Origin of the sequence: Paraburkholderia sp. BL10I2N1 (assembly GCF_004361815.1) — a bacterium.
Lineage (GTDB): Bacteria > Pseudomonadota > Gammaproteobacteria > Burkholderiales > Burkholderiaceae > Paraburkholderia.
In genome coordinates, this window is sequence record NZ_SNWA01000001.1 from 343911 (window position 1) to 399837 (window position 55927).

The 55927-nt window shown below is 61.7% G+C and carries 54 protein-coding genes and 8 pseudogenes (2 of these 62 only partly in view); 41 read left to right on the forward strand and 21 right to left on the reverse strand.

Annotation, left to right across the window (positions count from 1 at the left end; genetic code table 11):
- A protein-coding gene (locus B0G77_RS01590) for a hypothetical protein (RefSeq protein ID WP_133660553.1) crosses the window boundary here: on the reverse strand, positions 1-128 show its 5' portion. Its footprint begins 58 nt before the window's first position; only the first 128 of its 186 coding nucleotides appear in the window; the start codon lies at positions 126-128; its stop codon lies beyond the left edge, outside the window.
- A gap of 1527 nt (positions 129-1655) precedes the next feature.
- Between B0G77_RS01590 and B0G77_RS01595 the strand changes: the two genes are divergently transcribed.
- The 6 genes from B0G77_RS01595 to B0G77_RS01620 all read left to right on the forward strand — a co-directional run bounded on the left by B0G77_RS01595 (position 1656) and on the right by B0G77_RS01620 (position 6737).
- Positions 1656-2537 (forward strand): NmrA family NAD(P)-binding protein, encoded by an 882-nt coding sequence (locus tag B0G77_RS01595; RefSeq protein WP_133660554.1) that lies wholly within the window; start codon positions 1656-1658, stop codon positions 2535-2537.
- 31 nt (positions 2538-2568) lie between these two features.
- Positions 2569-2943 carry a hypothetical protein gene (locus tag B0G77_RS01600; protein ID WP_133660555.1) on the forward strand — a complete coding sequence of 125 codons (375 nt, stop codon included), beginning with the start codon at positions 2569-2571 and terminating at the stop codon, positions 2941-2943.
- A gap of 69 nt (positions 2944-3012) precedes the next feature.
- Positions 3013-3726, forward strand: a complete 714-nt coding sequence (locus B0G77_RS01605; RefSeq protein WP_133663997.1) for an SDR family oxidoreductase — start codon at positions 3013-3015, stop codon at positions 3724-3726.
- A gap of 167 nt (positions 3727-3893) precedes the next feature.
- Complete coding sequence (locus tag B0G77_RS01610; RefSeq protein ID WP_133660556.1) at positions 3894-4355, forward strand: MarR family transcriptional regulator; 462 nt, start codon at positions 3894-3896, stop codon at positions 4353-4355.
- A gap of 275 nt (positions 4356-4630) precedes the next feature.
- Entirely contained in the window at positions 4631-6067 is a 1437-nt protein-coding gene (locus tag B0G77_RS01615; protein ID WP_133660557.1) for an IS1182 family transposase, read from the forward strand.
- A gap of 277 nt (positions 6068-6344) precedes the next feature.
- Complete coding sequence (locus tag B0G77_RS01620; protein WP_166656099.1) at positions 6345-6737, forward strand: DUF4304 domain-containing protein; 393 nt, start codon at positions 6345-6347, stop codon at positions 6735-6737.
- A gap of 161 nt (positions 6738-6898) precedes the next feature.
- Here the strand turns inward: B0G77_RS01620 and B0G77_RS01625 are convergent, their stop codons facing one another.
- On the reverse strand, positions 6899-7270 hold the full coding sequence (locus B0G77_RS01625) for a YciI family protein (RefSeq protein ID WP_133660558.1): 372 nt from the start codon (positions 7268-7270) through the stop codon (positions 6899-6901).
- Positions 7271-7641: 371 nt separating this feature from the next.
- Here B0G77_RS01625 and B0G77_RS01630 point away from each other — a divergent pair, with 371 nt between their 5' ends.
- From B0G77_RS01630 to B0G77_RS01670, 8 genes are all read left to right on the forward strand, one after another.
- Positions 7642-7845: a hypothetical protein gene (locus B0G77_RS01630; protein WP_133660559.1), complete on the forward strand. Its 204-nt coding sequence runs from the start codon at positions 7642-7644 to the stop codon at positions 7843-7845.
- 252 nt (positions 7846-8097) lie between these two features.
- Positions 8098-8376: a DUF2946 family protein gene (locus B0G77_RS01635; RefSeq protein ID WP_243751091.1), complete on the forward strand. Its 279-nt coding sequence runs from the start codon at positions 8098-8100 to the stop codon at positions 8374-8376.
- A gap of 137 nt (positions 8377-8513) precedes the next feature.
- Complete coding sequence (locus B0G77_RS01640) at positions 8514-9569, forward strand: transporter (protein WP_133660561.1); 1056 nt, start codon at positions 8514-8516, stop codon at positions 9567-9569.
- A 118-nt stretch (positions 9570-9687) separates the two neighbouring features.
- The gene (locus tag B0G77_RS01645; protein WP_243750892.1) at positions 9688-10143 is read left to right on the forward strand and encodes a TlpA disulfide reductase family protein; all 456 of its coding nucleotides are present in this window, start codon (positions 9688-9690) and stop codon (positions 10141-10143) included.
- A 60-nt stretch (positions 10144-10203) separates the two neighbouring features.
- Complete coding sequence (locus B0G77_RS01650; protein WP_133660563.1) at positions 10204-10980, forward strand: winged helix-turn-helix domain-containing protein; 777 nt, start codon at positions 10204-10206, stop codon at positions 10978-10980.
- A gap of 147 nt (positions 10981-11127) precedes the next feature.
- Positions 11128-11403, forward strand: coding sequence for a hypothetical protein (locus B0G77_RS01655; protein WP_133660564.1), 276 nt, complete (start codon positions 11128-11130; stop codon positions 11401-11403).
- Positions 11310-11993: a transposase gene (locus B0G77_RS01660; RefSeq protein ID WP_243750893.1), complete on the forward strand. Its 684-nt coding sequence runs from the start codon at positions 11310-11312 to the stop codon at positions 11991-11993. Before B0G77_RS01655 ends, B0G77_RS01660 begins: the two co-directional genes overlap by 94 nt.
- A gap of 851 nt (positions 11994-12844) precedes the next feature.
- Positions 12845-13240, forward strand: coding sequence for a transposase (locus B0G77_RS01670; RefSeq protein ID WP_279571338.1), 396 nt, complete (start codon positions 12845-12847; stop codon positions 13238-13240).
- 346 nt (positions 13241-13586) lie between these two features.
- Here B0G77_RS01670 and B0G77_RS01675 read toward each other — a convergent pair whose 3' ends face one another.
- On the reverse strand, positions 13587-14516 hold the full coding sequence (locus B0G77_RS01675; RefSeq protein ID WP_133660568.1) for an H-NS family nucleoid-associated regulatory protein: 930 nt from the start codon (positions 14514-14516) through the stop codon (positions 13587-13589).
- Positions 14517-14824: 308 nt separating this feature from the next.
- Here B0G77_RS01675 and B0G77_RS01680 point away from each other — a divergent pair, with 308 nt between their 5' ends.
- The 3 genes from B0G77_RS01680 (at position 14825) to B0G77_RS01690 (ending at position 16877) form a co-directional block, all read left to right on the forward strand.
- Positions 14825-15154 (forward strand): H-NS histone family protein, encoded by a 330-nt coding sequence (locus tag B0G77_RS01680; protein WP_133660569.1) that lies wholly within the window; start codon positions 14825-14827, stop codon positions 15152-15154.
- A gap of 460 nt (positions 15155-15614) precedes the next feature.
- Positions 15615-16253, forward strand: a complete 639-nt coding sequence (locus B0G77_RS01685; protein WP_133660570.1) for a sel1 repeat family protein — start codon at positions 15615-15617, stop codon at positions 16251-16253.
- 489 nt (positions 16254-16742) lie between these two features.
- A complete protein-coding gene (locus tag B0G77_RS01690) occupies positions 16743-16877 on the forward strand; it encodes a tyrosine-type recombinase/integrase (protein ID WP_133660571.1) in 135 nt (44 codons plus the stop codon).
- Positions 16878-17368: 491 nt separating this feature from the next.
- On the opposite strand, the gene B0G77_RS01695 is transcribed toward B0G77_RS01690, so the two are convergent.
- Both B0G77_RS01695 and B0G77_RS01700 read right to left on the reverse strand, forming a co-directional pair.
- Positions 17369-17830, reverse strand: coding sequence for a hypothetical protein (locus B0G77_RS01695; protein WP_133660572.1), 462 nt, complete (start codon positions 17828-17830; stop codon positions 17369-17371).
- A gap of 11 nt (positions 17831-17841) precedes the next feature.
- Positions 17842-18612 (reverse strand): DUF2092 domain-containing protein, encoded by a 771-nt coding sequence (locus B0G77_RS01700; RefSeq protein ID WP_133660573.1) that lies wholly within the window; start codon positions 18610-18612, stop codon positions 17842-17844.
- 415 nt (positions 18613-19027) lie between these two features.
- Here B0G77_RS01700 and B0G77_RS01705 point away from each other — a divergent pair, with 415 nt between their 5' ends.
- The 4 genes and pseudogenes from B0G77_RS01705 to B0G77_RS01725 all read left to right on the forward strand — a co-directional run bounded on the left by B0G77_RS01705 (position 19028) and on the right by B0G77_RS01725 (position 23154).
- Positions 19028-19615 carry a recombinase family protein gene (locus B0G77_RS01705; protein WP_166656100.1) on the forward strand — a complete coding sequence of 196 codons (588 nt, stop codon included), beginning with the start codon at positions 19028-19030 and terminating at the stop codon, positions 19613-19615.
- Between the two features lie 390 nt (positions 19616-20005).
- A complete protein-coding gene (locus B0G77_RS01710) occupies positions 20006-20221 on the forward strand; it encodes a hypothetical protein (protein WP_133660575.1) in 216 nt (71 codons plus the stop codon).
- A 241-nt stretch (positions 20222-20462) separates the two neighbouring features.
- A pseudogene (locus tag B0G77_RS43770) lies at positions 20463-20576 on the forward strand (ATP-binding protein); the annotation flags it as partial.
- 1174 nt (positions 20577-21750) lie between these two features.
- Positions 21751-23154, forward strand: coding sequence for a PQQ-binding-like beta-propeller repeat protein (locus B0G77_RS01725; protein ID WP_279571340.1), 1404 nt, complete (start codon positions 21751-21753; stop codon positions 23152-23154).
- Here the strand turns inward: B0G77_RS01725 and B0G77_RS44035 are convergent.
- Together B0G77_RS44035 and B0G77_RS01735 are read right to left on the reverse strand one after the other, a co-directional pair.
- Positions 23114-23339 (reverse strand): annotated as a pseudogene (locus tag B0G77_RS44035) (hypothetical protein). The gene B0G77_RS01725 and the pseudogene B0G77_RS44035 sit on opposite strands and share 41 nt — an antisense overlap.
- A gap of 1112 nt (positions 23340-24451) precedes the next feature.
- Entirely contained in the window at positions 24452-24616 is a 165-nt protein-coding gene (locus tag B0G77_RS01735; protein ID WP_133660578.1) for a zinc ribbon domain-containing protein, read from the reverse strand.
- On the opposite strand from B0G77_RS01735, the gene B0G77_RS43030 reads away from it, so the two are divergent.
- From B0G77_RS43030 to B0G77_RS01755, 5 genes are all read left to right on the forward strand, one after another.
- On the forward strand, positions 24545-24715 hold the full coding sequence (locus tag B0G77_RS43030; protein WP_166656084.1) for a hypothetical protein: 171 nt from the start codon (positions 24545-24547) through the stop codon (positions 24713-24715). The genes B0G77_RS01735 and B0G77_RS43030 overlap by 72 nt on opposite strands.
- A 336-nt stretch (positions 24716-25051) precedes the next feature.
- On the forward strand, positions 25052-25426 hold the full coding sequence (locus tag B0G77_RS01740; protein ID WP_133663999.1) for a DUF2784 domain-containing protein: 375 nt from the start codon (positions 25052-25054) through the stop codon (positions 25424-25426).
- A gap of 165 nt (positions 25427-25591) precedes the next feature.
- The gene (locus B0G77_RS01745) at positions 25592-26077 is read left to right on the forward strand and encodes an adenosine-specific kinase (RefSeq protein ID WP_133660579.1); all 486 of its coding nucleotides are present in this window, start codon (positions 25592-25594) and stop codon (positions 26075-26077) included.
- A 226-nt stretch (positions 26078-26303) separates the two neighbouring features.
- A complete protein-coding gene (locus B0G77_RS01750) occupies positions 26304-27680 on the forward strand; it encodes an IS4 family transposase (protein ID WP_133660580.1) in 1377 nt (458 codons plus the stop codon).
- 95 nt (positions 27681-27775) lie between these two features.
- Positions 27776-28972: a transposase gene (locus B0G77_RS01755; RefSeq protein ID WP_243750896.1), complete on the forward strand. Its 1197-nt coding sequence runs from the start codon at positions 27776-27778 to the stop codon at positions 28970-28972.
- Between the two features lie 80 nt (positions 28973-29052).
- Here the strand turns inward: B0G77_RS01755 and B0G77_RS01760 are convergent, their stop codons facing one another.
- Positions 29053-30447, reverse strand: a complete 1395-nt coding sequence (locus B0G77_RS01760; protein ID WP_133660581.1) for a Do family serine endopeptidase — start codon at positions 30445-30447, stop codon at positions 29053-29055.
- Between the two features lie 253 nt (positions 30448-30700).
- On the opposite strand from B0G77_RS01760, the gene B0G77_RS01765 reads away from it, so the two are divergent.
- From B0G77_RS01765 to B0G77_RS01790, 7 genes are all read left to right on the forward strand, one after another.
- A complete protein-coding gene (locus tag B0G77_RS01765; RefSeq protein ID WP_133660582.1) occupies positions 30701-31165 on the forward strand; it encodes a ferritin-like domain-containing protein in 465 nt (154 codons plus the stop codon).
- Positions 31166-31235: 70 nt separating this feature from the next.
- The gene (locus tag B0G77_RS43035; protein ID WP_166656102.1) at positions 31236-31376 is read left to right on the forward strand and encodes a hypothetical protein; all 141 of its coding nucleotides are present in this window, start codon (positions 31236-31238) and stop codon (positions 31374-31376) included.
- Positions 31376-32371 (forward strand): lyase, encoded by a 996-nt coding sequence (locus B0G77_RS01770; protein ID WP_243750897.1) that lies wholly within the window; start codon positions 31376-31378, stop codon positions 32369-32371. Before B0G77_RS43035 ends, B0G77_RS01770 begins: the two co-directional genes overlap by 1 nt.
- A gap of 266 nt (positions 32372-32637) precedes the next feature.
- Positions 32638-33339 carry an ABC transporter ATP-binding protein gene (locus B0G77_RS01775; RefSeq protein WP_133660584.1) on the forward strand — a complete coding sequence of 234 codons (702 nt, stop codon included), beginning with the start codon at positions 32638-32640 and terminating at the stop codon, positions 33337-33339.
- A 3-nt stretch (positions 33340-33342) separates the two neighbouring features.
- Positions 33343-35922 (forward strand): FtsX-like permease family protein, encoded by a 2580-nt coding sequence (locus B0G77_RS01780; protein WP_133660585.1) that lies wholly within the window; start codon positions 33343-33345, stop codon positions 35920-35922.
- A 4-nt stretch (positions 35923-35926) separates the two neighbouring features.
- Complete coding sequence (locus B0G77_RS01785; protein WP_133660586.1) at positions 35927-37060, forward strand: lipocalin-like domain-containing protein; 1134 nt, start codon at positions 35927-35929, stop codon at positions 37058-37060.
- A 77-nt stretch (positions 37061-37137) separates the two neighbouring features.
- The gene (locus B0G77_RS01790) at positions 37138-37740 is read left to right on the forward strand and encodes a hypothetical protein (protein WP_133660587.1); all 603 of its coding nucleotides are present in this window, start codon (positions 37138-37140) and stop codon (positions 37738-37740) included.
- Here B0G77_RS01790 and B0G77_RS01795 read toward each other — a convergent pair.
- From B0G77_RS01795 to B0G77_RS01805, 3 genes are all read right to left on the reverse strand, one after another.
- A complete protein-coding gene (locus tag B0G77_RS01795) occupies positions 37722-38099 on the reverse strand; it encodes an HTH domain-containing protein (protein WP_243750898.1) in 378 nt (125 codons plus the stop codon). The genes B0G77_RS01790 and B0G77_RS01795 overlap by 19 nt on opposite strands.
- The gene (locus tag B0G77_RS01800) at positions 38096-38389 is read right to left on the reverse strand and encodes a DUF6516 family protein (RefSeq protein WP_133660588.1); all 294 of its coding nucleotides are present in this window, start codon (positions 38387-38389) and stop codon (positions 38096-38098) included. Before B0G77_RS01800 ends, B0G77_RS01795 begins: the two co-directional genes overlap by 4 nt.
- Before the next feature lie 558 nt (positions 38390-38947).
- Entirely contained in the window at positions 38948-40081 is a 1134-nt protein-coding gene (locus B0G77_RS01805) for an RNA-guided endonuclease TnpB family protein (protein ID WP_133660589.1), read from the reverse strand.
- 142 nt (positions 40082-40223) lie between these two features.
- On the opposite strand from B0G77_RS01805, the gene B0G77_RS01810 reads away from it, so the two are divergent.
- The 3 genes from B0G77_RS01810 to B0G77_RS01820 all read left to right on the forward strand — a co-directional run bounded on the left by B0G77_RS01810 (position 40224) and on the right by B0G77_RS01820 (position 46043).
- A complete protein-coding gene (locus B0G77_RS01810) occupies positions 40224-41705 on the forward strand; it encodes an efflux transporter outer membrane subunit (RefSeq protein WP_279571341.1) in 1482 nt (493 codons plus the stop codon).
- A 111-nt stretch (positions 41706-41816) separates the two neighbouring features.
- A complete protein-coding gene (locus B0G77_RS01815) occupies positions 41817-42968 on the forward strand; it encodes an efflux RND transporter periplasmic adaptor subunit (RefSeq protein WP_133660591.1) in 1152 nt (383 codons plus the stop codon).
- Between the two features lie 12 nt (positions 42969-42980).
- Positions 42981-46043 carry an efflux RND transporter permease subunit gene (locus tag B0G77_RS01820; RefSeq protein WP_133660592.1) on the forward strand — a complete coding sequence of 1021 codons (3063 nt, stop codon included), beginning with the start codon at positions 42981-42983 and terminating at the stop codon, positions 46041-46043.
- On the opposite strand, the pseudogene B0G77_RS01825 reads toward B0G77_RS01820, so the two are convergent.
- From B0G77_RS01825 to B0G77_RS01835, 3 genes and pseudogenes are all read right to left on the reverse strand, one after another.
- Positions 46040-46270: pseudogene (locus tag B0G77_RS01825) on the reverse strand (DUF3579 domain-containing protein); the annotation flags it as partial. The gene B0G77_RS01820 and the pseudogene B0G77_RS01825 sit on opposite strands and share 4 nt — an antisense overlap.
- A gap of 205 nt (positions 46271-46475) precedes the next feature.
- Positions 46476-47132, reverse strand: coding sequence for an adenylyl-sulfate kinase (cysC, locus tag B0G77_RS01830; protein ID WP_347814148.1), 657 nt, complete (start codon positions 47130-47132; stop codon positions 46476-46478).
- Positions 47018-47588, reverse strand: a pseudogene (locus tag B0G77_RS01835) (alpha/beta hydrolase); the annotation flags it as partial. The pseudogene B0G77_RS01835 and the gene cysC, both read right to left, overlap by 115 nt.
- Positions 47589-47712: 124 nt before the next feature.
- On the opposite strand from B0G77_RS01835, the gene B0G77_RS01840 reads away from it, so the two are divergent.
- The 3 genes and pseudogenes from B0G77_RS01840 to B0G77_RS45480 all read left to right on the forward strand — a co-directional run.
- The gene (locus B0G77_RS01840) at positions 47713-48015 is read left to right on the forward strand and encodes a type II toxin-antitoxin system HigB family toxin (RefSeq protein ID WP_133660593.1); all 303 of its coding nucleotides are present in this window, start codon (positions 47713-47715) and stop codon (positions 48013-48015) included.
- A gap of 5 nt (positions 48016-48020) precedes the next feature.
- Positions 48021-48388: pseudogene (locus tag B0G77_RS01845) on the forward strand (transcriptional regulator).
- Positions 48389-48423: 35 nt separating this feature from the next.
- Positions 48424-48543: pseudogene (locus B0G77_RS45480) on the forward strand (cyclic-phosphate processing receiver domain-containing protein); the annotation flags it as partial.
- Between the two features lie 140 nt (positions 48544-48683).
- Here the strand turns inward: B0G77_RS45480 and B0G77_RS01855 are convergent.
- The 3 genes and pseudogenes from B0G77_RS01855 to B0G77_RS01865 form a co-directional block, all read right to left on the reverse strand.
- A pseudogene (locus B0G77_RS01855) lies at positions 48684-48936 on the reverse strand (integrase); the annotation flags it as partial.
- A 97-nt stretch (positions 48937-49033) separates the two neighbouring features.
- Entirely contained in the window at positions 49034-49405 is a 372-nt protein-coding gene (locus tag B0G77_RS01860) for a type II toxin-antitoxin system VapC family toxin (protein ID WP_133660595.1), read from the reverse strand.
- Positions 49402-49599, reverse strand: coding sequence for a type II toxin-antitoxin system VapB family antitoxin (locus B0G77_RS01865; protein ID WP_133660596.1), 198 nt, complete (start codon positions 49597-49599; stop codon positions 49402-49404). The genes B0G77_RS01860 and B0G77_RS01865 overlap by 4 nt, the downstream gene beginning before the upstream one ends.
- A 255-nt stretch (positions 49600-49854) precedes the next feature.
- On the opposite strand from B0G77_RS01865, the gene B0G77_RS01870 reads away from it, so the two are divergent.
- Positions 49855-50880 carry an IS110 family transposase gene (locus tag B0G77_RS01870; RefSeq protein ID WP_133660597.1) on the forward strand — a complete coding sequence of 342 codons (1026 nt, stop codon included), beginning with the start codon at positions 49855-49857 and terminating at the stop codon, positions 50878-50880.
- 239 nt (positions 50881-51119) lie between these two features.
- Here B0G77_RS01870 and B0G77_RS01875 read toward each other — a convergent pair whose 3' ends face one another.
- A complete protein-coding gene (locus B0G77_RS01875; RefSeq protein ID WP_133660598.1) occupies positions 51120-51737 on the reverse strand; it encodes a transposase in 618 nt (205 codons plus the stop codon).
- Between the two features lie 802 nt (positions 51738-52539).
- On the opposite strand from B0G77_RS01875, the pseudogene B0G77_RS01880 reads away from it, so the two are divergent.
- Positions 52540-52802 (forward strand): annotated as a pseudogene (locus B0G77_RS01880) (IS5/IS1182 family transposase); the annotation flags it as partial.
- A gap of 480 nt (positions 52803-53282) precedes the next feature.
- Here B0G77_RS01880 and B0G77_RS01885 read toward each other — a convergent pair.
- From B0G77_RS01885 to B0G77_RS01895, 3 genes are all read right to left on the reverse strand, one after another.
- Positions 53283-54317 carry a porin gene (locus B0G77_RS01885; protein ID WP_133664003.1) on the reverse strand — a complete coding sequence of 345 codons (1035 nt, stop codon included), beginning with the start codon at positions 54315-54317 and terminating at the stop codon, positions 53283-53285.
- A 156-nt stretch (positions 54318-54473) separates the two neighbouring features.
- Positions 54474-55010, reverse strand: a complete 537-nt coding sequence (locus B0G77_RS01890) for an amino acid synthesis family protein (protein ID WP_133664004.1) — start codon at positions 55008-55010, stop codon at positions 54474-54476.
- Positions 55010-55927 carry the 3' portion of an amidase family protein gene (locus B0G77_RS01895; RefSeq protein WP_133660599.1) on the reverse strand. It continues 561 nt past the right edge of the window, so the window shows 918 of its 1479 coding nt (coding positions 562-1479); its start codon lies beyond the right edge, outside the window; the stop codon is at positions 55010-55012. Before B0G77_RS01895 ends, B0G77_RS01890 begins: the two co-directional genes overlap by 1 nt.

Here is a 55927-nt window from a genome sequence, read left to right on the forward strand (position 1 = left end):
TCGTCGAACGCAGTGGCCGCACTGGAATAGGCGGTCACGTCGACCGGTCTATCCTTTTGCCCGAGCGGAACTTGAATATCCTCATCCTCGGGGTAGAAGAGTTCATGGCAGTGAAGGCATTCCTGCATGGCCTACGTTTACCACCTGACGTAGGAGTCCGCATTGGACGGTCCGAAACGTTTACTTCGCTCTTTGAAGGGCCGTTTTGTAGTCTCAACCGGACACCTGAACGTCAATGCAAGTGATGTATTGAATGACGCATCATGGCCGATCCTGGCCTCATAGATCGCTTCGAAGATGGAGTCGAACTTCAACCGTGCGGGTGGCGCAGCCCGTGGCGGCGGAGCTGGTGGTGCCGGAGGTGCTCGCGGCGGCGGCCGGCGCTAGTTCGTCATACGAAGGGAAGCGATCCTAGCTGAATCAACATGCGATATGACCATTCCGGGCCCACCGCATGAGCGCTATTGACGCGCGTCACGGCTGGAGACTCCGTTTCCGTCCGGGAGGTGAGAGCGGCAACGCTGCCTGGCTCAAGAATGCTCGACGAGTTGTACAGGCAAATCCATTCGTGCTCGTCCGCATTCGACATGTCGGTTTCGAGCATCCACTGCACATCGCACTGACGACAGCGATACTTGCATACCTCGATCGGGCGACGACCCAGTGGACGCAGTCTCGTCACACAGTGTGATTTCAGCAACTGTGGATGGGGCGCAGGGGTGGCGCTCTGCAGCATTCTTTCGCACGCGTCGCAAGGCATGAGAGTCAGGCTCGCAGAAGAATGACGGGACAAATATAGCACTGCGGATGGCAAAGTTGGGCGGCGCGCGCGGCGCTTTTGATGACATGGCGACGTCGAACCAACTTTCAAAGTGGAAGCATCGGATGGACGCCTGCTCGGACCGTTGAAGCCGCGCTTGCGCCGGCAAGCCGCCGCGAATTGCACGTGCGCGATCGAGCCGCCGGGGCAGCGGAGCGCTGCTGATGTCTGCGGTGTCGATGCACATTGTTGACGATTCTGCGGTCCGTGTCGAAGGGCAACTTGTGGCCGATAGCACCAGTTCACTGAACGTTCTACACAGCGGGCGTGGGAATGTTTAGCGGCAGCATTCTGACCGTTTATGTGGATGCGTACTCTCGGCCATCTTCAGCCGGTCGCTCGCGCGCTCGGATGGGCACTCAAATGTCGGCTCTACGCATCACAGCGGCCCTTCCCCTATCGAGCTGACCAGTCGCATCATCGGCCTTTGGATCGCTAACACTGACCTGCGCTAACGACAATTTGCGGTTCGAGTATGGTGCGAATCTGGAATCTCTCCGTCCTCCTTGATTTCCAGCGCCCTCGCGACACCGCAGGGAATCACTTCGTCGAATCGAATGATCCCATCTTTTTTCAAGTCACGCGAATGCGCAACGTCTGGCCATCCTGGTAAGCAGAGGTGATCTCAACGCCTCCAGGCACTTCGTGTTGCACGGTACCCGGACAGCCCGTCGATCCGTCGCGGGCAATGCCGCCAGCCCGATAGAGCGTGCGTTCCTGGAGGCGCGAGATGCATCAAGCCCAGCGCGGACCAGAATGTCTTGACAATGAGAGCATATGCTCCTATATTTCCCACAAGAGAGCATATGCTCTCACTTTCGAATGGAGCGAAGCTATGAACGAGGCCGAAATTCTTGTGAGCGGTGCAACCGGACGGACGGGAGGTATCGCTATCGACGAACTGCTCAAGATGGGCAGACGGGTGCGGGCATATGTGCGCACAGATGACGATCGGGCGTCCGCCCTGAGGCAGCGCGGAGTCGACATTGCGGTCGGGGACTTCACCGACATCGATGACATCCGCGCAGCCATGGAAGGAATCCGATCGGCCTATTTTCTTCATCCGATCGCGCCGGGGATCATCGGGGCCGCGGCCTATTTCGCTCAGGCCGCCAAGGAAGCGGGCGTCACGGCGATCGTCAACATGTCGCAGATTTCCGCGCGCCGGGAGTCGACGAGCCACGCGGCACAGGATCACTGGGTTTCCGAACGGGTCTTTGATTGGTCCGGCGTTCCGACTACACATCTGCGGCCCACCTTCTTTGCCGATTGGCTCGTCTATCCGCATTTTGCGAAGGAGATCTGGGCCAGGAAGAAGATTGAATTTCCCTTTGGCAACGGCCGTCACGCCCCCATCGCCACCGATGATCAGGGGCGGGTCATCGCGCATGTCCTGGCCAACCCCGAAGGTCACGAGGGCAAGACCTACGCGCTCCATGGCCCCGTCGAGATGAACCATACCGAGATCGCCGCCGCGATGAGCGACGTTCTCGGCGCCCGGATCGAATACGCGCCGACTTCTATCGAGGAGTTCCGGATCAAGATGGAAACCCTTTACAAGTTTCCGCCGTTCCTCACGCAGCATCTGGTCGAGGTCGCGCAGCACTACCGCGACGGTATCTTTTCGGGCACCAACTATGCCATCGAGAAGATCACCGGAAAGCCGGCGCTTTCGGTCCAGCAGTTCGTCGCCAAGAATCGGGCCGCATTCGCATGAACACGTCCTTTAAGCGAATCGAGGTTTGAAAATGTCACACACACAAGATGAGCGTCACCCGTTTCTGGACGATCTGACGGATGACGCAGAGTTGGTCAGCTCAGTGTTGCGCGGTCCCGTGATCGGGCGCGACGAAATCCGGCTCGCCGTCAACGCGGTCGGAACCTTCTACGCCTCACAGTCGCCCACGTTTCTTCAGACTGTCGGCTCGCGGCTCTTTCTTGAATACGAGGCCGTTCTGACGAGCGGCGAGAACCTGAGCGCGGTCGTCGTCGTTGACCGCAACTCCGACGGATCGGTGCCGCGAGTCAGCGTGCGGATGAGCCCGCTTGGCGCCGTGCTGACGCTCGCCACCCATCTGCGGGAGGCGCTTTCGAAGCAGTTGCCGGAAAATTTTTTTCTTTGAACCGAGTGCCCGCAGGCCAGCGACGGAAGTTAAATCCCTCGGCATGCGGTTTTGGAAAAGGAGCTTGTCATGGATGTCAAAAACGCCACTGTCTTCATCACCGGTGCCAATCGCGGCCTGGGCCTGGCTTTCGCACGAGAGGCACGTCGGCGTGGGGCGGCGAAGATATACGCCGGCATGCGCAATACGAGTGATTTCAACGAGCCGGGCATTGTACCTGTCCGGATCGATGTCACGGATACGGCGTCGATCGCCGAGGCCGCGAAGCTGGCGGCGGATACGACTCTGCTGGTCAACAACGCAGGCATCGCCGCTCTGATCGACGGGCCTCTGGCGGCGGACGTCGAAGCGCAATCAACCCGCATGTTCGATACGAACTACTACGGCGTAGTGCGCGTCACGCAGGCCTTCGAGCAGATATTGGTGGCCAAGCCGCATGCCGCCATCATCAACGTGCTTTCCGACATCGTGTGGCTTCCGCGGCCCTATCTGACGCCCTATGCCGCGTCAAAGGCAGCAGCGTGGAGTTATACGAACCAGCTTCGCTTTCATCTACAGGAGCGTGGCATCCAGGTTCTCGGCCTGCACGTCGGGTTTGTGGATACTGACCTGACCAACGGCATTGACGTGCCTAAAGCCAGCCCGGAGGACGTTGTGCGACAGACGTATGACGCCCTCACCGCCGGCAAGAGCGAGATTATGGCCGACGAGGGGACAGCGGTGCTGAAGAGCACGCTTGCGGCTGAGGTACCGGGCTACATCACACCGCCGGCAGGGCTTTGAACACCGCAGATGACGAGAGTCGGCTTCGGGAGCGAGACATAGGCGCGCAGATCACTCTGACGCCAGCGCTTTCGGTGCTGGCTTTCATCGAAAGATACCGCGGTACCTTCGCGTGACGCAATGCGCGTTGCGTTCTGGCGATCAACCGAAATAAGGAGTGGAAAAAGATGTTGCCGGTCAACCAGCCGCTTGGAATCGATCAATGCAACTGCTTCGCCGTGAGGAAAGCGAGCAGGCAGATCTCCCGCCTCTACGATAGTTATCTTGAGCCCGCGGGCCTGCGCATCACGCAATTCCTCACCCTGGCGGCTCTAAATGAGGTGGGAAGTGCCGCAGTCAACTCCCTTGCCGAACGGCTCGATATCGAACGGACAGCTATGGGAAAAATGGTTGGCTTCCTGGAACGCGACGGCTTCGTCACGATCAAGCCGTCGCCCGCGGACGGCCGAAGCCGCCTTATAGAACTCACCGAGGAAGGACGGCGCCTGCACGAAAGAGCGGCCCCTCTCTGGCGGGAAGCGCAACAGAAGTTCGAGCAACTGAACGGTGTGGAAAATGTCACGGCGCTGCGGGAGGGACTGAGAGGGGTGGTCGTCGGCGACGTGACGATGCGTTCATCTGAAGACTGAGCCTTCAGATAAATGGCGACAACAGCACGAAATCGTGTCTGCCTCGGACGATACGACGGGTCACCGCTCATTCAGCTTCGAACGGATATAGAAGACCGTTCCCGGTCGGTTCGGCGTCGCCGTCGATTGCAAACGCCTACCCTTGGTCAAAGACCGTTGAACAACTTCAAGCGGCCATCCCGGTGCTGTATTGTCTAGTGACGGCTATGGGTCGAGGCTGTGTGAAAACGCGTTGATCGCCTATAGTTAGTCAACACGTTTTCCGATGGTGGCCCATGAAGCGATACATCGAAAGCGCGGCGCGAGAGCAAGTCGCGTTGCTGCCTGAGTCTCTCGACGATTACGTGGACGCCGAGAACCCCGTACGTGTGATTGACGTTTTTGTCGACGAGCTTGATCTGGTGAGTCTTGGCTTCGAGCGTGCCGCACCCGCTTTAACCGGTCGACCTGCATATCACCCATCGACCTTGCTTAAGCTGTACATCTATGGGTACCTGAACCGGCTTCAATCGAGTCGTCGTCTTGAGCGCGAAACACAGCGCAATCTCGAACTGATCTGGCTGACGGGCCAGTTGACCCCGGACTTCAAAACCATCGCTGACTTCCGCAAAGACAACGGCGATGCGATCCGCAAAGTCTGCCGGGAGTTTGTGATGCTTTGCCGGCAATTGAAACTGTTCTCAGATGCCACCGTTGCCATCGATGGAAGCAAGTTCAAAGCGGTCAACAACCGCGACAAGAACTTTACGGACCGCAAGCTCAAGGCTCGCATGGAACAACTCGAGCAAAGTATCGCCCGTTACATGGATGAACTGGATCGGGCCGATCGTGAGCCAGCGAGCCTCCCGGAGGGACGCGTCCCGCACCTGAAAGAAAAGATATTGAAGATCAGGGCGCAGATGCATAAACTCGGCGAGATCGAAACGCGGATGCGTGCAGCTCCAGACGGCCAGATCTCGCTAACTGACCCGGACGCGCGCTCAATGGCCACCAGCGGTCGTGGCACAGGAATGGTCGGCTATAACGTGCAGACTGCTGTAGATCTCAAGAACCACATGATCGTTGCGCATGAGGTCGTCAATGTCGGCCACGATCGTTCCCAGTTAGCCGCGATGGCCAAACTGGCGCGAGATGCGATTGGTGAAAATCAGCTAACTGCATTTGCTGATCGTGGATACTTCAAGAGTGAGGAAATTCTGCGATGCGAGCAGGACGGAATCAAGACGCTGGTCCCGAAGCCGCTGACCTCAAACAGCAAGGCTGAGGGTCGCTTTGATAAACGGGACTTTGTCTACATCGAGTCCGACGACGAGTATCGTTGCCCAGCTGGAGAGCGAGCCATCCGGCGCTTCACGACCGTTGAGGCCGGCCTGACGATTCATAAGTACTGGCCGTCAGCGTGTCCGAAATGCCAACTGAAACCGCAGTGCACGCCGAGTCCATACCGAAGAGTCACGCGGTGGGAGCACGAGAAGGTGCTTGAAAAAATGCAGCGCCGACTCGATCAGACGCCAGACGCCGCGAGACTGAGACGACAGACGGTCGAGCATCCGTTCGGAACGCTCAAGTTCTGGATGGGCTCTGTGCACTTTCTGACAAAGACCCTGCCACGTGTTCGAACCGAGATGAGCCTTCACGTATTAGCCTACAACCTCAAGCGAGCGATGAATATCCTGGGTACGAAGGCATTGATCGAGGCGATGAGGGCGTAAGAACGCCCGTTGCCGCGCTACCAATTGAAAAGCTGCGAAGTTGTTTCCTTCGATCGTGCTTTACCCCAGCTTCTCGCCGCTACACGCGGAGCGTTTCCACACAGCCTCGGTCGCGTGCTGCCGTCCGCGGAGCATCCGAGGATCACGCCGAGTATGTGAATCGCATGAGGCAGTGACCGGCCAGGAACGGTCAGTCGACATCACCGCCCGAATTGCTGACAATTGAGGTTGCGAAACAGGCGGCAACCTAGCTGCCTCATCCTGACGAGACAATCCGATGAGCCGTGACGAGATGAACAGCGCGTTGAAAGCGCGTTTTGTTCCCGCGCTTCGCCAGCTAGGGTTCAAAGGTTCTTTGCCTCATTTTCGACGACAACGAGATGGCCGGGTCGATCTGTTGACGGTGCAGTTCGATCGCCACGGAGGAGGCTTCGTCGTGGAGCTGTCTCAATGCGGTGTGGAGGGTATCACCACCCACTGGGGGAAATTCATTTCCGCAAGCACGGTCACGGCACACGATCTACATCCGAGTCAGCGCCATAGACTCGGGTCGCTTGGGCCGAATAATGACCACTGGTTTCGATTCGACGACGGCAATTCGCCGATGGCTGTCGCAGACACGCTATGCGCTCACATCGACGAGGCTGAGCGTTGGTGGGCAAGCCGCTAACGCCGCCTTTGCGGCGGCCATGACTGTTCGGTCGCCCACTGTCGAAGCCCGGGTGGCGATCTTCGGCCAGCAGCGGACATCGCCGCGATGACTCCCGACGCAGTGAAGGTGTCTGTGGTGAAAGGAACGCCAACGCCTTCCTGAGACAGGCGTCCAAATCCTCAACGCGCCAGATAGAAGTCTAAGGGGATAAGCTCCACGGCCCATCCGCCTTCTTCGCCCAGTGTGGCAGCGGGGTGCATGGACGCGATGCGTAACGCCTCGTCAACGCTGTCCGCCTCGATGATGAACAGGCCGCCCACGACTTCCTTCGACTCGGTGTAAGGCCCATCGGTGATGCGCGTCTCTCCAGTGCGCGGGCGAAGCGTTTTCCACTTGTCCAGATCGCCAAGGGAGGCGGAAATCAGAACCTTGCCGGTAGCGCGCATCTTCTCGTCCAATGCCGGACACTGGCTCACCAGTTCCTTGATTTCGTCTGGTGCCATCGCGGCGAATTTTTCGGGGGAGAAGTACGCCAGGCCGAGGTATTTCATGGGGGATCCTTTGAATGGGGTTCACTAACGACGAATCTGATGATCGGAAATCGACAATGTCCTAGCTTGTTTGTAGCAGGTCTCGCCAGCCTGTCCGCTTTGGGTCCCTCGTGCCCGACATAGGCAGATGGATGGGGAGAGACTTTAAGATTCGAGAGGACCGGGTGCGGCCAAGAGCGGCCTTCCAATACCTCGACTCAATTTCGCAACAATCTGGGGCGTAGTTCGTTTACGATCTGCGCCTTCAGAGCGGAAGGACGTACCGCGGTTTCCACCCCCCGTCTTTGTAGGATGTTTACCCATCGGATTGGTTCAGAGCGCGTGACATAGTGGTTGCAACACTCTGGCAGTTCCAGGATTTCGAGACGGTCATGCTCAGCCTTTTGCATCGGCAGACTGACATCAATTTTAGATTGCTTGCAATCCTTACGGTGACGCTGGTGCCGGCGGCCTCGCAAACCCTCTCGACCCATCAAGGGTCGGCCGCGATCCCGGATGCATTCTGTTCGGCGCAAATCGCCCGTGATACAACGTCCCCCGACAAGGCGTCGTTGCCTTTGAAGGCGGCCCGCTGACACGCAGCGCGTAGGACGGACTGAATCAGGCTGAATCAGGCTTTTGTGCCGAGCACTACCTGCTCGCGCGCATTTCCAGTTGCCCGGAAGTGGAGTGTTATAAAGAAAATTCTGTGCCGGCGAACTATCCCAAGGATAGAATCACGGAAATTTTTGACCATCATGAAGATTCGCGCCCGCATCCACTCTGTCGCATGGCTTGGCCTCATCGCCATGTGGCTTGTGGTTTTCGCGCCGCTCGTGAGTCAACTGATGCTCGCGGCCCGCGCCGATGGGCCGTTCGGTGCCATTTGTTCGGTCGTTGATAGCGACGCTTCCGTGGCTGCACATCATGCATCCACGGACAAGCTCGCGGCATGCGGGTACTGCGATCTCCTCGCGCATCACGTACCGGCTCCGGGCGTCCCTCCGGCTGGCCTTCTAGCAAACATTTTGCTGGCGGATACGCAGGTATCGATGCCGCCCGCGTTTGTCCCCCACGCCGCCTCGTTTCCATCTGGCCGGCCTCGCGATCCTCCCGTCCTTTCCTAGTCTTCGTTTTCGCCGACCGCCGCTTCAGCCTGCTCCGTGATCAGGCCGTCGCCGCTGTCTGTCGTCTCAGGAAAACATGCGCGTTCTTCCACCCGACGAGGGGGATGGCGCGCATCCGTATCAAGCGGAGGAACTCCATGTCAACCAACCAGAACGCCCTGCTGCGCTACGCGCTGCCATGGGCCGTCAGTATCTTGCCCGCTGCGGCACACGCATGCGCTACTTGCGGCTGCTCGCTGAGCACCGATGCCGCAATGGGCTATTCCGCCGCCCCGGGCTGGCGAATCAATGTCGAATACGACTTTATCAACCAGAACCAGCTACGCAGCGGCACCCGTTCGGTGCCGAACACGCAGCCCGCCGGTATCAACGACGCCGGCGGTAGCCAGGAGGTTGAGCGTCAGACGATTAACCGATACATCAATCTGGGCATCAGCTACAGCCCCAGCGCCAGCTGGAATTTCAGTGCTCTTATTCCTTACATTTACCGTAGTCATACCACCTACGGCAACGCGACGACTGACCAGCTCACCCCAGATAATGTGAGCGGCGCGACCAGTAAAGGGCTGGGGGACATTAAACTCATCGCCAGCTATCAGGGATTTCTGCCTACTCATAACCTTGGTTTGCAGCTGGGCGTAAAGTTGCCCACGGGTCGTTACGGTGGTCAGAATGTCAACACCGGCGCAACCGTCGGACACAACCCGGTGTTCTTTTCGAACGGGCCCAACGCAAGCGCCGGCCAGGCGCTCGACACGAGCCTGCAACCCGGCACCGGCAGCACGGACCTGATCGTTGGCGCCTACTATTACCAAGCGATTAGCCAGAACTTCGACGCGTTCATTAACGGCCAGTTTCAGTCTGCAATCGCGGAAAATCTCGATCATCCCGGCGCAACTTATCGCCCTGGGAATCTGGCCAGCGTGAGCGTTGGCCTGCGCTATGAGGCCAACCCGAAGTGGGTTCCGCAACTACAGATCAACTTCACCCGTAAAAGCCATGACCAGGGGGACCTCGCCGACACCGCGAATACAGCAGGCACGGTGGTTTATCTCAGCCCGGGCATCACGGTAAATGTATGGAAGAATCTGGAAGTTTACGCCTTTGTGCAGCGCGCGATATACAGCAAACTTGACGGATATCAGCTGTTTCCACGCTGGACCGGCAACGTGGGGATGAGCTATGCGTTCTAAGCCACCACGGCCGTCAACGGCTCGCACCGGTGTAGCACCCTCAGCGCTATCTACTCGCCGCGCGTGGTTGCGCGCTGCACTCGCGTTCTCGTTGGGTGCAGGGACATCTGGCTGGTCTATGGCGACCCGCGCGTCCACGCTCGCTGTTGGTCATCCGGCTCCGCCACTGGTCCTGCACACCCTTGATGGACACAGCATCAGCACAGCTGATCTGCTGGGTAAAGTGGTTATCCTTACGTTCTGGGCTACCTGGTGCGAGCCCTGTCGTGATGAGCTGCCTCTTTTGTCCGACTACGCCGCGCGCCACGCAGGCCAAGGACTACAAGTTTTGGGGTTCAGTCTGGACGGAGCGGATGATTTACTCGCGGTACGCCAGGTTGCCGATGGCTTGAGTTTTCCGGTAGGGCTGCTGGGCAGCGCCTGGGCGGGCGACTATGGGCGGATGTGGCGCATTCCGGTGAGCTTTACCATCGACCGGGCGGGCGTCCTGGTTGACAACGGGTGGGACGACAAATATCCCGTTTGGACGTCCGAACGACTGCAACGCATTGTCACGCCACTGCTGAGACAATAGATGCTAAATGGCGGACGGTGATCACGATGACCGTCCGCTTACGAGCAGATTGGATGGCTGGTGTGGGTCGACAAACGCCAGTGGCGCTCTGGTGATCTTAGTTTAAGAGCTGGTTGCGATGACGAAGGAAATGCGCTCGGTAGCTGTGTCGTTGCCGGCTTCCTGGGCAAGAAGGTCACGCCGCAATTGGCGCAGGAGATCGGCTCGCGGCTGTCCACCCGCATCGAGGGACGCTGCATCAAGCACCATATGGGCGTTGCCAGCGTCAAGGTTTACGACAAGTTCTCCCATGTGTTGCGGATAGAAACCACCATCAACGACGTGAGCTTCTTCAAACACCACCGCAAGGTGGACCACAGGAATGGCCAAAGCACCTACGAACTCGCAGCGTTGAGGAAAACCATCTACAGCCTGTTCGACCTGCGCGAGATCATGCTGGGCTGCAACCAGCGCTACCTCGCGTTTTTGTCGAGTCTGGATGACCCCAGCGCAGGTGAGCGCGACCTTCAACGTTTGAGCCAGTCCCGCGTGGGCAGTAATGAGCGCAGGGTCAAAGGACTCAACTTCTTCAACGGCGGCGAGCAAGCACTGCTGCGTGCCTTGCAGCGCGGCGAGTTCAACGTGCATGGCCTGCGCCGTGCCGATCTGGCCAGGCATGTGGACATGAGCGCCCCGGTGCTGTCCCGACAGCTCTCGCGACTGCGCACACTCGGCTTGATCAAGAAGGTGGCCCATACCTACCGCTACTACCTCACGCGTCTGGGCCGTGCCGCCATCGCTGCTGCCTGTTCTCTCACCCGTTTCAACATCGTTCCAATTCTGGCCGCAGCACACTGAAGTCTTCTCACAAATCGCGAAGACTTAACTTTTTAGGGGTCTTCGCGGAAAAGTGTGATGGTTTTTCATGATGAAAATGTCGGAGAGCCAATCTGGGCAAGGGTTTGCGCGTCTTGATGGCCTCTCGAAATCGGGCATGATTTCGCGATGGCTACTTCACGCAAACTCAAGCGTCTTTCCGACGCATACCGGTTCGACGGGTTCCGGCCTTGCGAAGCGCTGCGCGGTGTCTTCGGTGATCGCATGGCACGCGTCGTCACGCTGTTTCGGCGCTCAAAAAAACGGCCTGCAAGGGATGTGGTCGGCGGTGCTCAATCCACGATCGCAGGGTGCGTCGCGTTCGAGATCTGCCGAACGGCGATGTACGGATTTACCTGGAACTCGAAGCTCGTCGGGTCCGCTGTCGATGCGATGGCAGCGTGAAAGGCGAACGACTGAGCTTTCTGGCGGACAACCCTCACTACACGAGGCGCTTCGCGTGGTATGTCGGTCGCCGCTGTCGCGACAGCACGATCAAGGACGTGGCTGACGAACTGAAATTGCACTGGCGTACGGTCAAGGACCTCGAGATGCAGTACATGCGGGCACAAGTGGAGCGGTTCGGCACGCCCGGGCCGAAGGTCATCGGCATCGACGAGATTTCGATTGGCAAGGGACAGACGTACCGCATTGTTGTGAGCGACCTGATACGGGGCCGTGCGATCTGGTTCGGTGGCGAAGATCGAAAGGAGGCCAGCATGCATCAGTTCTATGACTGGCTGGGCGAGAAAAAGGCCCGCGGAATCCGGCTTGTCGTGATGGACATGTGGCGGCCGTTTTACAACGTCGCACAGGAACGCGTGCCGCATGCGGCCATCCTGTACGACAAATTCCACGTCATAAAGCAGCTCAACGAAGCCCTGGATGAAGTACGCAAGAGCGAATACGCTCGCCTGCAAGGCGAGCAGCGGCGCTACATCAAAGGCCAGAGTGCGACACGTGTTGCTGCCCGCAACGTGTCGAGTTTCATGTAGTACAGGGCAGCAAAGCTCGTTTCTGTCTTGTCACGCACAGTAGTCTGACGTGCCGTGACCTGCTGTACGGCCAGCAGTTGCCTACTTGGACAGGCGCGGCGGGTAACTACCGGGTCTGAAGCTCCAAGGACAATGTACTCGTCGAAAGACACCACGGCTCGGTGACGATACGTGATGACGCTGCGAGCCGCAATGCGGCGTAGAGGCTAGGCAAGTTCCGCATGTGCAACATATGTGAATCGTTGATAAACCTCGTGATTGATGATGGGCCGAAGCGGCCAATAGGCCCAAACCAAAAGGTACGCAGCGGGTTGCTCCTCTTTTGGCTGGGGGTACGCCGTCATAACGCTGCCGGGGAATAGACGAGCGCTTAACGGACAGGCCCAGTTGTATTGGGTCGGCAGGAACGGGAACGTGGTAAGCCCGACTCACCGCCAAGCTCGCGGAATATTGCGAGACGGCAGGCAAACCGCAAGGGGCGCTGTTGGTGGAGCGGGTAAGAGAACGCGGAGAACGCGAATGGCAGGCTGTAATGGCTTGCATAGGGGTTCGAACTTTGCCCTGACCCGAAAGGGTGCAGACTTCCGCGAGGTGTGGCTGTCGTGAGCCCGTATTCGAAGTCCGACGCAGGGAAGCTTGGAAGAGACTGCCTCGTTGCAGTTCAGCGCCCTCATCTCAGCGATGGGACGGACCAACAATATGAAGTTAGCGAAGGACTTGTGCTGTCTGGCAAGGCCGGCATTGAGTGACGGTGCTTTAGCCATGCGCGAGCCCATTGCGGTGAAAGTCGCTTGATGGGTTCTTTGGGGAGGGGGCGGCGGGAATGCCGTCTCCTTACCCGCTAGTACGTTCTGCTCAGTCATCGCGAGAACCTGTCGATGGAAGGCAGGAACTCGTTGAAGACGCTTCTCGCAGCGAACCGACGTCTGAATACCGCGTACCTGCTCAAGGAGTCGTTCGGGCAGTTGTGGGACTACAAGCGCGAAGGCTGGGCACGTCGCTTCTTCGAGAACTGGAAATCCAGCTTGAAGTGGCAGCGTTTGAAGCCCTACGAGAAGTTTGCCGCGATGGTAGAGCGTCATTGGGACGGGATTGCTTCCTATTGCAAGCCAGAAAACAAGGTGCCGCTCGGATTCGTTGAGGGACTCAACAACAAGGTTCGGGTTATCCAGCGACGCGCGTACGGATTGCGAGATGAGGAATATCTGCGCCTGAAGATCCTCACTTGCATGCTGCCTCGAATCTGAAAAATGGCGATTTTTCATCACACTTTCCGCGAAGATCCCTTTTTAGTTACTAAACAGTATCAGACGTTGCGCTCCGCCGGGGTGGCCGACTGCTTCACGCCCTGAGGCAGTCCGTCAAGGTTTTTTGAGCGGGAAGTTGGTTTCCGGCACGCGGTTCGTAAGGAACGAGCAGGCGAGGCGGGCGATCTTGTCCGTCGTCGAAGGCAGCTCAGCCCACATCGAAGAAGACGTCATGTGCCCCCCTGGCGAGTTGCTCACCGTCAGCACACCTCCCGGCCAGCTTAACATTCTGGCGTTGCCGCTCACGAGCGACGACCGGATAACCGCCGCTCGTCTGCAAGCCCCTTTACGCGGTTGCTTCCAGGGCCGCCGTTTCCGGGGCCACGACGACATCAGGCGTTGCGACCACCGTTTTGGCAACTGCCTTCTTCGCTGGCGCTTTCTTGACCACCACCTTCTTTATAGCAGGCGACGTAGCCTTCCTGGCAACAAGCTTCTTCCCCGCAGGAGCCAAATTCTTTGTCGCTGGCGCCTTTTTAGCCGTGGCATTCTTGGTGGCGACCACCTGCTTCGCTGCCGGAACTTTCTTCGCGACCACCTTGTTGTCCGCAGTTTTCTTCGTAATAGCACCGTTCTTGCCGGCGGCGTTTGACTTGCTCGCCTTGTTCACAGCACCGGTTTCTGTCGTGACCGCGCTGGCGCCTTCAATCAAAAACCTGGTGCGGTCTTTGACGGCAGCCAGCCACGCAGGCGCCGGACCACGTCCGCTCCAGGTCGCCCCGCTTTTCGGGTCGCAATATTTGGCCGGCTGCGGGCCTTTGCGCTGCCCCGAGTGAGCGCCTCCGCTACCGACTGCAGCTGAGTTCTTGACTGTAGTCTTGGTCTTGCTTGCAGTAACCACATTCGCTGGGACTACAGGGGCAGCATCGCCTGCAATCAGGAACCTGGTTCGGTCCTTCACGTCCTTAATCCATACCGGGGGACGCGCGTGCCCACTCCACGTTGCGCCAGTCTTGGGGTCACGATATTTTGGCGGCAGGCCGCCCTTTGCCGTGGCAGTGGCCTTCGCCTTTCCATTAGCAGCGCTGGCACCCGGCTTGCGCCCACGCTTCTGTGCGCCACCGACGTGCGCATCAATATCTGCCGTGGTCAGGCCATGCTTATCCATCAGAGCTCTGATGTTTGCAAGAACGGCCGAGGATTGCTTTGCAATCAGTGCTTCGGCCCGCGACTGCAGCTTCTTCATCTTTGCCTCGATTTGTTCGAGTGTTGCCATTTGGACTCCCTTTGTTGTTGATTAACCGACCGCACTATGCCACGTGCATGCATACTAGCGCTATAAGTTCATAGGGTTCCGAAGGTTCTGTAACAATCCAAACGCGCGAATATGCCGTCGAAGAGCCGGCGTCCTGATTTTTCAGTCGGAAAGGCCGCATGCGCCTACCCCCGCGAATCCGCATGATGCGGCAACCTGCCACGGGCGCAACGCCCCGATTTTATGGGCGCGGTGCATGCGCAGGGCAACTCACAACAATCGTCGTTCGAAAGAAGGTCGAGCAATTGTTTTAGGAAGGGAATGATTCAATGGACGAAAGAAAGCGAGATAGCATGGTTGCTTATCTCCGTCGCCGTATGCAGGAATTTGGCATCAATGCGGCCGACCTGGCGTCAGCGATTGCGAGCGACCGATCAACGCAGACAGAAGCGCGCTACCGCAGTGCGGCCGGAGACACGTGGAACGGGGAAGGTGAGATGCCGCAATGGCTACAGCAAGCGATTAGCGCCGGACAATCCGTCGAACACTTCAAAGTATCCTCAGGCGGGGAGCCGCCGCGGAAGAATCGAGAAAAGGTCGACTGGCGAGACGACCCTTTTGCAGGCAGTCCGCTGGCCCGGGTGCAGCGCCAACCGTGACCTGCATCGATACCTTCTGTCAACACGCCACGGCCTTCGGCATAAGTAACAGCCGGACTGTTCCGACGTACACCATACGTGACTGCGTTCTGGCTTGGTAGCGGCAGCCTTGTCCAATGGCAAAGGAGTCTGGACGGGGCGGCGTGATTCCAATGGCAAAGCGACTATCTGGATATTACCCATTTCAACATTCGGCAGGGATTCGTCGCTATCGCCCGCTAGTTTGAGAAGGTCGGCACTTGCAATAAGCTTGCGCCTTCGTTCTCGTGGAAGACCGTACCTTCTTACGCGTCCGAATGCACGTATCTACAAGCTATTGAGCAACGAGATGTCGCACGTCGCCTTCGCATTGCCACACTCCAAGCACCCCGAGCAGTGATGCACCGAGCACGCGGACGCCAAGTCACAACTGCGGTGAGGTATCATCGTCCGTATCACTCACCACAGGATGCAAAATCTCATGGCTGTAGATTCCAGCTGGTTGGGCCAAATTGAACGCGAGTGGGCGCAACTTCGCCAGTGCGACGCGGCACTCGACGTGGAAAAGTTCTTCCGGCACGTTGTGTCAGCAAACAAGGTTGGATTTCTTTCACTCGAATCTATTGCGGCGATTGCGAATGGCCTGCTTACAAGCCCGCTGTCGGGCGCGCCCTATCTCGGCCGTCAACTACTTGAACGGGTTGGCCCTGACCGACACCCTGCCCTGCGCGTGGCACTCGCGCTGTCCCTGCTCACAGAAACCGGTGGGCCAGTTGACTACGAGCTCGGCCACTCGATACTGGGCGATGTCATCAAAGACGATTCAGCTAGTGCCCCGTTGCGGGGCATGGCGACTGCGGCGCTCGCCGACAGTGCGCGCCTCGCACGTGGCCTGGACCTCGACCTCGAACTGGCCAAAGAGATGTACGCCACAGCGCTGGAACTGGGCCACCGTGCGGCCGCCCACAACCTTGGCCTGTACTGGGAGGGACGCTGGGATGGAAGTGCTCCGGGCGACATCGTTCCAGACAACACGAAAGCGCTGCAGGCCTACAAAAGCGGCGGTTCGAACGCAAAATGCACCGCCCGTCTGGACGCATTGCGGGGCCGCCAGCGATAAACCACGCCAATCGCTCCCAGGGAGCCCGCTGCTTAGATTGGCTCACGCGCAGTAATACGGAGAAGAGACCGTGAAATTCGTTGGGTGCGGTTTGGTAATGATGGCGCTCGCATCTTCCGCGTTCGCAGGCGAGCGCTATAAGAGGTTTGGATTCCGCCCGAAGCGCAAGGCGAGATGCACTACGGCCGAACCGCTCAGAGGCACTTAAAACGCAAACAAGCCGGGACTCATCTCGTAAGGACACGGACGCGTCATCCGGCAGCTACCACGAAGCTGGCTGCAAAATCGCGCACAACCCATGACGGCACGCGACGCATTGCTCCCGACATGTCTGATATTCCGAGGCAATTAGCTCCGGAAGGAAACGTGCTGCGCGTTGGCACCGGCGACTCGCGTGCTGAGGTCGACCGCTGATGGAATCCGGGAGCTACGATGGATATCGCATCTGGCGTCAAGCAATAGGGGTCGTCTCGCGGATTCCGGCCCTCGATGGCGCTCGAGCATGACGCCGACATTGCGAAGGTACAGGAGTGGCTGGGGCACGCGAACATCGCGACGACGCGGATCTACGACCGCCGCCGCAGCCGTCCGGAGGATTCGCCGACGTTCAAGGTGGCGTACTAGGGACACCTCAGGGACGAGCGATATACACGTCAGCGTGCGCAAGACGTGCTATTTGAATGTCACCGATCGGCCATGAAGGGACGCTCGCTGGACGGCGACAAACGGCTGAAACTCGACGCATTTCGGCCACTCGACGCCGTTGCGTTCAGGGCAGAGGCCCGCGTCGGCCCGGTCACCGAGCACGCTTCGCTGGTGCTCAAGGGCAGCTACACTGTGCCGCCGCCAGTGGGCAAGTCGAAGTCATTGGACTGCGGCAGCCGGCCCCCTTCGTCACCGGCTGGCTCGACGGGCAGGACGGTTCCCGGGCAGTGCAGGCCTTCCGGGTGCTTCTCTCGCGGCACCGCTTGTCCAAGTGGTGCTTTTTCCTCATTCCGTCATCCGTGCAAGGGCGCACGATGGATCAGAGCGCGATACTTTCACCGCGAGGGCGTGCGCGGCCGCCTGGGTGCCGCATAGGAGCAGGATCGTGAGCCACCGGACCTCTAGCGGTATCAATATGGCGGATTGACGACGGTATACTGCGATCCCTGCGGCGCATACCAGGTGCCACCGCATTGCTGATAGACCATGCCGCCGTAGTTGACTGGAACGCAATTGGGCGGCACCGTGGCTACCATCGAGCCGACGGCGGCAGCCGTCACGGCCACCGTGGTTCCGACCACTGCCGCGGCCGCGACCGGATGATCCCATCCGCCGCAACGGCCCGTGCAGTCCACGTTCACGTTGACATTTCTCTCTGCGTTGACGTTGTTGACGCTGGTGCTGCGCACGTCGTTCGTGCGCGCATCGGCCCTGCTGTTGTTGACCTGCGCGCCTTGCCCGGCGCGCGCACCGGCTGCTGCACCACCCCCACCCCCGCGGCGCTGCGCTTCCGCGATGGGTGCCATGACGAAGCTCGCCACAATGACGGCAGCCGCCGAGGCCAGAACCAGTTTGCCAATTAACGTTTTCATGTCGGGCTCCTCTACTTTGCCTTGCGCTCGACGATCTCGATCTTCTTCGCCCCCTGGGGTGGGGTGAACTTGAAGATCGAGTCCTCGAACGCCGGCTTCAGGTTCCAGCTGATCACGGAGACCGACTGCGGACGTGCTTCGTCGGCGCGGTTCGTAATCGCGACCTTGCGCGGCAGCGGCTGGTCTCCGTTTTTGATCCAGATCTGCCAGTCGATGCTGCCCTGACGGAAGGCGTAGTGGTCGCAAAGATCCTTCCCGATGAAATCCTGGCCGGCGTTCATCGCCGAATCGATCTTGTCGAGCGGAGCGCTGGGCGTACCCCAGCGGAAGAGGTCTTCAAGCGGCAGCTCCACGCCGTACTTTTCCTCGAGCCTTTCGATCAGGTCTCCGATCGAGCCGGCGAATTCGACGGTCGAATAGAATTTCTGCGCGGGCGTATAGAGCGTCACCGTCTTGCCGTTGAAGACAAGCTGACGATCGGCGCGGGCGCTGGAAATCCAGGCGTGCAGCTTCGAGGGGCGTACCACGTCCAGCTCCGCCCTGGCGGTATGCTGAAGCTTCTGGCCATCCTTTAGAACCTGCTCACCCGTGAGTTCGGTGGACACACTGAAGCGCTTGAGCTTCTGCAGGTAGGAGCCCATGTCCCTGAGGGCTTGGACAGATGCCGGATCGACGGCGTTCGCTGCCGGCTTGGAGCCAGCTGACGGCGGGGTCTGTGCGTAGGTACCTGCTGAAGCGAATGACACCGCCAGCAGGCCGAGCGCGAGTACTTTTCGTTGCATGGTTACCTCCGCGTCGCGAAAGGATGCTCGGAGCAATGGCTTCGATCGGGGTCCGCGAGTTGTCCTCCGAATCATGCCGTGGGGCTATTGAACCTTGGTGCCAGGGAGCGGCGGCATAATGCAGCGTCAAAGCCCCCCTCCCCATAAATGATAGGAAATGGCCTCAGGGCTTTCCCGCCGGCCGCATTCTGTCAAATTCCTGACAGCTTGATGTCCATCGCCCGGGACACCGACTCCGTGTACCAGTTTAGTCAACAATCAGAGAGTCATTGGCCGCTCGACGCAGCCGTTGACCCCGCACAAGGCCTAATTGCACCATGGCCACCAAGTCTCTTCATCGGAGACCAGTGAGCTGGAAGCCCGGGCATCAGCTCACCAAGCGCACGATCACCGCGCCCCAGGTGGTGAGCAGGATGTGGCCGATCGCCACCGCGGCATTCACATCATCGGTGTCTCCGACGGCTACGACACCAACTCGTGCGCCGGGCGCAAGCTGCTACGCAGAGTCCGGGGACTGATTTGCGAAACCTACCTGGACGACTTGCGCGCCAAGACCCATCGCGGCTTGATCGGGCAGATCAAGCTCGGCTATCACGTCGGTGGTCTGTCGTATGGCTATTGCTCGGTCATTGCCGGTCTGAACGCGCGCGGCGAGCCGATCGGGCATCGCCTCGAAGTTGACGACGCACAAGCCGAGATTGTGCGCGAGATCTTCAGGCACTACGCGTTGGGGGAATCCTGTCAGCGGATCGCTGCAGAGCTCGACGCGCGTGGCGTCCGCGGGCCACGTGGAGGAACCTGGTGCGTATCGGCGCTTTATGGTTCGCCAGCGAAGGGCGCCGGTGTGTTGAACAACGAGCACTACGTCGGGCGCTACGTATGGAATCGCTCAAAGTGGATCAAGAACCCCGATACGGGAAAGCGCGAGCGATTCATTCGGCCGGAGAGTGAATGGCAGTCGGTCGCGCGCCCTGAGCTATGCATCCTCGATGATGACCTTTAGCACGCAGTGCACCAGCGCATGGCCTCATCCCGGCGCGCGGGAGGTCGACGAGGGCGCGGCGGCGTCCCGACGACTCTCCTGGGTGGCATCATCCGCTGCGGTTCTTGTGGCGGTTCGGTGGTCAAGATAAAGCACGCACGTACGGATGCGCCGCGCACAAGGACCGTGGTCCTGCAGTTTGCGAAGGTGTCGATGCGAGCTAAGCATACGTAGATCGGCACCTGCAGCGCGACATTGAGCGGCTCACCGATGCTGTCGCGCAGATGGGACTGTCGAGCGAACTTGCCGAACGGTTGCGCCAAGCGGAAGCCACGTGACGCGCCAAAACGCGCAAGGACGCGCGCGGCGGTAACGCCGGTACCTGCGGTGGTCCGAGCGCAGGTACGCGCGTTGGTGACCGGCCTGGACGTCGCGCTGCGTTCGGATCTTGCCCGCGCCCGGGACGCGTTGCGGGCCTTGCTCGGTGACGTGCAGCTGATCGAGGAAAACGGCGCGGTGTACGCCGAATGCGACAACGCCGCCGAAAGGCTACCGCTGGCCGACGGCGGCATGTCGATGGGTCGGGTCGCGGGGGTAGGATTTGAACCTACGACCTTCGGGTTATGAGTCCGGCGAGCTGCCAGACCGGTCCATCACGCTGCACGGAGTGTACTGATGCTACCGATCGCAGCGTTGCATGCGATCGTCTCGTATCGGCAGGAAAGCGGACCGGCGCCAATGCTGACTGAGTGGCTCGAACGGGTCGATAGCGCCTGTTCGACTTCCCTGTAACCGGTCGTTCAAAGAGAGTGAACTGGATGGATGCTCGAACGGCCGACGACCCGACGACCCGGTAGTCGAACCCAACGTCGCCGACGCGATCCTTGACCGGCTGGTGCACGACGCTCATCGCATCACGCTCGCGGACGAATCGCTGCGCAAGACGCGCAGTCGATTGACCGCAAAGCCGCAGTCCGAGTAAAAAGGTAAAGGTCCCGCGTCGCTGCGCCCCGTTTGTTTGCGATGGCGTGGAATCCTTGTTCGCTTTGCCGTGGAATCACGATTCTTTGCCCTGGAATGGCCGTTCTCTTTGTGGAATACGCCGCCTTCCGCGCGCCGGACGTGTTTCCGACCGAAAAGGAAGCGATCGCATACGCGAAGCAGTTCGCCGAGGACTGGCTCGCGCGCAAGGCGTAGCCTCGACCCATGAAACTCCGAATTCAGCCATGCGCTGCGTGCGCGGATCTTCACGGTAGGCCGGCTAGCGTTGCGCCGCATGACGATTTGGGGGTGAGAGCTCCCAGTGTTCTCGACGACCCGGTAGTCGAGTTGCGCTATGCATGCACGCAGTGCGGGGGCGTCTTCGCGTGCATTCTTGCCGGGCCGCCAGAGAAACAGATTTGGATGTTGTTGAACGCCGGCCAGCATTGAGGCTGGGCTGTCCTTCCCGAAAAACCATGGCATGCGCGTGAACGCGCAGGAGATCTCAGAGCAGACCGAGATTTAGCGCCGCCGTTACCGGCCGCACGCCACGTCAGTTCGATAGGGCTCGCGCGGCCGCTATCTCGCCTGATGTCCTGCGAGTACTACCGGCCATGAAGCGTCGTTAGCTTGCAACGGCACCAGGACATTCGGGCGTCCGATCAGCCCAGACACCGGACTTTTATCAGCCGCCACGCCGATCGATCATGAAAAAGCCTGGACGGCAGTGGCGGTTGATCCGACTAATCCTCAAAGCCTTTACCATCGACCTGTCCGAGGAAATTAGACCACTACACCACTCCAGCAGGAAAGATCAGGCGATCCGCCAGGGAGCAGACCGCAAATATGACAAGGACATGAATTTAGCACGACTCCGCCGAACCCCCTTGCTTTTAGTCGAGTCCCTTGCCTTAAATGTAGAGGCGTCGGCGTGACCTTCATGGGCAGTGCGATCAGCGTGGACAACCATGAAGCGATTCGATTGCCGTTCAGCCTCACTGTATCGGGAGAACAATCATGCGGATCTGGATAGTTGCCGTTCTTCTCGCTCTGATTGTGCCGGCCACTACGTACGGCGAACGCGAAGGTAAAGACGACTGGCCGATGTACGGTCGGAATCTGGAGCACACCTTCAGCATCCGGACTCCCGTATCAATCCCAGGAACGTTGCAAACCTGCAAGAGGTATGGACCTTCCGTACTGGGGACGCCGTCACTGCATCACCTACCGTCGTCGATGGCGTGATCTACATCGGCTCGTGGGACGGCTTCTTCTATGCGCTCGATGCGCACTCCGGAGCGATGCGCTGGAAGTTCCAGGTCGACTGCCAGAACACACTGATACCCGTCCCACCACAATGCCTCGCGTCCGGGCAGCAACCGCCCCCGCGTTTTTTTAGTCAAGGTGGACTGATCACTTCGTCCGCGGCCGTGATTGCGGGCAAAGTCTATTTTGCTGCTGGCAAGACTCTCTATAGTTTGAATGCGAAGGACGGGTCGTTGCGCTGGAAGCGTGTCGTTTGCGGTAACCCGGACGAGCCGGCTTGCGCCTCCGATGCAAAGGATCCGTCGCAAATCTACTCATCTCCTGCCGTCTTCGAAGGCATGGTCTTCGTTGGCTGGACGCCCGGCGCCAATCACTACCGCGGGGGGTTTGCGGCATTCGATAGCGAGACCGGCGCAATGCGGTGGCGCTTCGAGGTCGACCCGATATTGGGCGCTAACGGGCAGCCGCTATTGGTGAACGGACATGTCGCGGGTGGGCAAAATCGTGGCTGTGGCAGCGTTTGGTCGTCTGCGGCGATCGACGTTGATCGCCACCTCGTCTTCTTCGGAACCGGCGACTGCAACAATGCTGCAACCGCGCCATATCATGAGGCCGTCATCGCCTTGGATAGCCGTACGGGGCAACTCGTTTGGGCATTTCGACCTCGCGTGAGCGATCCCAAGCTCTGCGACTTCGACTTCGGCGCCTCGCCTAATCTCATTCAGACCGACCAAGGCCAGTACGTGGGCGTAGGCCAAAAGGACGGGACGTATTACCTGCTTGAGCGTCTTACGCGTAACCCCGGTGGCAAGCTTGTGTGGGCGAGGAACGTCGTCTTCGGCGGAAACGCGGGGGGCTTCTATGGCGGTGCAGCTATTGGCGAATCTCGAATCTTCAGCGCAACAGGGATTGGTGACGGTAATGTGTACACGCAGACCGGGCTTTGCGATCCACAGAATCCTCGCGATACGTTCATCCAGGAACCGACCATGCACGCCCTTGACCTGGGTGGAGGCGGTGTTCTTTGGCAGCAGTCCATGGACCCGGGCTTCGCGCCTACTGCACTTGCTGACGGCGTCGTCTTCAATGGCACCGTTGGACTCTTGCAGCCACCCGCGTTGAATGCCTACGACTCGCGAACTGGCGCATTGCTGATGAGCTTCCCGATGAAGCCTCCTGGATCGGTCGATTCCGGAGCCACGCCGGTTGGCGACATGGTGTTCGTTGGTTCTGGGTACACGAACGATGGTACGGGCGGTGGTGTGCACGCATTCAGGCTGCTCGAGCGGTCTTCGAGCGCGGCATTGCGTTGAGGCGGTCCGGCGTCCGTGAGACGGGCGCTCGCCCGACCGACTGCGGATTCTCGCTGCACAACGTGACGGAGCTGACGTCGCCGACGGCGGCCTGCTTCTTTCTCAGCGAATCGGCGAACGCGAGCGCTCGCTCTTGCCAGCACATCGTTGCCGAAACGCTCGAAGCGAGCCCTTCCGTTCGACAACCTGTCTTCGAGCCAATACGATGTTCTTGCTGCTGTTGGTCGAGCTCGTAAGAGAGGCGAAGCCGGCGCGGCCCGCGCACTCTGACCGGAACAGCTACTCTACGGCGCCGGACGTTTGAACGTAGCGTCCGCCAACGCGGTAACTCGACACTGTCTGTGGGACGTGATGCATAACGACCACAATCCGAAAACTTGCCGGCGGCTACATGCGCGCGCACGTCCGCTGCATCCGGGAAGCTGCCATTAAGGTGGCACGATCTTCAGCGGCCGGAGTGGGGTCGACTTCTGCCTTACGCGGACCGACTTATACATACGAGGTCGCAGTCTCGTCTGTCGGGATGGCCAACACACGGTCAGCCATGGCAAATTTTGGCCGAGCACCGCACGCGTGAACATCGCCTCATAGGACGCCGGTCAGATTAGCTCCGCCCTGCAAATTCACCGGTGGATGCAAAACCGAGCGGATTTTTTGGCGGTGTAGGTCGGTCGCAGGAACTTTGTCCCCTAGTCGCACAACTGTGCCGCTAATTCCGAGTCCCGGATTATCCCGAGTAGCTATTACAGCGGAGCAAAGTCCCGGGAAATCTCGGGGGTAAGGGCTGCTTGCGACTCGGCATAATCGGAGGCTCTTCGGGGACGCTAAGAGTCCCATCATCGGGCAGATGGCGACTCTGTCGAACGCCGGTGCTACGGTCCTCGCTAGGACTTCTGCGGCTTCGGCCCGACACGTAAACGCTCCGCTCCCGCGTTGCCGGCACAATGCAGTTCTAACATGGCCTTTCTCCTCGTAGCGGTGGCGATCCTGCCAGCAATGGAAGTCGGCAGGATTATGCCGAGAATCAAGGCCCCGGGTCCGGCGCAAGTCATTGAAAGTCAACACGTAATTCTGCGCAAAAACGCAGAACTCGGAATAATCCGGGACTCGGAATTATGGCGCCAGTCGCACATACTCTGGCGCCCTACGGCGACAAGACTTCGGGCGGCGACGCGGCTTCGCCAGCAGAAAAATCTCCGGACTGAGCGATGCCCCGGGAGTCCCTGACTCACGGGGCATCTTGACGAATTAAACCGTGCCCATCAACACGTTAAGTGTAGGGCCGGCCGCTCGGGTCTCAGCTCTTTTTCGATGTCTTTACGACAAAGGGCGTGGGTTTGTGTTGAACCTTCTCGCTCCCGCACTTGGGGCAAAGCGGACGGGCATTTTCATGTTCAACGAGATGTTCGGCATGCTCGAACGTCTCGCCGCACTCCTCGCAGCGGTATTGATAAGTCGGCATCGCTCCTCCCTCCTGAATCCCATATCGGCCGTCGACGTATGCGACGGCAGCCGGATGCTGCACGCCAGCAACCTGCCTGGGCTACACCAGCGCATGTGATGCGCGCGAGTGTGGACCTGGCCCGTCCCGACCCCGATCTCGTTTCCACGCCTGGTGATAATCTGGACCTGTCGCTAACAGGGTACAAAACAGGCGCACGAAACATCGCTCCATAGCGCGATGATCGCCGTCGCCGTTTCTCCTGCGTGTGCGCAAAACGCTCGCCGTGCTCGCAGCCTGAACACGCGATGCGCCTCCGGCAGGGTTCGCTTTCAGTCTACATCCGATAGCCCGCGAGAATGCAACGATATTCCGACAAACGTGACGCAGCGCGAAAGCCGTGCGGCATTGCACAAGAAGCTGTCCGGCGTTCGCCGCGAATTCTGTGAGGACGTCATGAACCAGCTGGCCGACGCGGTGCTCGTCCTGCATGCGCTGGTGGTGATTTTTATCGTGGGGGGACTCGTCGCGATCTGGGTGGGTGCAGCCCTCGGCTGGAGCTGGGTACGCGGCCGGCTCTTCCGGTTCGTGCATCTGCTGGCGATCGGCGTCGTGTCCACGCTGTCGCTGCTCGGCGTCGCCTGCCCGCTGACCGTGCTGGAAGACTGGCTGCGACATGGCCCGAACGAAACGCAGGGCTTCATTCAACGTTGGGTGAGCCGCCTGCTCTATTACGACGCGCCCGCCTGGGTGTTCACGCTTCTGTACGTCGCGTTCGCGCTGGTGGTGCTGACCACCTGGCGCCGGATTCCGCCGCGGCGACGCGCCTGACCAAAAGGCGATCCGCCCGCAAACAACCTATCATTTGGACACCCGCCGGTTTTTTCGCGCATGCGATGTGCGGCAGGCAATCCGGTGATCCGGACGCCGGCGTGACCAGCAGGTGTCCCGGCACGCGGCTCCAGACCCCGCGTTCGACACAGAGGGAGGTTCGATATGCAACTGCTGACCATGGCCGTCGACAAGCCGGAAGACATGAATTTCATCCTGGGGCAAAGCCATTTCATCAAGTCCGTCGAAGACATTCACGAAGCAATGGTCGGCACTGTCCCTGGAATCAGGTTCGGGCTTGCCTTCTGCGAAGCGTCAGGCAAGCGCCTCATACGGTCTTCGGGTACGGATGCGGGCCTGATCGAGCTTGCCCGGCGAAACGCGATGACGATTGGCGCCGGCCACAGCTTCATCATCTTTCTGGGCGACGGGTTTTACCCGGTCAACGTGTTGAACGCCATCAAGGCCGTGCCCGAAGTGTGCCGGATCTTCTGCGCGACGGCGAATCCCACCCAGATCGTCGTCGCCGAGATGGAGCAGGGGCGCGGCATCATGGGCGTCGTGGACGGATTCACGCCGCTTGGTGTCGAAACCGAAGAAGACGTCCAGTGGCGCAAGGACCTGCTGCGGCAGATCGGCTACAAGGCTTGAACGCGACGCGGGGATGCCCCGTGATTCAGGTCGATTCCCTTGCGTAGTGACCGCGGTACATATAACCGCAATGTGGGGTCCTGTACGGATATCTTTCGGGCGGCCGCCCGCATCGCAACGTTTTACCAGCCTCTTCCTTCAGGTCTGAGGATTGCCCACAATTCCGGTTGTAAACCGCGTCAGACGGTGTTAACTTTTGCCATCCTATTGATGTAACGGCTGCGGATTGGCGATCGGAGACGACACGGCAGACTGGGCGAGCGAGGAATTCGCGCAAGCGAACCTCGGAGACGCTCGCCTGTCGCAGCGCCTGGTTGCGTTGGCACGCCAACTGGCGACCAGTCCACACACGTCGCTGCCGCAAGCGCTGTCGCCCGCTGAACTGAAGGCGGCCTATCGATTCTTCGACAATGACCTCGTCGACACTGACGGCGTGCTGGCGCCGCATATTGCGCAAACGCTGCACCGCATGGAGCAGATTCCGGTGGTGTTGGCCATACAGGACACCACCGAATTCAACCTGACGCATCTGCATGCCACAGAAGGCTTGGGTCCGTGTACCGGTGGCAATGAGCGTGGCTTCTTGATGCACAGTCTGCTGGCGGTCAGTCCGGAGGGGCTGCCGCTCGGAGTGTTGGGCATGAAGACGTGGGCGCGCACCGAAGGAGCCAGGGGCAGTGCCGCGCAGCGCAAGTCCCGGCCGATCCACGAGAAGGAAAGCGTCAAGTGGATCGAGGGGCTTGCGCACCTGTCAGCGCTGAAGTCGCGCTGTGCGCACACGCAGCTCATTGGCATTGGCGATCGCGAGAGCGATGTCTATGAACTGTTCGCTGCGCAGCGGCCAGAGGGTGTGCACTGGCTGGTGCGTGCGGCATGGAACCGCCGCGCCCGCCATCCCCAACGCTATCTCCGGCAGGCAGTGCTGGATACCCCTGCAGCCGGTCACACAGAGCTGCTGGTGCCAGCTAAAGGTACGCGTGCACAGCGCACGGCAAGCCTGACGCTGCGATACGCGTCTGTGCGCCTGCAGCCACCCAAGGCGCGGGCCAGCCAGCTGCCTGGACTCGATGTCTTTGCCATCCACGTCATCGAGGACGAACCGCCCGCCGGTATCGAACCGCTCGAATGGATGCTGCTCACTTCTGTGCCCACACACTCCCCAGAACAGGCCCTTGAGCGGCTGCGGTGGTACGCGCGGCGCTGGACGATCGAGACCTGGCATCGGGTGCTCAAGAGCGGCTGCCGTATCGAAGCCCGTCAGTTTGGCACGCTCGAGCGTTTCGTTCGTGCTACAGCACTGTTTGCCGTGATCGCCTGGCGTATCCTCTACACGACCCTGCTGGCTCGCCTCGATGGCGAACTGCCCTGTGAAGTGGTCCTTCAGCCAGTTGAATGGCAGGCGTTGTATTGCCGCGTACACCGTACCACCCGGCCGCCGGACAAGGTGCCGTCTCTGGAGCAGGCGGTACTGTGGATTGCCACCTTGGGCGGCTACCTGAATCGCCACAATGATCCTCCTCCTGGCGCAACTGTCATCTGGAGAGGCTTCCTCGTCCTGCACGAAATCACCGAGATGTTTCGCATCTTTAATTCAGGATCATAAGATGTGGGTAAAACCCAGGCCTTCAGGTGGAGGATGTAGAGCGCGGCGACCGGAGGTCGCCTTGACTTTGCCGTCGAAAGCATTAACGTTGGGGCATGCCGAAAAGACAGCCCGACCCGAGAACCACCACGCGCGTGCTCAGAGTCCGCATCAAGGACCGGCACGCATCGGAGTTGCTGGACAAGGCATTCTGGGTCAATCAGGTCTGGAATTATTCGAACGAACTGTCGTACAAGGTGTGGGAGCGTGAACGACGCTTCATCAGCGGCTATGAGATCGACCGGTACACCAGCGGTGCCTCAAAGGCTGGCGTGCCGTTGCATTCCCAGACGATCCAGGCCATCAGCGCGGAATTCGTGACACGCCGCGTTCAGGCCCGCAAGGTCAGGCTTCGCTGGCGTGTGTCCTCTGGTCCACGCCGCAGTCTCGGCTGGGTGCCGTTCAAGGCCTCAGCGCTGCGCTACCGCAACGGGCAGATCTTCGTGTCCGGCCTGGACAGGCCGCTGTCACTCTGGGACAGCTATGGTCTGTCCAGCTACGAGCTCGGGGCCGGTTGCTTCAGCGAAGATGCGCGCGGGCGCTGGTACCTGAACGTCACGGTCAGGATCAGGAAGGCAGCCCCCGAGCAAGGACGCAGCGCCATTGGCATCGATCTGGGCCTGAAGGACTTCGCAAAGACCAGTGACGGTGAGCCGATCGAGGCACAGTGCTTCTACCGCAAATACGAGGCGGCGCTAGGCGTGGCGCAACGTGCCCGGCAGAAGAAGCGGGTCGCTGCGATCCATGCCCGCATCAAAAACAGCAGGAAGGACTTCCTGCACAAGGCTTCAACAGCGCTCGTGCGCAAGCACGGCGCCATCTTCGTTGGCAATGTGAATGCCTCAGCCCTGGCACGGACCGGTATGGCCAAATCCGTGCTGGATGCAGGCTGGAGTGCATTCCGGACCATGCTGCAATACAAGTGCGATGACGCGGGCGTGTGGTTCGAAGAAGTCGACGAGCGCTACTCCACCCAGACCTGTTCGTGTTGCGGATCACGTACCGGACCCAGCGGCCCAGAAGGGCTCGCGGTCCGCGAGTGGACCTGCACCGTGTGCGATGCCGCGCACGACCGGGATACCAATGCCGCCAGGAACATCCTGCGTGGCGGTCTGGAGAGGATGGAGGCGCAGTTTGCCGCGGCGGTCGGTCAAGCCGTCGCGAATGAGGTGCCACCCGGCGCCAGGGTCGGACGTGACCCTCTTGCAGAAGGAATCCTCGCCCTTTCCGCGACAGCGGCAGCCGCAGACTGAGGGCGAGGAGGACGTCAAGTTTGGCCGCCCGTGACCGTCTCCAGGTGTTCAGCTGGACTATGTCCAGGCGTCCCAATCCATCAGCCGAGTTCGACCGGGACAGACAGCTGCTCACCGTCCCGCTGGATCAGCAAGGACACTTGATCGCCGGCCTGGGAAATCATTTGCCTGAGTTGGTTCACGCTCGCCACCCGCTTGCCATCGACAGCAAGAATCACATCCCCGGACTGGATCCCCGCCTGGGCCGCCGGCCCCTGTGCCTGCTCAACGAGCAAGCCGGACGACAGCGACGCCTCACCCAGTTCCTCCTGCGTAAGCGGCCGGACCGCGACACCCAGCCGCGCATGAGCCGGCTGCCGTGCGGCGTTCGGCAACTCCTTCGTGCCGGACATGACGCCTACCGTAACGGACACGCTCTTCCGGCTGCCGTTGCGCCAGACGCCGATATCGGCCGTGGCACCCGGCGACAGCCCGGCGATCCGCGAGCGCAACTCCGACGCATCGGTCACTGGCGTGCCATTGACCGAGAGGATCACGTCCCCTGTCTGTATCCCTGCCCTGGCGGCCGGGCCGTCAGGATTGACGGAGCCGACCAGCGCGCCCTGCGGTTTATCCATGCCCAGCGATTTCGCAGCGGACTGGTCGATGGGCCCGACACCGATGCCTAGAAGGCCGCGGCTCACATGGCCGGTCTTGACGAGATCGTCCTTGACCTTGATTGCCTCGTCGATTGGAATGGCGAACGACAGCCCCTGAAAACCGCCTGTGCGCGAATAGATCATCGAGTTGATGCCGATCACCTCGCCCTTCATGTTGAACAGCGGGCCGCCTGAATTGCCCGGATTCACCGGTACGTCGGTCTGGATGAACGAGGTGTAGTTCTCATCTGACATATTGCGTGACTTCGCGCTGATGATGCCGGACGTGACCGTGTTGTCAAAACCATAGGGCGAGCCGATCGCGAGCACCCATTCGCCGACCTTGCTTTGCGCCGGATCGCCGATTTTCACGGTGGGCAGGGTTCCCGCGTCGATCTTCAGCACGGCGACGTCCGACTCCTTGTCGGTGCCGATCACGTGGGCCGGAAATTCGCGCTTGTCCTTCAGCATGACGGTGACGACATTCGCGCCGTCGACGACGTGGTTGTTCGTCAGAATATAGCCATCCTGACTGATGATGAAGCCTGAACCCAACGCCGCGCTCGATCGGTCGTCCGCGCCCTGCCCTTGCGAATCACCCTGGCCGGCAATGTGCTTCGCGCTGATGTGGACCACGGCAGGTCCGTAGTTTGCGACGATATCCGAGAAGTCCGGCGTGCCGGGGCGCGCGCCGGATGCGAACGGCGCGGTCACCGTATCGGCGCTCTTGACGGTCTGCGACGCATCGGCATTGCGATGGCCTACGGCGTATGCGCCCGCCAGAGCGGCTACGGCGCCGAGGGTCATCGCGCCGCGGGAGAGGATTCTGGTGTTCATGGGTTCTCGTAGAGCGTAAGGAGTACTTTTTTGAGATCCGTAACGTACGTCACATCGCTTAAAGCGGGCTTAAATCTCTGCGGGGCAGGGAATCTTCGGGGGCGACGCTGACCGCAGGTCTTCTGATAAGGGGACGAAACAGGTGAATCTGGTCGGATGACGACTGACGTGGCAGCGCGATAGCGCGCAGAATGACCCTCGTCAACGATCAATCGGCATCTCTCGAAACGGGTTCCGCAAAATGGAGGAAAAAATGTCCGAGATAGAGAAGGAAAAGGTTGTGGCAGTGCTAAACCAGATTCTCGAGTCCGAACTGGCTGGCGTGGTTCGATACACTCACTATTCCTTCCTGGTTTTCGGCTTTGGCCGCATCCCCATTGTGTCGTGGCTGCGACAGCAGGCCGACGAGTCGCTGGTGCATGCCCAACAGGCCGGTGAATGGATCACCACCCTGGGCGCATACCCGTCTCTGGAAATTGGCCCGCTTCTGGACTCGCACACCTTCGACATCGCGTCCATCCTGCGTGAATCGCTGGAAGCCGAGAAAGTCGCGCTTGGCCTGTATCGGGACCTGCTCGCGCTGACGGAAGGTCGTTCGGTCGCGCTCGAAGAATACGCACGCCAGTTGATCCATGTCGAAGAGGTGCACGCCGGCGAAGTGGACAAAATGCTGCGCCGCCCCGGAGCAATGGCGACACCGCCCGAGCGCGGCACATGAGCAGCCTGATCGTGCGCCGCGGTTCGGCGCATATTGCTACGCCGCAGTCGAATCAGAACGGACGAAACGGGTGGACGCCGACGTCGTCGAGGTCCGCCGGCCGTTCGATCCGGCCAACAACACGGGCGCGCGCCTGGCCGTGACGCTCAAGACCGGATTTCGCGAACATTCGGGGATACGGAAGAAGAAACGAGGAAGAGGCACAGCATGATGAGCGCCAGATCCTTTGCTTCAGCCCTGATCGGTGTAACGCTCGCCGCAGGCGTCGCGCAAGCCGGTACGGCGCGCGCTGCGCAGCCGCAGCAATTCGACAGCTTCGCGCTGCCCGTCGGTAGCGCGCCGCACGACGTCGCGCCGGCAGCAGACGGCGCCGTCTGGTACACCGCCCAGGCCCAGGGCGCGCTCGGGCGGCTCGACCCGGGAAGCGGCAAGACGGTCCAGATCCCACTCGGAGAGGGATCGGCGCCGCACGGCGTGATCGTCGGTCCGGATCGGGGGGCCTGGGTCACCGATGGAGGCCTGAACGCGATCGTGCGGGTCGATCCGGACACGTTCGCCGTTACGCGTTTTCCTCTGCCGAAGGATCGCGCTTCTGCGAATCTGAACACCGCGGTTTTCGACAGGCTCGGGCATCTGTGGTTTACCGGGCAAAGCGGCATCTATGGCGAACTGGATCCGAAGAACGGCCGTATGCGCGTTTTCGATGCACCTCGCGGCGCCGGGCCTTACGGCATATGCGTGACGCCGGACGGCAGCCTCTATTTCGCGTCGCTTGCGGGGAGCTATCTCGGCCACATCAATCCTGAGAGCGGCGCCGTGCAGGTCATCGAGCCGCCGACACCGCACCAGGGTGCGCGGCGGGCGTGGTCCGATTCGAAGGGGCGCGTCTGGGTTAGTGAATGGAATGCCGGGAAACTGGGCGTCTACGATCCGGCGACGCGTCAATGGCACGAATGGCGACTCCCCGGCGACGACCCTCATGCCTATGCGATCTTCGTCGACAACCGCGATACCGTCTGGCTCAGCGAGTGGAGCGCCAACGCGCTCGTGCGCTTCGACCCGCGCAGCGAGCGGTTCGACGTGTATGCGCTGCCGCACGCGCACGCGAACGTTCGCCAGCTGCTCGGACGCACGGGAGAAGTGTGGCTGCCTGAATCGGGCGTCGATCATCTGGTGCGTTACCGGTATGGCGCAGCCGAAAACTGACGGCGCCGATATTGCCGTGCGCCCCCATCGCATGCTGATCCGCTGACAGCGGATTGACGGTTGCCTTTCCCGGCGACCCTGTCGCTGCGGCAAGCGGTATGCGCATACTTCCTCCTATACTCCAGACGTAGGTCATCCTAGACTCTGGCTGGCTGCCTCCATGCGTGCACTGCCAACGACCTTGTCTCGCACACGTTCTGCGCGACGCAAAGGCCGACGCTGAGCCGGCTGCTGCACTCGCAGCGCGACCGCCACCCCGGGACACCATGCTGACGCTGTCGAATGTTTCGAAGAGCTATCAAGGCTCGCAACCGCGCAATGTGCTGCGCGCGGTGAACCTCGAACTGCGGGCCGGCGAATGCGTGGCGATCATGGGGGAGTCCGGCACTGGAAAATCGACGCTGCTAAACCTGGCTGCCGGGCTCGACCGGCCCGATGCCGGCCAGATCCTGTTCGAAGGACAGGATCTGGCAATGCTCGACGATGACGCCGTTACCCTTGAACGGCGCCAGAAAATGGGTTTCGTGTTTCAGGCGTTCCATGTGCTGCCGAACCTGAGCGCCGCACAGAATATCGCCCTGCCCCTGCTGCTGAACGGTGTGGGCGCACGAGACGTGGCGGAGCGCGTTGCCGCTGCGCTGGGGTCGGTCGGGCTCGAAGGGCGCGCCGACACGATGCCGCGCGAGCTCTCCGGTGGCGAATTGCAGCGCGTGGCGATTGCGCGCGCGCTGGTCCATCGTCCGCGCCTCGTGCTGGCAGACGAGCCCACCGGCAACCTCGACCACGACACGGCGATGCGTATCCTGCATCTGCTGCGCGAACTGACCCGGCAACACGGTGCCGCCGCGCTGCTCGTCACGCACTCGGCGGTGGCCGCCGCGACCGCCGATCGGGTCCTGCGACTGACCTCGCAAGGACTCGAGCCCTATGCGCCGGGTCAGGTCAGCGCCGGGGCCGGAGCCGCTTAGGCGATGCGGGTCCCGAGCGTCGTGCGTCCCCGGCTCCCATGGGGCATTTTCTCCTCCGCCGGTGCGTACGGCGTGGCGCTCATTGGGGGCGAGGCGCGCGGACATCCGTTGCGGGCGATCGTCGGCATTCTCGCGATTGCGGCGGGCGTCGCAATGGGCTACTCGGTGGATCTGATCAACCGCGCCGCGCTGACTGAACTATCCGCGACGGTCAATTCGCTGATGGGCAATGCCGACGTAGAAATACGCGGCCCACGCGCCGGTTTCGATGAATCGCTCTACGCGCGCATCGCGCGCCTGCCGGACATCGAGACGGCAAGCCCGGTCGTCGAGGTCGATGCACGGGTGGCTGGCCGCACGGAGCCGCTGAAACTGCTCGGGATCGATGTCTTTCGCGCGGGCCTCGTGACGCCGAATCTCATCGGGCGGGTCGCGGGCACGCGTGCCGGGAGCCTCGACCTGCTGGACCCTGACGCGGTTTTTCTTTCGCCTGCAGCGTTGACGTGGCTGGGTCTGCAGCCGGGAGCGCATCTTGCCGTACAGGTCGGGCTTCAATCCGTCGTGCTGCGCGTAGCGGGCGTGCTCCCCGCCACCGGCGAAGCGGTGCGTGTCGGCGTGATGGACATCGGCGCAGCGCAGTGGCGTTTGCAGCGACTCGGGTCCTTGCAGCGGATCGACATCAAGCTCAAGCCCGGGGTGGATGTCGCCACGTTTACGCGCTCGGTCGCGCCGCTGCTGCCGGCTGGGGTAGCTGCCGTCACGCCGCTCGACAACGCGCACCGCACCTCGCAGCTCTCGCGTGCCTACCGGGCGAACCTGAACGTGCTTGCGCTCGTCGCGCTCTTCACGGGCGCGTTTCTCATCTTCACGATGCAGGCGCTCGCCGTGCTGAGGCGGCGCGCGCAGTTCGCATTGCTGCGCACGCTTGGCGTGACGCGCCGCGGCGTGTTGTGGCTCATCGTCGCGGAAGGCGCCGCGCTCGGGGTGCCGGGCGCGCTGGCGGGCCTCGCGCTCGGCTTCGCCCTTGCCGCCGCCGTGCTGCGCTACGCGGGCGGCGATCTGGGCGGCGGCTATTTCGAGGGCGTGCAGCCGAAAGTACAGTTCGACGCGCTGGCCGCGTTGATGTTCTTCGCGCTCGGCTTATGCGCATCGATCATCGGCAGCCTCGCGCCCGCACTCGAAGCCGCACGCGCGAGTCCTGCCCAGGCGCTGAAGGCAGGCGACGAAGAAGCGCCACTCGGGCGTCTGCGCACACGTTGGGGCGTGACAGCCGCTCTGGGTGCACTCGCTCTGGGACTCGCGGCGACGCAGCTTCCTCCGCTCGCCGGCTTGCCGGTATTTGGCTATGCGGCCATCGCGTTGCTGCTGCTCGGCGGCGTTCTGGCGATGCCGTTCGTCGCGCATGCGGTGTTTGATGCGCTGCCACGTCCGCAACGTGCGCTCCCGCAACTGGCGCTCGCGCAGCTTGCTCACGCACCCGGTCGCGCGGCCATCGGCCTTGCCGGCATCGTCGCGAGTTTCAGCCTGATGACGGCCATGGCGATCATGGTGTCGAGCTTTCGCATCGCGGTAGACGACTGGCTGCAACTGCTGCTGCCCGCCCCCCTTTACCTGCGCGCGGCGCCTGGCGGCGACAGTGCATACCTGTCCCCGAACGACCAGGCGGTCATCGCGGCGACGAAAGGCGTCGAGCGCGTCGAATTCCTGCGCGCGACGCAGATCTCACTCCAGGCGCGTTTGCCTCCTGTCAGCCTGCTCGCGCGACCGATCGATCCGCACAATCCGGGCGCACGTTTGCCACTGACCGGCGCGCCCGTCATGCCGCGCGCAGGCGATCCGCCACCGGTGTGGGTCAGCGAGGCGATGGTCGATCTGTATGGCATGCAGCCTGGGCGCCGCATCCTGCTGCCGCTGGCAGGCCAGCACTTTGCTGTGATCGTGGCCGGCACGTGGCGCGACTACGCGCGCCAGTTCGGCGCGATCGTGATCGACGAACGCGACTATCGCCGGCTCACGCGCGATACGCGGGTGACCGATGCGGCGCTCTGGCTCGCGCCTGGCGTCGCGCCGGCGCAGGCCATCGCGCGACTGCGCGAGGGCCTCGCGGGCGGACATCAGCTGGCTTTCGCCGAGCCGGGCGAGATTCGCGCGACGAGCCTCAGGATCTTCGATCGCAGCTTCGCGGTGACCTATCTGCTGGAGGCGGTGGCCGTGATCATCGGACTGTTCGGTATCGGCGCAAGCTTCGGCGCACAGGCGCTTGCCCGCGCGCGGGAGTTCGGCGTGCTGCGGCATCTGGGTGTGACGCGCCGTCAGATCGGTGCGATGCTTGCGCTCGAGGGCGCGCTCGTGGCGCTCGTCGGCGTGCTCTCCGGGCTCACGCTCGGCTCGGGCATCGCGATGGTGCTGGTGCATGTCGTCAACCCCCAGTCTTTTCATTGGACGATGGACCTGCATATGCCGTGGCGACTGCTCACCACGCTCGCGTCGGCGGTCGTTGGCGCCGCCGCGCTCACCGCGCTCTGGAGCGCGCGCACGGCGATGTCGGTGGACGCCGTGCGTGCCGTGCGCGACGACTGGTGACCCTATGAAAAGGCGCGCGTTCCTGCTGTTGCCGCCAGCGCTGTTGTTCGGGCGAGGCGCATGGGCCCGCGCGCCGGACTATCCGCCCGTGCGGAGCGGAGAGCCACTGGCGTTCCCGCGCGACTACGGCGCACATTCGGGCTATCGCACCGAGTGGTGGTACGCGACCGGCTGGTTGCAAACGGATACCGGTGCGTCGCTCGGCTTTCAGGTGACGTTCTTTCGTTCGCGTCCGCCGCTCGACGATGCCAACCCGAGCCGCTTCGCGCCTGCGCAACTGCTCTTCGCCAACGTCGCGCTGAGCGACCCGGGCGTGGGCAGGCTGCAGCACGACCAGCGCGCGGCGCGCAGCGGCTTCGGTCTCGCGGACGCGAGCGAGGCGGACACCAACGTGCACATCGGCGAGTGGTCGTTGCGGCGTGAGGCCGACGGACGCTACCACGTCAGCGTCGCCGCGGCCGACTTCAAGTTTCTGTTCACGATGCAGCCCACGCACCTGGTGCTCGTGAACGGCGCATCGGGCTATAGCCGCAAGGGGCCGCTGCCGGACGAGGCGAGCTACTACTACAGCGAGCCGTGGCTGCACGTGGACGGCACCTTGACGCGCAGGCGCCGACCTGACGGCATCCCCAACCACGATCCGGAGCACGTGAATGGCACTGCGTGGCTCGATCACGAATGGTCGTCGGCGCCGCTCGCAGAAGGCGCCGTCGGCTGGGACTGGATCGGCATCAATCTCGACGACGGTGGCGCAGTGATGGCGTTTCAGATCCGCGACAAGGCGGGGCACAAGTTCTGGGCCGGCGGCACATTGCGCAACGCCGACGGGAACACGCGCGCGCTTGCGCCTGACAGCGTCAGCTTCACCCCGTTGCGCTGGTGGCGCTCGCCGCACACCGGCGCGCGCTATCCGGTCGCGATGCGCGTCGATGCCGGCGACGCCCATCTGGTGCTCGCGCCGCTAATGGACGATCAGGAACTCGACAGCCGCGCCAGCACGGGCGCCGTGTACTGGGAAGGCGCAGTCGTCGCGTTGAAGGCAAGCGACGTGAATACCGCGAACGCAACAGGCGCGGCAACGCGACTCGGACGGGGTTATCTGGAACTGACCGGATATTTTCAGCGGCTCGATCTATAGGATGGCGATGGTCGCGCAAGCTGCGCTGTGTCCGCAACGCGTGGCGCCCGGCAAGGACTTCCATTTCCACTACGGGTGTGGATACCGTCACGCTGACTGGCAACAACAATGTCCTCAACGCCGTGCTCGGCGTGGACGCCAGCGGGCACTCGGTTGCAACGCTGAATGCGTTCGACTCTATCAAAGGCGCCGCAAACAGCACGGGCAACACGCTGAATATCGCTGACTCGTCGACCGTGGCTCAAGTAGACGTTATTCCGGCGACACTGTCGAATATCCAAACCGTCGGCCTGACGACCACGGACAACGCTGGTTCTGTCGGTGGTCCTACTGTCTTCGACGTCTCGGGTCTTACCAACCTGACCGTTCAGTCCGCCGGCAATGCGGGCGACGACATCAAAGCCGCAACGACGACCAATGTGACCGACACGGCGTCTGGTGGCGGCGGTGCGACGATTAGCGGTGGCAATGCAGTCACGGTCAAGGCGAACGGTAGCATCAGCGTCACTGGCGCAGCCGGTGCTGTCGCAGTAACGGACGCCGGAGCCGGTCCGAACACCATTACGGTCCAAGGCGGCACAACCGTCAGCGCCGCGGCCGGCGCTGTACCCACCCCGCTTCGGCGGGGTTTTTTTATGCTTTCCCGAAACGGTCCAAAGGGTCAGGCAATCACGACGTGAAGGTCAACGTGTTCGGCAACGGCGCGGACAACCTTGTGCGTTCCGTGGCCCGCGTTCGGGGTGGTTTCCACCGTCACAAGGCCAGCGTGACAGAGCGCATCAACGTCGCGCTTGACCGCGCTGCGGTCACGCGACAGGCGGGCCGCGATAACCGTAATGGATGCGGCTCCTTCCTTAATCGCGCGAAACACCCCGATACGGGCCTGGGTCAGGAGCGGTGCGATGTCGGCTGGGTCTTCAAATGTGATGACGTGAGTCTCAGCAGGCAACTCGCCTCGGTCAAGCTGCTGGGCGAGACGCTTGCCGCGTGCAAAGAAGTCCGCTTCAGTACCAATTTCAACTTGCATCTTGCTCATCATTGGCTCCGTAATGCGGTCCAGTCTTGGGCGAACTGGTCCTCTATATCTTCAAAGCTGACAAAATCGACGGGTGTCACGCTGCCAAAATAGTGCCGGTGATGAAACCCGTGCGCGTTGTCATAGCCCACAACCCGTCCATTGTCGCCCTGGTAAAGCGCATGGTTGATGTAGGCCAGGTTGTAACGCGAGACTTCCCCCGCTTCATTTACCCAGACCTCGCGCCGGAGTTCGCCATTTCCACGGTTCCGGGGTACGACGTGGCGCTCATCGTGAATTTTTCTTTCAGCCATGACCAATCATATCATGGCTGGTGCGCGCTGACTTGCTGGCTGAACCCGGCACTCCCCGGAGAATACGTCTGGTGGGAAGGTGTGCGACAAAGATAAGTCAGCATCGTGGCTGACCGGTACAAGAAATTTCAAAAACTCATTGCGGCTCAAGGGGTTGGTGCCCTTTTTGCCTTACGCTGACTACGACGCCGACCTCCGAGCTTCGTCGCGCCTAGTGGACCGCCGGAGCACGACGCACAAAACATCCTCAACGTGTTGCAGTGCAACCGCCTTGCGCTAGAGGAAAAATGCTTTTTGAATGCGTGCGCGGCAAGGCAAGTCGTCCCCTCGATTTCCTTGCCAAGATCGTTGTGCCTTATGCACCACCGCCCTGCCCGGCCGTCGCACTCGATGCCAATGTGCGCCCGGACGCACGTGCGTTCTTGCCATTTTTCTGAGAGGATCGCGGTTGTCGCAACGATGGGTTCACCCCGGTCGTACCCTTTATAAGGCGGATCGTTGACTACTCCCCTCTCTGAAGAAAAGGGGATTCCCACTTCGCGGAGCCCAGCCTATGCCTCAACGAGACACGGGACTTACAGCCTCTCCACGGGCTGAAACCGCCAGTCCGGCGGCCAGAACATTACGCGCAGCGTTGACGTCGCGATCGTGGATCGACCCGCATTCCGGGCATGTCCATGCACGGACCTTCAACGACATTTTGGCGACGGTATGTCCGCAATCACTGCATCGCTTGCTGGATGGATACCAGCGGTCGATACCGATCAGCGTGCGCCCATACCACTGCGCTTTGTACTCGAGTTGCCGCGTGAACTCGGACCAGCCCGCATCGCTGATCGATTTCGACAGGCAACGGTTCTTCTGCATGTTGCTGACCGACAGGCTTTCGATGGCGATCACCTGGTTTTCGTTGATCAACCGCGTCGAAAGTTTGTGCAGGAAGTCCCTGCGGGCGTCTGCCGTCCTGGCATGCGTGCGTGCGACTTTAAGCCTGGCCTTCCTGCGATTGGCCGAGCCCTTTAGTTTCTTCGCAAGCCGCCGTTGCAGCTTCGCGAGTTTCTCCTCGTTCTTGCGGAACACGTTCGGCGCGGCAATCTTCTCGCCGGTCGACAGAATCGCGAAGTGCGTAAGCCCGAGGTCGACGCCGATCTTTCCAGCGGCGACCGGGCGCGCGCTCACCACGTCGTCGCACAGCATTGAGACGTGGTATCGGCCCCCCGTGTCCTTCGACACGGTGACCGTCGGTACCTTCGCGCCCCTGGGGATCGTGCGTGACCAGCGGATCGCGAGCGGCTCATCCATCTTCGCCAGCCTGAGCGCGGCGCCGTCCCACCTGAATGCGCTCGTGGTGTATTCGGCCGACTGCGGGCCATCCTTGCGCCTGAAAGTGGGGTACTTCGCACGCCTGGCGAAAAAGTTGGCGAACGCAGTCTGCAGATGCCGAAGCGCCTGCTGCACCGGAACCGAACTCACTTCGTTCAGCCAGGCGTGCTCTTCGGTCTTTTTGAGCGCCGTCAACGCCGCGGAGGTCTCGTGATAACCCATGCGTTCCTGCCGCTCATACCACGCATCGGTGCGCTGCCGGAGCATGTGGTTATAGGCGAAGCGTGCGCATCCAAACGTCCGGGCGAGAATCACTTCCTGCCCGGGCGTCGGATAGAACCGGAATCGGTACGCACGCTTGATGTCCATTCTTCACACAATACCATGGGCATGCGTAAAGACGTTAATTGGAGCACGAAGCTACAAGCGAAAGCACATGCCGTCACCTGCCGACTTGTGGGTAGTCCTGGGGCCTGAAAGCCGAGGTTTCCCGGAGACTCTCGTGAAGGGTTTGACTCACTGTACCAACCGGTGTCAGCGTTTCTGCGTCGCGCTCTGCGGCTGCGCGGCGCTGGCCGGCTGCATGGTCGGGCCAGACTATCGAACCCCGCCAGCACCAGCGGTCGACACCTATACCACCGCCCCGCTGCCTGCTCAGACAGCGTCCGCACCGGGTGCCTCCGGCCTGCCGCAATCCTTTGCTACCGGGCAGGATGTCCCGGCCGCCTGGTGGACACTCTTTCACTGCGAACCCCTCGACGCGGTGATTCGCGAGGCGCTGGCCGACAGCCCCAATGTCGCCGCCGCGCAGGCGGCATTGCGGCAGGCTCGCGAAAACTTCCTGGCACAAAGCGGCGCAACACTGCTTCCCGCCGTAGACGCCAAGGCGAGCGCCACACGAGAAAAAATCAACGGTATCGCGTTCGGCAACCCCGGATTCACCGAGGAGTTCAATCTCTACAACGCATCCGTGAACGTGTCGTACAAGCTTGACGTGTTCGGCGGCTCACGCCGTGAACTGGAAGCACTGCATGCGCAGATCGATTACCAGCAATTCGAGTTGCAGGCCGCCTACCTTGCGCTGTCGGCCAACATCGTGACCGCCGCGGTCAGGGAGGCATCGCTGCGTGCCCAGATCGAAGCCACCGAGCGCATCGTCGAGGACGAGGACGCGCAACTGCAGCTCCTTCGCAAGCAGTTCGATCTCGGCGGCGTAAGCCGCACAGCGGTGCTCGCGCAGGAGACACTCCTCGCGCAGACGCGGGCGACGCTCCCGCCGCTGCGTCAGTCGCTCGACCAGGTGCGTCACCAGCTTGCCGTGCTGACCGGGAAGACGCCGGCCGAAGCAGCGGTGCCCGAATTCCGGCTCGAGATGTTTTCGTTGCCGGTGACGCTGCCCGTCAGCCTGCCATCCACGCTCGTCAGGCAGCGGCCCGACATCCTCGCCGCTGACGCTGTCCTGCATCAAGCCAGCGCGCAGGTTGGCGTCGCGACCGCGGCGCTGTACCCGCAGATCACGTTGTCCGCCAGTTACGGCTTCGAGGCGCTGACACCCGCCCAGCTCTTCAAGGCAGGCAGCACGGTCTGGAGCCTGGGTGCCGGCCTGCTGCAACCGGTCTTCCACGGCGGACAGCTGAACGCCCAGAAGCGCGCGGCACAGGCCGCATATGAACAGGCTGAAGCGCAGTATCGGGAAACGGTGCTGCTGGCATTCCAGAACGTCGCGGACTCGCTGCGGGCGCTCGAACACGATGCGACCGGCCTGAAAGCGCAAACCGACGCCTGGCGCGCCGCCAGCGACTCGCTCGACCTGACGCGCTCGCAGTACCGCATCGGCGGCGTGAGCTATCTGTCGCTGCTCGACGCGCAGCGCCAGTACCAGCAAACCGTGTTGAATCTCGCGCAGGCGCAGGCATCGCGCTACGCCGACACCGCGGCGCTGTTTCAGTCGCTCGGCGGCGGCTGGTGGAATGCCGCGGCTCCGCCCAATTGACCGCACCACGCATCGAAAGCCTCACAGGACGCTCGCCTCGCCCCCACGCGCGACCTGTGCCGCTGAACAGGAAACATCTGGCATCCCGGGCGCCGTTACAAGGACAAGTCGATGATCGGAAAACGACCGATGGCCAGACGAATGGTGATCATGCTGATCTGTGTCGGCCTGCTGCTCGCGGCGCTCGTCGGCTTCAACCTGTTCAGGAACTACATGTTCGCGAAGTTCATGGCGAGCAATGCGGCCCCGCCCGCCACGGTGTCGGCAGCGGTCGCCAGCTATCAGGCGTGGCAACCCCAGCTCTCCGCCATCGGCAGCCTGCGCGCTGTGCGCGGCGTGGACGTGACCACCGAAGTCGCCGGGCTCGTGCGCGAGGTCGCGTTCAGTTCCGGGCAGGACGTCAAGGCCGGACAGGTCCTCGTCAGGCTCAACGCGGACTCCGACGTGGCACTGCTCCAGTCGTTGCAGGCCGCCGCGGATCTCGCGCAGACCGTCTACGAGCGCGACCGCGCGCAGTACGACATCCGGGCGATTGCCAAGGCCCAACTCGACGCGGACGCAGCCGACCTCAAGAGCAAGAAGGCCCAGGTCGCGCAACAGGCCGCGCTCGTCGACAAGAAGACCATCCGCGCGCCGTTTGCAGGGCGTCTAGGCATCACCACGGTCAATCCGGGCCAGTACATCAATCCGGGCGATGCGATCGTCACACTGCAGGCCGTTGACCCGATCTACGCCGACTTCACCCTGCCGCAGCAACAGCTCGGCCAGCTCGCGATCGGTCAGGCCGTCTCGGTTAACACCAATGCGTATGGCACACGCACCTTCAGCGGCAAGATCACCTCGATCAGCCCGAAGGTCGACAGCGCGACGCGCAACGTGCAGATCGAAGCGAGCGTCGACAACCACGAGCGCAAACTGCTGCCGGGCATGTACGCGAACGTGAAGATCGACGCGGGTGCCGAAGAGCGTTTTCTGACGCTGCCGCAAACGGCCATCACGTATAACCCTTATGGCGCGACCGTATTCGTCGTGAAGCCGGGCACGCGGCCCGACGCGCAAGGCAGGACGCTGCCCGCCGCCCAGCAGGTGTTCGTCACGCCAGGCCCCACGCGCGGCGATCAGGTCGCGATCCTGAAGGGCATCGCAGCCGGCACGCAGGTCGTGACAAGCGGACAGCTGAAGCTCAAGAACGGCACGCTGCTTGTCATCAACAATCGCGTGCAGCCGTCGGACAGTCCGAATCCCACGCCTCAGGAACAATAAAGAGGCCGCGCGATGACATTCACCGATCTCTTCATTCGACGACCCGTGCTCGCGGCGGTTGTCAGCCTGCTGATCCTCGTGCTCGGACTGCGCTCGCTCGCGGCGCTAAAGGTCAGCCAGTATCCGCAGACCGAAAACGCCGTCGTCACGATAACAACCGCCTACTACGGCGCGAACGCCGACACGATCGCCGGATTCATTACGCAGCCGCTCGAAGCGGCGATCGCGCAGGCGCAAGGCATCGATTACCTGTCCTCGACGAGCAGCACCGGCGTCTCGACCATCGTTGCGACACTGCGCCTCAACTACGACTCGACCCGCGCGCTGACCGAGATCAACACGCAGATCCAGTCGGTGCGCAACCAGTTGCCACCGCAAGCCCAGCTGCCCGTGCTGACGGTCCAGATCGGACAGACCACCGATGCGATGTACATGGGCTTCTACAGCGACGTGCTGCCGAGCAACAACGTCACCGACTATCTGCTGCGCGTGGTCAAGCCCACGCTCGATTCGATCGAAGGCGTGCAGACGGCCGAAATCCTCGGGGGACGTCAGTTCGCGCTCAGGGCATGGCTCGATTCGACGCGCATGGCCGCGCACGGCGTGACGGCCGCCGACGTCTATGCGGCGCTCGGCAACAACAACTACCTCGCGACGCTCGGCTCGACGAAGGGGCAAATGGTCAGCGTCGCCCTGAATGCGGGCACGGACCTGCATACCGTCGACGACTTCAAGCAACTGGTCGTCAAGCAGAAGAACGGTTCGATCGTGCGCCTCGAGGACGTCGCGAACGTCGTGCTTGGCGCCGACAGCTATGACTTCAACGTCGCGTTCAGCGGCAAACGCTCGGTGTTCATCGGCATCAAGGTGGCGCCTACTGCCAACATCCTCGATGTCGCCAAGCGTGTGCGGACCGCCTTCCCCGCCTTGCAGAGGCAGTTTCCGACCGGGATGACCGGCGACATCGTCTACGACGCAACCGACTTCGTGAACACGGCGATCAGGGAAGTCATCAAGACGCTGGTCGAGGCACTGCTGATCGTCACCGCGGTGATCTTCCTCTTCCTCGGCAGTTTCCGCGCGGTCATCGTGCCGCTGATCGCCATGCCACTATCGCTGATCGGCTCGTTCTTCGTGATGCAGTCCCTCGGCTATTCGATCAATCTGCTGACGCTACTCGCGCTCGTCCTCGCGATTGGCCTCGTGGTGGACGACGCGATCATCGTCGTCGAAAACGTCGACCGTCACATGAAGCACGAGGGCAGAACGCCCTTTGACGCAGCGCTGATCGCAGCGCGCGAACTGGGTGGACCGATCATCGCGATGACCGTCGTGCTGGTTGCCGTCTACGCGCCGATCGGCTTCCAGGGCGGGCTGACGGGCGCGCTCTTCACCGAGTTCGCGTTCACACTCGCCGGGGCCGTTACCGTATCCGGCGTGATCGCGCTGACCTTGTCGCCGATGATGTGCTCGCGTTTCTTCCGGCCGGACCAGGGGGCCGGCCGCTTCGCAAGTTTCGTCGACCGGCAGTTCGAACGGGTCCATCGCCGCTACGCCCGCATCCTGCACGCGACGCTCGACACGTGGCCCGTGTTTGCGCTGATGGGTGCGATGCTGCTCGCCGGCGCGGTTTACCTGTTCGCGACGTCGAAAACCGAACTTGCGCCTCAGGAGGATCAGGGGATCGTGCTATCGCAGATCCAGGGGCCGCCGAACGCAACGATCCAGCAGATGCAGGTGTACGCAGACCAGGTATTCGAGATTTCGAAAGGGTTGCCCGAGTACTCGCAGATGTTTCAGCTGACGGGCGCGCCGACCCTGAATCAGGGGATCGGCGGCGTGCTGTTCAAGACATGGGACCAGCGCAGCAAGGGCGCGACCGTGTTGCAGCAGGAGTTGCAGGAGAAGTGGAATCAGATTGCCGGTGCGCGTGTCGCCGCGTTCCAGTTCCCGCCGCTGCCCGGCTCGCGAGGCTTGCCGGTGCAATTCGTCATCAGCACGACCGAGCCTTTCGAGAACCTCAACGAGGTGGCGGAGGCGGTTCTGCAGAAGGCGCGGGCGAGCGGGATGTTCTTCTTCGTCGACAGCGACCTCAAGCTCGACAAGCCGGAAGCCACGCTTGTCGTGGATCGCGACAAGGTCGCTTCGCTCGGACTCTCGCAGGGTGACGTCGGCCAGACGCTCGGCGCCGCGCTCGGCGGTAACTACGTCAATTACTTTTCGATCGCTGGACGCTCGTACAAGGTGATTCCTCAAGTGTTGCAGACCGACAGGCTCAATCCTTCGCAGGTGCTCGACTACTACCTGCATACGCCGGACGGAAGCGTCATCCCGGCTGGGACGGTCGCGCATCTGGAGCACAATGTCGTGCCCGAATCGATCAACCATTTCCAGCAGCTCAACTCGGCGACGATCTCGGGTGTCGTCGTGCCCGGCGTGTCGCAGGGCGAGGTGCTCGATTTCCTGCGCAAAGCGATCGCGCAGGTCGCGCCGACGGGATATTCCGCGGACTACTCGGGGCAGTCGCGGCAGTTCGTGCAAGAATCCGGCGGCTTTGTCATCACGCTGATGTTCGCGACGATCATCGTCTTCCTCGCGCTCGCCGCGCAATTCGAGAGCTTTCGCGATCCCATCGTGATCCTGGTTTCAGTGCCGATGGCGCTTTTCGGCGCGCTCGTCTTCATCAACATCGGACTGACAACGCTCAACATCTATACGCAGGTTGGACTCGTCACGCTGATGGGACTCGTCAGCAAGCACGGCATCCTGATCGTGCAATTCGCCAACGAACTACAACGCACCGGCAGATCGAAGCGCGAAGCGCTGGAGGAAGCAGCCGGCGTGCGGCTGCGTCCGATTCTGATGACCACGGCGTCGATGGTGTTCGGCGTTGTGCCGCTGGTGATCGCTTCGGGGGCGGGCGCCGCGGGACGTAACGCGATGGGGCTTGTGATCTTCACGGGGCTGTCGATCGGCACCCTCTTTACGTTGTTCGTGGTGCCGGCGATGTACATGTTCGTTGCCGCCGATCACCATCGCGGAGGTGAGCCGGCGAAAGGCGGGGAGAGTGTTTAGCGACTGCCGGTGCGGGCGTTTTCGACAACAGTCCGGCTATGCGAGCAATTCGCGTCGCCGCCCGAGGCTAGCTCCGGCTGGCGAGCCTCGCCGTTGAGCGCGAAAAGAATATCCATCGGCGGATCATTGTCTTTGGGAAAGCGGGCGACAAAATCAAACGCGTCAGGGCAGGCTTGCCGAAGCTCACCGGGGACGATCAGGCATTTAACCCCAGCGTCGACGACGGGCGCCTCCGGTTTCCGTCTGTACGAGCAGCACGACCAGGCCTATTGCTCCCAGTTCGCCAACGTCGAGCAGGCTGCGGCCACCCAGATTCGCGGCTGGTTCGACGCCGGCGTGCAAGGCACGACGATCTTCGGCGCACTGGAATGCAACAAGTTATTCGGGCACCGCCAGACGAAAGAGGCGGCAACAGACACACCCAGCCTACAGTCACCGCGTCACATCTCGATATAGGGACGCTGTCCCGCGTTCCGTGATACAGGTCACAGCTGGCAGGTAGCTGCCGGCTAATATCAAAGACAGTTCGGGGTTGAGCGGCACCGCGTCGGAGTCGCTGATGTCGGTAAAGTTGACGATGTTCCCAGTTCGCGCCCGTTTGTAGAGCCCCTTCGGGTCGCGCGCTTCGCAGACCGGGAGCGGCGTCGCAAGATACACCTCGATGATCTGGTCCTTACCGACCGTGAGGCGCGCCATCTCACGATCCATCCGATACGGCGAAATCAGCGCGGCAATAGCGACGGTTCCGGTGTCGTTCAGCTGCCGGCAGGGTTGCGCCACGCGGCGGATGTTCTCGCTGCGGTCCTGCCGCCAAAAGCTGAGATCGCGACTGAGTTGCTGACGCACGACGTCGCCGTCGAGCACCTCGCATGTCACGCCTCGCGCCGCGAACGCATCCGCCAGCGCGTGCGCGAGGTCGTTTTGCCGGCTGCGCTTAAGCCCGTCAGCCATAAAGTGTAGAGAAAGTCTTTCATCTACTGCGCTGAAGTGGTGAGGGAGCATGCGGGTGCGGCCGCCAGCAACCCCGGCCAGCGACTGCTCCAGTCGCTGTCGTGGGCGAGACCCGGGATCGTCAATGCGCGCGCGCATCGCACGCCGGCCGCGTTGACGAAACGCTGCGCGAACGCCGGTGGCACCACGGTGTCGTCAGCGCCGCTGAAGTGAATCTGCGGAATCGCTGCGACGCGGCTCGCGAAATCGATCGCGTTCTCCGATTGCGGCATGGTCGACACGTCGTGCAGTCGGTTGACGAACTCGTCGTCAAGACTGCCGGCCACCGTGCGGATTGATGCAACGTCGGTGCGGCGTGCCGCGACCAGCACGGCCAGTGCCCCGCCTCCCGAATAGCCGACCAGCTCGATGGGTTGGCCCGCCGCGCGCGGCGAACTGCCTCACGGCCTCGTTCATCGACGTCACCACCTCCGGCGCGAAGCGTTTGCCGGTCCAGTGAGGAACGCCCCAGCGTGGATTCATTGCCATCGGCGTGAACCGACATGGACGGGCGAGACAGACGACGTTCGGCGCAGGATCCGCCGCTGCCAGCGCCGCGCAAGCGGCCTTTGTCCTATGGAACGGCGCGGTGCTGTCCTTCAGGTGAGAGCCAGGCGGCCGCGAACGGGATCAACGAATAAAGTTTGCTTTAGTCCCAAAATGGGACTAAGCATGGTCCATGCGAATTTTTGCGAAAAAAGTCCTGTTGGCATTCTGCGAGAAGCATCCGGTCGCGCGGCAGTCGCTGCTGGCGTGGCACGAGGAGGCGGTAAAAGCCGTCTGGATGACGCCTCAGGACATTAAGGCCAGATATTCTGCCGCAAGCTTTGTCGGGCGAAACCGGGTGGTATTCAACATCAAGGGAAACGACTGCGGGCTCATTGTGGCGGTCGCTTACCGCATAGGCGTCGTCTGCATCAAATTCGTCGATACTCACGGCGAGTACGACAGGATCGATGCTGAAACTATAGAACTGGAGTAATCAATATGGAAATCCGCCCGATTCACAACGAACACGATTACAACGAAGCCTTGCAGATCGTATCGGTCCTGGTCGACGCCGACCCGGCTCCCGGCACGCCGGAAGGCGACCGGCTCGAAGTCCTCGCCACCTTGGTCGAGCGCTACGAGGCTGAGCATTTCCCGCTCGATCTACCCGATCCGATCGAAGCGATCAAGTTCCGCATAGAGCACGCATAGAGCAGGCCGGTTTGTCGGCCAGCGATATGCAGCCGTATCTCGGCAATCTGAACAGGGTCTACGAAGTGCTCAATCGGAAACGCGGGCTGAGCCTTGCCATGATTCGCCGCCTTAATCGCGAGTTGAAAATCCCCGCTGAAGTGCTCATTGCATAGAGCAAGAGATCGGAAAAGCGCGAGGAGGCGCATGCATGAAGGTCTTTCTTGACGACGAACGTGCGACTCCTGAAGGCTGGCACCGGGTCTACTGGCCGCCCGAAGCTATCCGACTGCTGGAAATGGGGAGTGTCGAAGAGATGAGCCTCGACCATGGGCATGTTGCGCCCGGCGTCGTCTCCGTGCACCAACGCCCATATCTATCGCTTCATCTCTTCATCTCTCGGGTACTTTCGTCCGAATCGTCGCCGATCGCTCGTTGGTGCGGTTCTTCTACCGCTCCAACGTGCTTGTCTCACCAGCCAATCCGGTGTTCGTCCTCCGTCTCCTGATGCCGGCGATCATCGTCGACGTGCAGATAGAGGCTCGCCGTCAGCGTCGCATGGGACAGGTTGTCGCGCACGAGCCGAAGGCCCACCTGCTGGTCCTCCATATGCGAACCGGCGCCGTGCCGCAGCCTGTGCTGCCGAGGCCTTTTCCAGCAGGTCGGCTCATCCGGTGGATGCTTCGCCTCGTTCGCGCAGCCGGTCGACGGCGCCCGCAAACACATCCACCGCGAACCCAGCGCAGGATTTCGCAGATATGGAGGCAACGACCACTGATGGAGGCAACGACCACTGTACTCCTTGACACGGTCCATACATATCAGTGTCCCAGCATTGCGCCCAGCCCGAGTTCGTCGGCGACCTTCTTTAACCGCTTGTCGCGCGTCCAGACGGTCACACCGGGCTGCAACCGCGCGGACGCGAGCAGCGCGGTATCGACATACCCGATTCCACGATTGAAGAGTTGCTCGCCCTCGATGAGATAGAAAACCTCCTCGGGTGTAGCTATGGGGGCGCCCGGGAGATCCAGCAGCGCACCAAGGACGACTTCGCGGTTGCGCAAACTGCCGAGAGAGATTTCCCCGATTACGTAGGGGTGGGCGAGCACGCGTTCCCCTGCCAGCAGGCTCACCAGCATCGAGTCAGACGCGTTAATGTGGTCGATCCAGATGGACGTGTCGACCAGAATCATTCGACATCCTGTCGACGACGCGGGGCTCCCTGAATTCCAGGCTGGCTACCGCCAAGGTTCGCCAGCCGGCGTGCGGCCTCACGTTGGATAAGGGCTTTGAGCGCTTCACGGACCAGCGCGGTCTTTTCGTCCAGCCCCGTGTAGGCTTGTGCCTTGGCGATCAGTTCGTCGTCCAGGGCAATGGTAGTACGCATGGATGCCTCCGCAGTTGAGGCTTGCATCATAACATCATTTGATGCGCAAAAATGTGCCTTTGATCCGGCGGACCGTGGAAGACGGCGTTGGTGCACGGAGACGACGCCGGGCGCAACATGCTCCTTACCCCGTGGACTATTCAACGAATGAAAGGGACTTCCCCGTCCCGAGGCTGCGGCGGAAGCCGCGAATCGGCATCACAGTGCCATGATGGAGTCTCGAACCTTCATCAACACCAACAAGAGGGGAAGTCCATGCCAATTGTCACCGTCGGAATCGATCTTGCCAAGAACGTGTTTGCGATTCACGGAGTGGACGCGTCCGGCAAGGCTGTGCTGGTCAAGCCGCGCGTAATGCGCGACCAACTCACAGCGCTCATCGCTCAGTTGCCGCCTTGCCTCATCGGCATGGAAGCCTGTTCCGGCGCCCATCACTGGGCCCGCGTGTTCCAGCAATATGGCCACACCGTGAAGCTGATGGCGCCTAAGCTCGTGGCACCCTACCGGATGTCGGGCAAGCGCGGCAAGAACGATGCGGCGGACGCGGCGGCTATCTGTGAGGCAGTGACGCGCCCGAGCATGCGTTTCGTGCCGCTGAAGGACGAACACCAGCAGGCCACGCTCTGCCTGCATCGGACGCGGCAGGGTTTCGTCGAGGAACGCACTGCGATCTACAACCGCATACGTGGCCTGCTCTCCGAATTCGGCGTGGTGCTGCCGCAGAGCCCGGAGCGTCTGCGAAGGGAGATCACGGTTCCTCTCGAGGCACTGCCGGGCTGGGCCAGACGCTGCATCAGCGATCTGCTCGAGCACGCAGGCAACATCGAGGACCGGCTGGCCGAATACGACCGCGCGATCAGCGAAATAGCACGTTACGACGCGCGCAGTCGGCGGCTCATGCAATTGCGGGGCATCGGCCCGACCACAGCGAGCGCGCTGCTTGCGAGCCTGGGTGTCGGACATGATTTCAGCAACGGTCGTCAGGTGGCTGCCTGGCTTGGCCTGACGCCGGGACAGCATAGCAGCGGCGGCAAGCAGCGGCTGGGCAGCATCACAAAGGCGGGCGACGCCTATCTGCGCAGTCTGCTGGTGAACGGTGCACGCGCCGTCCTCGCGAATCTCGGCGAGAAGCAGGACCGCTTCAGCCGCTGGGTGCGAAGCCTCGTGGAGCGCCGCGGCTACTGGCGTGCGGCTGTGGCGATCGCGGCCAAGAATGCTCGAATGGCATGGGCGGTCCTGAAGTACGGCGACGACTTCAAGCACGACCCGGTCGTCGCGTGACTTCCAGACGGATTCATCAACCGCACACCAACGAGAAGCAACGTACGATGAGCCAATAAACGATCACTTTGCACTGCCAGCGGTGATGTGAAGCGGGTTGGACCCGCGCGGGGTATGCCTGATAAGGCTACAGGGATTTCAGTCCCGGTCAGCGAACGAGGCCCTCGCGCGCGTCTTTCATCAGGGTCCGGGCCATTGGCCCAACATGACCGGTTGTAGTACAGCAGTCCTTCACCTTCTCACGCGACGCCGGCAAGGCAGCATGGCAACAACAGAAAACCACATTTGTGCTTGCGCTCAATGGGGAAGCCCTTGTAGTGAGCCTTACAGCGGACGGAGTTCGCGCAAGCGGCGGCCAGCATGCGATCGAGCGTGGCCACACCGATGGCCTGCTTCGGTATGCTGAGCATCAGGACGATGAGCCGCAGGCGCGGGCCGATCAACGCCTTGTACCGGCCCATCGCCGTTTCGACGATGGCGCGCCGGCCATAGCCGGTGGCTTTCTGCCAGCCCGGTCGCCCGTGTGCCTCGATCGCTTCGAGATGGCGATCACGCTGGGTCGGTGGGCCGGTCTCGCAGCTGCGCACCGCCGTCGAGCGTGGCGGAATCACGATCTGCGCCGCTGGACTGTGCTGCGCGACCGTCTGGTACGTCGGTGCGCCGTCATAGGCGCCATCGGCGATGACCCGCCCGATCTCGCCCGGGATCTGATCGAGCAACGGCGCGATCTGCGACGGATCGTCCCCCTCCTGATCGGTGCGCGTGTGTGCCACGATCAGCCCTGTTCGCAGTAAACGTTGTAGAAGAAATGGCGTTAAAAGTCGCCGGGTCAAGGCCGTTCGCCTCGAGAATGTCAACGAGTGCCGCGTTTAGTGTGGAGGCGGCCTTGGCGAGATTGCCGGTGGGTCCCGTCAGCTGCAAGATTGGACGCAGTGAGCAGGTCGAGTGAATTACCGCTTGTCGTGACGAGGGCCCCTATGCCCGGGTGGCAGCAGCGTTGCGCGCCCGATCCGCGCGAGGCCCAACGACTACTGGCTAACACCCGACGGAAGCGCCCCCCGCTTCCCCTGGTTTCTGTTTCAGCACCTCAGCGCCCAGTATTCCGGCGCCGGTCCAATTCGGCGAGGTGTTCCCTGACAAAACCCGCCAGATACGCCGCGCCCATCGTTACTGCCGCACGGCCGACGCGGCATCCGGCTCGACTGGTGCCATAAGCGAGTAGCTTCCGGGTTCGAAGGTCTGAGTCGACTCGCCGTGGGGCGCCCAGTAGTACCGGGTCGCGGACTTCACCACGCGTCGGACGCCCGGCGCATACCAGTACATACTCGAGAAGGCCAGGCGGTGGTAATAGCGGGTATAGATTACCGTGGCCAGTTCGCCGCGCCCCACCAGTCTGAACGCGAAGAAATCCCCAGCCTCCGCGTGAACGACCTCCGCACCCTCTACGGATACATGGCCCGTGACCCATCTTGTGAGCCTCCACCCTCGCTTACCGTCTAGCCTGAACCCCAGCTCATTCCAATCGACATCGGGAATCGCAACGAACCGAGCCTTGGCTCCGATCCCATCACCACCTGATCTCCTTCACCATCGTGAGTTTCAAACCGTCCGTATCAGGTGAAATTGACGCCGCCGCTAACATCCATAGACAGTATCCAGGGCGAGGCTGGCATTGAGCTGCTGGGCGAGACGATCGACCTAAACGTGCGGGCGTGATCAAGGCATCAAGCGTGAAGCACGTGATCGTTGACACCACGGTGATGGAGAAAGCGATCGCGCATCCAGCCGATTCGCGGTTGCTGGAGCGGTGTCGCGAACATCTGGTGAAGGCTGCGACCCGGCACGGCCTGAAACTGAGGCAGAACTACAACCGCGAGGCGCCGAGTCTGGCGCTGCAGATTGGCCGCTACGCTCACGCAAAGCTTCCCTGATTTTGCGCATGGTCAACATGACATTCGCCATTCGACACTCCCGACAAAACTGTCGAGCGTGCCACCGTTCACCCGCGTCAGCGCCACCCTGAAATCCTGTTCGCGATGGCGTGGAAACCCTGTTCTTTTTGCCGTGGAACCGGCCCGCCAATGGGTGCCGTGGAATTCGTGTTCTTTTTGCCCTGGAATCAATCTCTGTTCACTTTGGCGTGGAATATTCAGTGGCCGCCGGCAAACCCAGGAAGGTTGCTCTCGTTGGCCGCAACGTGCGCCGCTTTGATGGTCTGGGCCGACGCAGACGCCGCCGTCGTATGCGCGCGGCCCAGCACCCTTCAGGCAGGGGAAGCGGAATTTGAAGCAGTGCGATCAAAGCCGCGATATCTCCATCACAATCGTGCAGCCTTGCTGTACCAACCATTGGCCGGATTCATTTCGCCTGTGCGAGCGGTGCTGTGCTGGACGGCAGGCCGATCAGAACTGGACGCGCAGCCCCGCGCCCATGCTGCTGCCGGACGGCACGCCCGCGACCTTGTCGTACCGGTAGGCCGCATACAGGTCCGTGCGTTTCGAAAGCGGGTAGTCGTAACCGAGCGCCGCGGTCATCCAGCGCACATTCGCTCCGGGGGCTTGGCGCCGCCAGGTCCCCGCCCATGACATCAGCACACTGCCTGCTCCCGCAGGCACGCTCGCGCCAAGCTGACACGTATCATCCTTCACGGGACTGTTGTTTTCGATATGTTCGTACTGGGCATAGAGCTTTGCCAGCGCAAAGCGATATGCGCCGCCCACAAGATACGCAGTCTGCGCAGTGGCCTGATTCAGGAGGATCGACGTCGTGTGAAGACTCTGAACGGCCGCTGTAGCCGAGAACGGCCCGGCAAAATACAGCACACTGGCGCTATAGTTGGCCTGCCCCGGGTGGCCCGCGACACCCGCATTGCTGTAGAGCACGCTGCCGGACAGACCACCGAGCTGCGGCGTCTGGTACAGCAGCGAGTTGTCCAGCGCGGTGTCGCCCTGAACCGGGGCGGCGCCCAGCGCCGAGTCGAGGTAGCTGTGGATCACGATGGGCGAGAAGGCAAACGAATTGCCAAACGGATTGAACAACAGCGTCGAGACAAACAGTGGCGCGGTATTGCGCCCAACCGTGAGTTTCCCGAAATCCCCTGCCAGGCCCACGAACGCATTGCGGCCAAAGAACGACTGACCGGTGAACGAGCCCGATTGGCCGCTGTTGATGCGGAAGAAACCTTCCAGCGTGAAAACGGTCTTGAGTCCGTGGCCCAGGTCCTCCTGGCCCGACATGCCCCAATACGACGTCGTCATTCCGCCCGAGCCGACCTGCCAGGCGTTGCCACGCGCGCCGGCCGGGTGCAACTCACCGACAAAGGCGTCGGCCAGACCGTAAAACGCGACGGACGACTGCGCGCGAGCGGCACCGCTGAACACCCACATCGCCAGGCCAAGTGCCCAGATGCATCGACTCCCCCACCCGTTTGCCTGCATCATGAATCTCCTCTCCTTTTTCTGAATGTTGTTGTCCGCGTCCAGGCTGACATGGCTTGCCCCGCGCTTCGCGCCGAACGGACCTGAGGTTGCAGCCCTGCGCGCGCTGACGGTGTGCCGGGCGTTCGTCCGCGCTACCCTCGCGCTACCCTCGCGCTACCCTTTCACGCACGCGAGTGGCCGGCCGCGATCGGCCAGTCCGACCGCAATCAGGATCTCGTCGGGCGCCGGCGCATCGGGCACCACCAGCGAGACCGTGTCGAAATGGTCGAAGCTCCATGCGTCGGTGGTGCTGTGCAGCGGAATGTCGACACAGGCGCCGGGCCCGCCTCGCTTGGTCACCGACGGCATGATCGTGCTGGCACCCGGCAGGCATTGCCGCACTGCCTTGCCCAGCCTCGGGTGCAGGAGCGCCGCCCCGCATTCGAGCGCGATGCCAGTGCCCACCAGCGCCGCCTTGCCGTAGCTCTGCACGTCGGACGGGCCCACACTCAATGCGTCCATCGCCCGGTGCGTCAGCAGCGTGCCGAGTTCAGCGCCGAGTTCGTACAGGGGTTCGAGGGGGCCTTCATTCCCCGCGCGAGCGCGACCCAGGACCGCAGCGGCCGCGACCTGCCGATGCGGCGGCACCACCACAAGGCCATGCTCCGCGTGGCGCTCGACCACCCACACCACCAACCGGCGAATCTGCATCACGGTCGACCCTCCCGTAGCGTCGGACGGTCCGTTCCAGCTGACGCGAGCGGCGGCAGCACAAACGTGCCGCGGGCGGCCTCATACGCGCGGCAGGCTCGCAGGACAAGCGCGTCTGCTTCCCGCGGGCCGATGAACTGCAAGCCAGTGGGCAGCCCCTCATCGGTCAACCCGCACGGGATGCTCGCCGCGGGCTGCCCAGTCTGGTTGCACCATGACGTGAGCGGCGGTGCCATGCGCAGGGCGGCAGGCAAGCCCGGTACGGGGGGCGGGCCGACGTGGAATGTTGGCGTCACGAGCAGGTCGTATTCGTCAAAGAACCGGCTCATACCCTGCATGAGCGCGTGCCGGGCGCTCAACGCGTCGACGAGCGTTGTGGTGCTCACGCGTTCGCCGGCCAGCGCCAGCTCCCGCACGTCCGGGTCGACCAACGCCCGTTGTTCCGGGCTCAGGGAGCGCACCCGCTGTGCGAACAGCACAGCCCATTGAATCGAATGCATGCCGCTGTCGAGGTACCCTTTGAGCGGCGGCACATCCACTTCTTCAATCCGCGCGCCGAGCGCCTCCAGCAAGCCAACAGCACGCGCCACGCACACCGCAATGGACGGCTCAACGCTCGCGAGGCCCAGGTCCGGACTGAACGCCACGCGCAGACCCGCGATACCGCCATGCAGGCCGACCCGGTAGTCGCACTGCCTGTCGCAAGGCTGCCCGGCCAGGCGCGCACGCCCGTCCCGTTTATCCGGGCGTGTCATGACGCTCAACATGAGTGCCGCGTCTTCGACCGAGCGGGCGATGGGCCCCACCGTCGACAGGCAGGCAAAGGAACTCTCCGGTCCTGTGAGAACGCGATTGAACGATGGCTTGAAGCCGACTACGCCGTTCCAGCACGCCGGGATGCGGATCGAGCCGCCGCC

Bases quoted from the DNA above. Each gene is read 5' to 3' on its own strand.
- B0G77_RS01760 (WP_133660581.1), bottom strand. From the start codon at position 30,447: ATGAACACCAGAATCCTCTCCCGCGGCGCGATGACCCTCGGCGCCGTA.
- B0G77_RS01865 (WP_133660596.1), bottom strand. From the start codon at position 49,599: ATGCGTACTACCATTGCCCTGGACGACGAACTGATCGCCAAGGCACAA.
- B0G77_RS01640 (WP_133660561.1), top strand. From the start codon at position 8,514: ATGTCAACCAACCAGAACGCCCTGCTGCGCTACGCGCTGCCATGGGCC.
- B0G77_RS01820 (WP_133660592.1), top strand. From the start codon at position 42,981: ATGACATTCACCGATCTCTTCATTCGACGACCCGTGCTCGCGGCGGTT.
- B0G77_RS01630 (WP_133660559.1), top strand. From the start codon at position 7,642: ATGCTCAGCCTTTTGCATCGGCAGACTGACATCAATTTTAGATTGCTT.
- B0G77_RS01605 (WP_133663997.1), top strand. From the start codon at position 3,013: ATGGATGTCAAAAACGCCACTGTCTTCATCACCGGTGCCAATCGCGGC.
- B0G77_RS01860 (WP_133660595.1), bottom strand. From the start codon at position 49,405: ATGATTCTGGTCGACACGTCCATCTGGATCGACCACATTAACGCGTCT.
- B0G77_RS01870 (WP_133660597.1), top strand. From the start codon at position 49,855: ATGCCAATTGTCACCGTCGGAATCGATCTTGCCAAGAACGTGTTTGCG.
- B0G77_RS01675 (WP_133660568.1), bottom strand. From the start codon at position 14,516: ATGGCAACACTCGAACAAATCGAGGCAAAGATGAAGAAGCTGCAGTCG.
- B0G77_RS01770 (WP_243750897.1), top strand. From the start codon at position 31,376: ATGAGCGCCAGATCCTTTGCTTCAGCCCTGATCGGTGTAACGCTCGCC.
- B0G77_RS01785 (WP_133660586.1), top strand. From the start codon at position 35,927: ATGAAAAGGCGCGCGTTCCTGCTGTTGCCGCCAGCGCTGTTGTTCGGG.
- B0G77_RS01685 (WP_133660570.1), top strand. From the start codon at position 15,615: ATGGCTGTAGATTCCAGCTGGTTGGGCCAAATTGAACGCGAGTGGGCG.
- B0G77_RS01800 (WP_133660588.1), bottom strand. From the start codon at position 38,389: ATGGCTGAAAGAAAAATTCACGATGAGCGCCACGTCGTACCCCGGAAC.
- B0G77_RS01625 (WP_133660558.1), bottom strand. From the start codon at position 7,270: ATGAAATACCTCGGCCTGGCGTACTTCTCCCCCGAAAAATTCGCCGCG.
- B0G77_RS01680 (WP_133660569.1), top strand. From the start codon at position 14,825: ATGGACGAAAGAAAGCGAGATAGCATGGTTGCTTATCTCCGTCGCCGT.
- B0G77_RS01775 (WP_133660584.1), top strand. From the start codon at position 32,638: ATGCTGACGCTGTCGAATGTTTCGAAGAGCTATCAAGGCTCGCAACCG.
- B0G77_RS01795 (WP_243750898.1), bottom strand. From the start codon at position 38,099: ATGATGAGCAAGATGCAAGTTGAAATTGGTACTGAAGCGGACTTCTTT.
- B0G77_RS01595 (WP_133660554.1), top strand. From the start codon at position 1,656: ATGAACGAGGCCGAAATTCTTGTGAGCGGTGCAACCGGACGGACGGGA.
- B0G77_RS01755 (WP_243750896.1), top strand. From the start codon at position 27,776: ATGCCGAAAAGACAGCCCGACCCGAGAACCACCACGCGCGTGCTCAGA.
- B0G77_RS01610 (WP_133660556.1), top strand. From the start codon at position 3,894: ATGTTGCCGGTCAACCAGCCGCTTGGAATCGATCAATGCAACTGCTTC.
- B0G77_RS01885 (WP_133664003.1), bottom strand. From the start codon at position 54,317: ATGCAGGCAAACGGGTGGGGGAGTCGATGCATCTGGGCACTTGGCCTG.
- B0G77_RS01615 (WP_133660557.1), top strand. From the start codon at position 4,631: ATGAAGCGATACATCGAAAGCGCGGCGCGAGAGCAAGTCGCGTTGCTG.
- B0G77_RS01600 (WP_133660555.1), top strand. From the start codon at position 2,569: ATGTCACACACACAAGATGAGCGTCACCCGTTTCTGGACGATCTGACG.
- B0G77_RS43030 (WP_166656084.1), top strand. From the start codon at position 24,545: ATGTTCAACGAGATGTTCGGCATGCTCGAACGTCTCGCCGCACTCCTC.
- B0G77_RS01655 (WP_133660564.1), top strand. From the start codon at position 11,128: ATGGCTACTTCACGCAAACTCAAGCGTCTTTCCGACGCATACCGGTTC.
- B0G77_RS01815 (WP_133660591.1), top strand. From the start codon at position 41,817: ATGATCGGAAAACGACCGATGGCCAGACGAATGGTGATCATGCTGATC.
- B0G77_RS01780 (WP_133660585.1), top strand. From the start codon at position 33,343: ATGCGGGTCCCGAGCGTCGTGCGTCCCCGGCTCCCATGGGGCATTTTC.
- B0G77_RS01690 (WP_133660571.1), top strand. From the start codon at position 16,743: ATGGCGCTCGAGCATGACGCCGACATTGCGAAGGTACAGGAGTGGCTG.
- B0G77_RS01765 (WP_133660582.1), top strand. From the start codon at position 30,701: ATGTCCGAGATAGAGAAGGAAAAGGTTGTGGCAGTGCTAAACCAGATT.
- B0G77_RS01695 (WP_133660572.1), bottom strand. From the start codon at position 17,830: ATGAAAACGTTAATTGGCAAACTGGTTCTGGCCTCGGCGGCTGCCGTC.
- B0G77_RS01840 (WP_133660593.1), top strand. From the start codon at position 47,713: ATGCGAATTTTTGCGAAAAAAGTCCTGTTGGCATTCTGCGAGAAGCAT.
- B0G77_RS01805 (WP_133660589.1), bottom strand. From the start codon at position 40,081: ATGGACATCAAGCGTGCGTACCGATTCCGGTTCTATCCGACGCCCGGG.
- cysC (WP_347814148.1), bottom strand. From the start codon at position 47,132: ATGCGCGCGCGCATTGACGATCCCGGGTCTCGCCCACGACAGCGACTG.
- B0G77_RS01645 (WP_243750892.1), top strand. From the start codon at position 9,688: ATGGCGACCCGCGCGTCCACGCTCGCTGTTGGTCATCCGGCTCCGCCA.
- B0G77_RS01890 (WP_133664004.1), bottom strand. From the start codon at position 55,010: ATGCAGATTCGCCGGTTGGTGGTGTGGGTGGTCGAGCGCCACGCGGAG.
- B0G77_RS01620 (WP_166656099.1), top strand. From the start codon at position 6,345: ATGAGCCGTGACGAGATGAACAGCGCGTTGAAAGCGCGTTTTGTTCCC.
- B0G77_RS01635 (WP_243751091.1), top strand. From the start codon at position 8,098: ATGCTCGCGGCCCGCGCCGATGGGCCGTTCGGTGCCATTTGTTCGGTC.
- B0G77_RS01700 (WP_133660573.1), bottom strand. From the start codon at position 18,612: ATGCAACGAAAAGTACTCGCGCTCGGCCTGCTGGCGGTGTCATTCGCT.
- B0G77_RS01735 (WP_133660578.1), bottom strand. From the start codon at position 24,616: ATGCCGACTTATCAATACCGCTGCGAGGAGTGCGGCGAGACGTTCGAG.
- B0G77_RS01745 (WP_133660579.1), top strand. From the start codon at position 25,592: ATGCAACTGCTGACCATGGCCGTCGACAAGCCGGAAGACATGAATTTC.
- B0G77_RS01740 (WP_133663999.1), top strand. From the start codon at position 25,052: ATGAACCAGCTGGCCGACGCGGTGCTCGTCCTGCATGCGCTGGTGGTG.